This window comes from Streptomyces sp. NPDC059851, assembly GCF_042732005.1.
GTDB lineage: Bacteria > Actinomycetota > Actinomycetes > Streptomycetales > Streptomycetaceae > Streptomyces.
Window position 1 is genome coordinate 1 of sequence record NZ_JBHWJJ010000048.1, and the last position, 50,626, is coordinate 50,626.

40 protein-coding genes, 2 pseudogenes and 2 CRISPR repeat arrays are annotated in these 50,626 nt (G+C 72.2%); of the genes and pseudogenes, 27 read left to right on the forward strand and 15 right to left on the reverse strand.

Translation table 11 applies throughout. The annotated features are described in order from the left end of the window. Positions 1-119 precede the first annotated feature (119 nt). Positions 120-1,364, reverse strand: a complete 1,245-nt coding sequence (locus ACFV7Q_RS18605; protein ID WP_385429624.1) for an MFS transporter — start codon at positions 1,362-1,364, stop codon at positions 120-122. Between the two features lie 195 nt (positions 1,365-1,559). On the opposite strand from ACFV7Q_RS18605, the gene ACFV7Q_RS18610 reads away from it, so the two are divergent. From ACFV7Q_RS18610 to ACFV7Q_RS18635, 6 genes are read left to right on the forward strand one after another with little or no spacing between them, the layout of a single operon-like run. Continuing rightward, the gene (locus ACFV7Q_RS18610; RefSeq protein WP_385429626.1) at positions 1,560-2,591 is read left to right on the forward strand and encodes an ABC transporter substrate-binding protein; all 1,032 of its coding nucleotides are present in this window, start codon (positions 1,560-1,562) and stop codon (positions 2,589-2,591) included. After that, positions 2,581-3,873 carry a FecCD family ABC transporter permease gene (locus tag ACFV7Q_RS18615; protein WP_385429628.1) on the forward strand — a complete coding sequence of 431 codons (1,293 nt, stop codon included), beginning with the start codon at positions 2,581-2,583 and terminating at the stop codon, positions 3,871-3,873. Before ACFV7Q_RS18610 ends, ACFV7Q_RS18615 begins: the two co-directional genes overlap by 11 nt. After that, complete coding sequence (locus ACFV7Q_RS18620) at positions 3,870-4,691, forward strand: ABC transporter ATP-binding protein (protein WP_385429630.1); 822 nt, start codon at positions 3,870-3,872, stop codon at positions 4,689-4,691. The genes ACFV7Q_RS18615 and ACFV7Q_RS18620 overlap by 4 nt, the downstream gene beginning before the upstream one ends. Positions 4,692-4,702: 11 nt before the next feature. Then, positions 4,703-5,695: a Rossmann-like domain-containing protein gene (locus ACFV7Q_RS18625; RefSeq protein ID WP_385429632.1), complete on the forward strand. Its 993-nt coding sequence runs from the start codon at positions 4,703-4,705 to the stop codon at positions 5,693-5,695. Continuing rightward, on the forward strand, positions 5,692-6,795 hold the full coding sequence (locus tag ACFV7Q_RS18630) for a GHMP kinase (protein WP_385429634.1): 1,104 nt from the start codon (positions 5,692-5,694) through the stop codon (positions 6,793-6,795). Before ACFV7Q_RS18625 ends, ACFV7Q_RS18630 begins: the two co-directional genes overlap by 4 nt. A gap of 3 nt (positions 6,796-6,798) precedes the next feature. Then, positions 6,799-7,839 (forward strand): pyridoxal-phosphate dependent enzyme, encoded by a 1,041-nt coding sequence (locus ACFV7Q_RS18635; RefSeq protein ID WP_385429636.1) that lies wholly within the window; start codon positions 6,799-6,801, stop codon positions 7,837-7,839. A 24-nt stretch (positions 7,840-7,863) separates the two neighbouring features. On the opposite strand, the gene ACFV7Q_RS18640 is transcribed toward ACFV7Q_RS18635, so the two are convergent. Continuing rightward, positions 7,864-8,388 carry a PadR family transcriptional regulator gene (locus tag ACFV7Q_RS18640; protein WP_385429638.1) on the reverse strand — a complete coding sequence of 175 codons (525 nt, stop codon included), beginning with the start codon at positions 8,386-8,388 and terminating at the stop codon, positions 7,864-7,866. A 95-nt stretch (positions 8,389-8,483) separates the two neighbouring features. Between ACFV7Q_RS18640 and ACFV7Q_RS18645 the strand changes: the two genes are divergently transcribed. After that, complete coding sequence (locus ACFV7Q_RS18645; RefSeq protein WP_385429640.1) at positions 8,484-9,176, forward strand: cysteine hydrolase family protein; 693 nt, start codon at positions 8,484-8,486, stop codon at positions 9,174-9,176. Here the strand turns inward: ACFV7Q_RS18645 and ACFV7Q_RS18650 are convergent. The 4 genes from ACFV7Q_RS18650 to ACFV7Q_RS18665 form a co-directional block, all read right to left on the reverse strand. After that, positions 9,173-10,624, reverse strand: coding sequence for an FAD-dependent oxidoreductase (locus tag ACFV7Q_RS18650; RefSeq protein ID WP_385429642.1), 1,452 nt, complete (start codon positions 10,622-10,624; stop codon positions 9,173-9,175). The two genes, ACFV7Q_RS18645 and ACFV7Q_RS18650, sit on opposite strands and share 4 nt — an antisense overlap. After that, positions 10,621-11,940: an MAB_1171c family putative transporter gene (locus ACFV7Q_RS18655; RefSeq protein ID WP_385429644.1), complete on the reverse strand. Its 1,320-nt coding sequence runs from the start codon at positions 11,938-11,940 to the stop codon at positions 10,621-10,623. Before ACFV7Q_RS18655 ends, ACFV7Q_RS18650 begins: the two co-directional genes overlap by 4 nt. A gap of 490 nt (positions 11,941-12,430) precedes the next feature. After that, positions 12,431-14,395 carry a molecular chaperone HtpG gene (gene htpG / locus ACFV7Q_RS18660; protein ID WP_385429646.1) on the reverse strand — a complete coding sequence of 655 codons (1,965 nt, stop codon included), beginning with the start codon at positions 14,393-14,395 and terminating at the stop codon, positions 12,431-12,433. A 188-nt stretch (positions 14,396-14,583) separates the two neighbouring features. Beyond that, a complete protein-coding gene (locus ACFV7Q_RS18665) occupies positions 14,584-15,261 on the reverse strand; it encodes a type III effector protein (RefSeq protein ID WP_385429648.1) in 678 nt (225 codons plus the stop codon). A 394-nt stretch (positions 15,262-15,655) separates the two neighbouring features. Here ACFV7Q_RS18665 and ACFV7Q_RS18670 point away from each other — a divergent pair, with 394 nt between their 5' ends. The 5 genes from ACFV7Q_RS18670 to ACFV7Q_RS18690 all read left to right on the forward strand — a co-directional run bounded on the left by ACFV7Q_RS18670 (position 15,656) and on the right by ACFV7Q_RS18690 (position 20,257). Continuing rightward, entirely contained in the window at positions 15,656-16,603 is a 948-nt protein-coding gene (locus ACFV7Q_RS18670) for an ornithine cyclodeaminase family protein (protein ID WP_385429650.1), read from the forward strand. A gap of 408 nt (positions 16,604-17,011) precedes the next feature. Then, the gene (locus tag ACFV7Q_RS18675) at positions 17,012-17,779 is read left to right on the forward strand and encodes an ATP-binding cassette domain-containing protein (protein ID WP_385429652.1); all 768 of its coding nucleotides are present in this window, start codon (positions 17,012-17,014) and stop codon (positions 17,777-17,779) included. A 3-nt stretch (positions 17,780-17,782) separates the two neighbouring features. Further along, positions 17,783-19,042, forward strand: a complete 1,260-nt coding sequence (locus ACFV7Q_RS18680; protein WP_385429654.1) for a hypothetical protein — start codon at positions 17,783-17,785, stop codon at positions 19,040-19,042. After that, positions 19,039-19,656 carry a hypothetical protein gene (locus ACFV7Q_RS18685; RefSeq protein WP_385429656.1) on the forward strand — a complete coding sequence of 206 codons (618 nt, stop codon included), beginning with the start codon at positions 19,039-19,041 and terminating at the stop codon, positions 19,654-19,656. Before ACFV7Q_RS18680 ends, ACFV7Q_RS18685 begins: the two co-directional genes overlap by 4 nt. A 49-nt stretch (positions 19,657-19,705) precedes the next feature. Beyond that, positions 19,706-20,257, forward strand: a complete 552-nt coding sequence (locus ACFV7Q_RS18690) for a hypothetical protein (protein ID WP_385429658.1) — start codon at positions 19,706-19,708, stop codon at positions 20,255-20,257. A gap of 272 nt (positions 20,258-20,529) precedes the next feature. Here the strand turns inward: ACFV7Q_RS18690 and ACFV7Q_RS18695 are convergent, their stop codons facing one another. Beyond that, positions 20,530-20,814 (reverse strand): Ig domain-containing protein, encoded by a 285-nt coding sequence (locus tag ACFV7Q_RS18695; RefSeq protein ID WP_385429660.1) that lies wholly within the window; start codon positions 20,812-20,814, stop codon positions 20,530-20,532. 375 nt (positions 20,815-21,189) lie between these two features. On the opposite strand from ACFV7Q_RS18695, the gene ACFV7Q_RS18700 reads away from it, so the two are divergent. From ACFV7Q_RS18700 to cas2e, 9 genes are all read left to right on the forward strand, one after another. Further along, the gene (locus tag ACFV7Q_RS18700) at positions 21,190-21,696 is read left to right on the forward strand and encodes a GNAT family N-acetyltransferase (protein WP_385429662.1); all 507 of its coding nucleotides are present in this window, start codon (positions 21,190-21,192) and stop codon (positions 21,694-21,696) included. Positions 21,697-22,030: 334 nt separating this feature from the next. Beyond that, positions 22,031-22,302: a CRISPR direct-repeat array (repeat unit 28 nt; unit sequence CTGCTCCCCGCACCCGCGGGGATGACCC). A 766-nt stretch (positions 22,303-23,068) separates the two neighbouring features. Continuing rightward, positions 23,069-23,203: a hypothetical protein gene (locus ACFV7Q_RS18705; RefSeq protein ID WP_385429664.1), complete on the forward strand. Its 135-nt coding sequence runs from the start codon at positions 23,069-23,071 to the stop codon at positions 23,201-23,203. Between the two features lie 118 nt (positions 23,204-23,321). After that, a complete protein-coding gene (casA, locus tag ACFV7Q_RS18710) occupies positions 23,322-27,845 on the forward strand; it encodes a type I-E CRISPR-associated protein Cse1/CasA (RefSeq protein ID WP_385429666.1) in 4,524 nt (1,507 codons plus the stop codon). After that, on the forward strand, positions 27,842-28,585 hold the full coding sequence (gene casB / locus ACFV7Q_RS18715; RefSeq protein WP_385429668.1) for a type I-E CRISPR-associated protein Cse2/CasB: 744 nt from the start codon (positions 27,842-27,844) through the stop codon (positions 28,583-28,585). The genes casA and casB overlap by 4 nt, the downstream gene beginning before the upstream one ends. After that, the gene (cas7e, locus tag ACFV7Q_RS18720; RefSeq protein ID WP_385429670.1) at positions 28,582-29,802 is read left to right on the forward strand and encodes a type I-E CRISPR-associated protein Cas7/Cse4/CasC; all 1,221 of its coding nucleotides are present in this window, start codon (positions 28,582-28,584) and stop codon (positions 29,800-29,802) included. The genes casB and cas7e overlap by 4 nt, the downstream gene beginning before the upstream one ends. Beyond that, complete coding sequence (gene cas5e / locus ACFV7Q_RS18725) at positions 29,799-30,572, forward strand: type I-E CRISPR-associated protein Cas5/CasD (protein ID WP_385429672.1); 774 nt, start codon at positions 29,799-29,801, stop codon at positions 30,570-30,572. Before cas7e ends, cas5e begins: the two co-directional genes overlap by 4 nt. Further along, on the forward strand, positions 30,572-31,282 hold the full coding sequence (cas6e, locus tag ACFV7Q_RS18730; RefSeq protein WP_385429674.1) for a type I-E CRISPR-associated protein Cas6/Cse3/CasE: 711 nt from the start codon (positions 30,572-30,574) through the stop codon (positions 31,280-31,282). The genes cas5e and cas6e overlap by 1 nt, the downstream gene beginning before the upstream one ends. Next, positions 31,279-32,232 carry a type I-E CRISPR-associated endonuclease Cas1e gene (cas1e, locus tag ACFV7Q_RS18735; protein WP_385429676.1) on the forward strand — a complete coding sequence of 318 codons (954 nt, stop codon included), beginning with the start codon at positions 31,279-31,281 and terminating at the stop codon, positions 32,230-32,232. Before cas6e ends, cas1e begins: the two co-directional genes overlap by 4 nt. Then, on the forward strand, positions 32,229-32,573 hold the full coding sequence (gene cas2e / locus ACFV7Q_RS18740) for a type I-E CRISPR-associated endoribonuclease Cas2e (protein ID WP_385429678.1): 345 nt from the start codon (positions 32,229-32,231) through the stop codon (positions 32,571-32,573). The genes cas1e and cas2e overlap by 4 nt, the downstream gene beginning before the upstream one ends. Before the next feature lie 83 nt (positions 32,574-32,656). Further along, positions 32,657-33,356: direct repeats of the CRISPR family, unit length 29 nt; unit sequence CTGCTCCCCGCACCCGCGGGGATGACCCC. A gap of 240 nt (positions 33,357-33,596) precedes the next feature. Here cas2e and ACFV7Q_RS18745 read toward each other — a convergent pair. Both ACFV7Q_RS18745 and ACFV7Q_RS18750 read right to left on the reverse strand, forming a co-directional pair. After that, entirely contained in the window at positions 33,597-35,783 is a 2,187-nt protein-coding gene (locus tag ACFV7Q_RS18745; protein WP_385429680.1) for a hypothetical protein, read from the reverse strand. A gap of 243 nt (positions 35,784-36,026) precedes the next feature. Further along, positions 36,027-36,455, reverse strand: coding sequence for a VOC family protein (locus tag ACFV7Q_RS18750; RefSeq protein ID WP_385429682.1), 429 nt, complete (start codon positions 36,453-36,455; stop codon positions 36,027-36,029). 217 nt (positions 36,456-36,672) lie between these two features. On the opposite strand from ACFV7Q_RS18750, the gene ACFV7Q_RS18755 reads away from it, so the two are divergent. Beyond that, positions 36,673-37,179, forward strand: a complete 507-nt coding sequence (locus ACFV7Q_RS18755; protein WP_385429684.1) for a hypothetical protein — start codon at positions 36,673-36,675, stop codon at positions 37,177-37,179. Positions 37,180-37,209: 30 nt separating this feature from the next. Here the strand turns inward: ACFV7Q_RS18755 and ACFV7Q_RS18760 are convergent. The 4 genes and pseudogenes from ACFV7Q_RS18760 to ACFV7Q_RS18775 form a co-directional block, all read right to left on the reverse strand. Then, a pseudogene (locus tag ACFV7Q_RS18760) lies at positions 37,210-37,305 on the reverse strand (IS5/IS1182 family transposase); the annotation flags it as partial. A gap of 154 nt (positions 37,306-37,459) precedes the next feature. Then, on the reverse strand, positions 37,460-37,858 hold the full coding sequence (locus tag ACFV7Q_RS18765; protein ID WP_385429686.1) for an XRE family transcriptional regulator: 399 nt from the start codon (positions 37,856-37,858) through the stop codon (positions 37,460-37,462). Positions 37,859-38,634: 776 nt separating this feature from the next. Then, a complete protein-coding gene (locus tag ACFV7Q_RS18770; RefSeq protein ID WP_385429688.1) occupies positions 38,635-39,333 on the reverse strand; it encodes an RES family NAD+ phosphorylase in 699 nt (232 codons plus the stop codon). Between the two features lie 313 nt (positions 39,334-39,646). Then, positions 39,647-44,320 carry a hypothetical protein gene (locus ACFV7Q_RS18775; protein WP_385429690.1) on the reverse strand — a complete coding sequence of 1,558 codons (4,674 nt, stop codon included), beginning with the start codon at positions 44,318-44,320 and terminating at the stop codon, positions 39,647-39,649. 71 nt (positions 44,321-44,391) lie between these two features. Here ACFV7Q_RS18775 and ACFV7Q_RS18780 point away from each other — a divergent pair, with 71 nt between their 5' ends. Next, a complete protein-coding gene (locus ACFV7Q_RS18780) occupies positions 44,392-45,939 on the forward strand; it encodes an esterase/lipase family protein (protein WP_385429692.1) in 1,548 nt (515 codons plus the stop codon). A gap of 53 nt (positions 45,940-45,992) precedes the next feature. Here the strand turns inward: ACFV7Q_RS18780 and ACFV7Q_RS18785 are convergent, their stop codons facing one another. Both ACFV7Q_RS18785 and ACFV7Q_RS18790 read right to left on the reverse strand, forming a co-directional pair. Beyond that, positions 45,993-46,637, reverse strand: a complete 645-nt coding sequence (locus ACFV7Q_RS18785; protein ID WP_385429694.1) for a tetratricopeptide repeat protein — start codon at positions 46,635-46,637, stop codon at positions 45,993-45,995. Next, positions 46,634-47,773 carry an NlpC/P60 family protein gene (locus tag ACFV7Q_RS18790; RefSeq protein ID WP_385429696.1) on the reverse strand — a complete coding sequence of 380 codons (1,140 nt, stop codon included), beginning with the start codon at positions 47,771-47,773 and terminating at the stop codon, positions 46,634-46,636. Before ACFV7Q_RS18790 ends, ACFV7Q_RS18785 begins: the two co-directional genes overlap by 4 nt. A 391-nt stretch (positions 47,774-48,164) precedes the next feature. Here ACFV7Q_RS18790 and ACFV7Q_RS18795 point away from each other — a divergent pair, with 391 nt between their 5' ends. The 4 genes and pseudogenes from ACFV7Q_RS18795 to ACFV7Q_RS18810 form a co-directional block, all read left to right on the forward strand. Next, on the forward strand, positions 48,165-49,019 hold the full coding sequence (locus ACFV7Q_RS18795; RefSeq protein ID WP_385429698.1) for a hypothetical protein: 855 nt from the start codon (positions 48,165-48,167) through the stop codon (positions 49,017-49,019). Then, a complete protein-coding gene (locus ACFV7Q_RS18800) occupies positions 49,016-49,354 on the forward strand; it encodes a hypothetical protein (RefSeq protein WP_385424042.1) in 339 nt (112 codons plus the stop codon). The genes ACFV7Q_RS18795 and ACFV7Q_RS18800 overlap by 4 nt, the downstream gene beginning before the upstream one ends. A gap of 2 nt (positions 49,355-49,356) precedes the next feature. Beyond that, positions 49,357-50,133 (forward strand): hypothetical protein, encoded by a 777-nt coding sequence (locus tag ACFV7Q_RS18805; protein ID WP_385429700.1) that lies wholly within the window; start codon positions 49,357-49,359, stop codon positions 50,131-50,133. Positions 50,134-50,329: 196 nt separating this feature from the next. Further along, a pseudogene (locus ACFV7Q_RS18810) lies at positions 50,330-50,626 on the forward strand (hypothetical protein); the annotation flags it as partial.

Below are 50,626 nucleotides of genomic sequence, written 5' to 3' on the forward strand. Positions count from 1 at the left end.
GCCCCGCCGCGCTCTGCGCGCCGGGGGGGCCCCGGTTCGCATGCGTGGAGGGCGCCGAGATCACGAGCGTGGGTCGACGTTCCCATTGCGGCTTGCTGCGGCGCGGGGCAGTGGGGCGGTCAGCCCGTTCGGGTGAAGTGACGGGTGGTCGGGACCAGCGCTGCCGTGGCCGGTACGAGGAAGCAGGCCGTGGCGCATGCGGCGAGTACGGCCGTGACACCGAAGACCTCGATGGCGGGGGCGATCAGGGCCAGTCCGACCGGGGCCAGACCGTACGAGACGAGGAAGTCCAGCGAGGAGACCCGGGCCAGCTTGTCCGGGGCGACCTCGCGTTGCGTGGCGGTGAACCAGGGCACGTTGAAGAGCTCGATGCCGATCCCGGCGACGGCGTACGCGGCGACGACCACGACCGGGTGCACGGGCAGCATCAGGCTCAGCGGGGCGACCCCGTACGCGGCCAGCCCGGCGAAGGCCGCCCAGCCCTGGGAGGGGAACCGCCAGCGGGCCATGACGAGCCCCCCGCCGAGCGCGCCCACGGTGTACGCGGTCATGGCCGCGGCCAGCACCCACTCGGTGCCGTAGCGGTCCCGGCTGATCAGGGGCAGCGCGACGCTGGTGGCGGAGTAGCCGAGGGCGATGACCGCGACGAGTGCGGCGAGCCCGGCGAGGAACCACGGGTGGCGGCGCGCCTCGCGTATGCCGTCCACGAACTCGGCGCGGAAGCCGGCCCGCCGGGCCGGTGCGTCCGCCGGGGCGGTCGCCGACGGGTCACCCCCGCCGGGGACGAGGGCCGCGACCAACCACAGCAGGCCGATGCCGAGCAGCAGCATCCACACGTCGAGGAAGGCCGCGAGCAGTGCGGTCAGGGCGGGGCCCGCGAGCGTGGCGGACCGGACGGCCATGGTCATGGCGGCGTTCGCCTGCTGACGGCGCTCGGGGTCGACGGTCTCGGCGGTGAGCGCCTGGAAGGCCGGGCGGCAGGCGCCCTGCCCGGCGCCCGCGAGCGCGGCGGCGACCGTCATCAGGACGAGCGAGCGGCCGAGCCCGAGGGCGAGGAGGGGTGCGGCCACGGCCGCCGCGAGGGCGGACCAGAGGACGACGGCCCGACGGGAGTGGCGGTCGGCCAGGACACCCCCGACGGCGACGGCGAGGAGGAAGCCGGCGGTGCGGGCGGCGAGGACCAGGCCGAGGCCGGCGGCGCCGAGGTCGCGATGGAGGACGGCGAGCCCGAGGACGAAGGGCAGGGCCCAGGTCGCGAGGCCGGAAGCGGTGGTGCCCGCCCACAGGCGCAGGAACGCGGTGTCGCGCAGGACCGAACGCGGGGGCGGGGTTTCGGACTTGGCCGGTGGGGGTGTGGTCGCCACGGTGTGGTTGCTCCTTGGACGGCGGGGCGGCGGCTCGGGGACCGCACCCCGGGTCGTTAATGAAAATGATTACCATTACAGTACCCTTTCGGACGTGGCACTCCTGCCCGGTGCACGACAACAGCCATGTCATGACCCCGCCCACCAACCCCCCGCTTGAGCCCCCGCCCCGCCCGCTCCCAGACCGGAGACCCCATGCGCCACCGCGCCCGCCCCGCCCGCCTCGGCATCGCCCTGGCCGTCGCCCTCGCCACCGCCGGCTGTTCGGCGGCGGACACCGAGCCCGCCGCGGAACAGCCGGCCGCCCCCGCCCGGGCGGCCTCCCTCACCAGCTGCGGCCTCCAGGTGTCCTTCGCCCAGCCGCCGAAGCGGACCGTCGCCCTGGACCAGACCTCGACCGAGACCCTGCTCGAACTCGGACTCCAGGACCGGATGGCCGGCACCGCCAACCTCAAGACCAAGATCCCCGCGCAGTACGAGGCCGCGTACGCGAAGGTGCCCGTCATTGCGCCCAAGATCGCCACCGGGGAGCAACTGCGCGCCGCCACGCCGGACTTCGTCATCGCCGGCTCCACGGACCTCTTCACCAAGGACCGGGCCGGCACCCGTGAGGAGCTGGCCGCCCTCAAGGTCCCCACCTTCGTGAGCGCGGTGGACTGCCCGCAGCAGAACCCGGCCGGCAAGACCCCCTTCGAACTGCTCTTCTCCGACTACGAGAACCTGGGCAAGGTCTTCGGTGCCGAGGACCGGGCCGCCAGGCTCGCCGCCGACCAGCGCGCCGCGGTCGCCAAGGCCGGGGAGAACGCCGCCAAGGTCCCCCGGGGCGAGGACCAGCCGACCGTCGTCTACCTCTACTCCGTCTTCAACGGCATGCCGTACGTGGCGGGCCGGACCGGCCTGCCCAGTGAGATGAGCCGCATCGTCGGCGCGAAGAACGCCTTCGACGACATCAACGAGGACTGGCCCGAGGTCACCTGGGAGCAAGTCGCCGAGCGCGACCCCGACTTCATCGTCATCGGCGACCTGTCCGAACGCGGCCGGCCCGGCGACAGCGCCACCGAGAAGCGGGCCGCCATGACCGGGCACCCCGTCGTGTCCAAGCTGGCCGCGGTCTGCGACAACAAGATCGTCCAGGTGCCCGGCATCGAACTCGATCCTTCGGTGCGCTCCGTACACGCCCTGGGGCTGCTCGCCGACGGTATGAAGGACCTCGGGTATGTCCGCTGACCCGGTCACCGGGGTCACCGGGGTCGCCGGGGTCACCGGGGTCGCCGGGGTCGCCGGGGTCAACGGGGTCAACGGGGTCAACGGGGTCACTCCGGTCACCCCAGGCACCTCGGTCGCGCCGGTGGACCTGCTGCTGCCTGCGGCTCGCGGGCAGGTGGTGACCGGGGACGCCCCGCCCACCGGGGACGGCATCCTGGTCCGACCCGCCGGACCCGCCGGACCCGCCGGACCCGCCGGACCCGCCGCGCCCGCCGGCTCCGCCCGGTCGGCCGTGGCCGCGGCCCGGGCGGGCCGTGCCCTCCTCGCCGCGCTCGTGCTCACCGCCTCCGTGGCCGCGGCCCTACGGATCGGCACCGCCGACGTCGGCTGGGAGGGCCTCGCCCGCGTCCTCGGCGCCCGGCTCGGCCTCGCCGTGGAGCCGCTGCCCCCGCTGCTGGACTCCCTCGTCTGGGACCTGCGGCTGCCCCGCGTCCTGATGGCCGCCCTCGTCGGAGCCTCCCTCGCCGTCTGCGGCACCGTCCTCCAGGCCGTCACCCGCAACGCCCTGGCCGACCCGTACCTGCTCGGCGTCTCCTCCGGCGCCTCTACGGGAGCCGTCTGCGTGGTCGTCCTCGGGGTCGGCGCGGGCACGCTCGGGGTCACGGGCGGAGCCCTGGCCGGTGCTCTGCTCTCCTTCGGGCTGCTGCTGGTGCTCCTGCGGCGCAGCGGGCTGGACTCGGTCCGGATCGTCCTGACCGGCGTGGTCGTCGGGCAGCTGTTCACCGCGCTGACCTCGCTCGTCCTCATGGCCTCGGCCGATGCGGACACCACCCGCGCCGTCACCCACTGGCTGCTCGGCTCCATGGCGCCGGCCCGCTGGAACACCGTCGCGGTCTGTGCGGCCGTCACCCCGCTGGGACTGCTGGCCGCCTGGCTGTGTGCCAACGCCCTCGACGGGCTCGCGTTCGGCACCGACACCGCCGCCTCCCTCGGCGTCGGAGTGCGGCGCACGCGGATGCTGCTGCTCGTCGTCACGGCCGCGCTGACCGCGGTGGCCGTGGCCACCGTCGGCGCCATCGGCTTCGTCGGGCTGATCGTCCCCCACGGGGTGCGGTTCCTCGTGGGGCCGGTGCACCGGCGGCTGCTGCCGTACGCCGCCCTGGCCGGCGCGGTGTTCCTGGTGTGGACGGACGCCCTCGCGCGGATCGCGTTCGCGCCCCGCGAGGTCCCGGTCGGCGTGATCACCGCACTGGTCGGTGTGCCGCTGTTCCTCCTCGTCCTGCGCAAGCGGGGTGAGCTGTGAGGATCACCGCTGAGGAACTGAGTTGGTCGGTGCCGGGCAGCAGCCCCGCGCCGGTCGTACGCGGGGTCGGCGTGGACATCGCCCCCGGCGAGACGGTCGGTCTGCTCGGCCCCAACGGCTCCGGAAAGTCCTCCCTGCTGCGCTGCCTGGCCGGGCTCCGCGTGCCCGACGCGGGCACGGTCCGGTACGACGGCGAGTCCGTACGCAACTGGAGCGCGCGCCGGATCGCCCGCCACGTCGCCTTCGTCGAGCAGGACTCGGGTGCGGACAGCGATCTGCGGGTCCGCGACGTCGTGGGCCTGGGGCGGACGCCGTTCCGCGACCGGTGGCGCGGGCCGGACACCACCGACCGGGCGGTCGTCGCCGCCGCACTGGAGCGCGTCGGACTCACCGCGCTCGCCGAACGCTCCTGGCGGGCGCTGTCGGGCGGCGAGCGGCAGCGCGCCCACCTCGCCCGCGCGCTGGCGCAGCAACCGTACGCCCTCCTGCTCGACGAGCCCACGAACCACCTCGACGTCAAACACCAGCTGGAACTGATGGAGCTGCTGACCGGCACCGACCAGACGGTCCTGGTCGCCCTGCACGACCTGTCGCTCGCCGCCCGGTACTGCGACCGGCTGCTGCTCCTGCACCACGGCCGCCTGATCGCCTCCGGCCCGCCCGCCGCCGTCCTGACGGCCGGGCGGCTCGCCGAGGTCTTCGAGGTCGACGCCGAACTCACCACCGACACCCTGGGACACCCCCAGGTGGCGTACCGCGGGCCGCTCGGCCCCCCAGCCGCCGCGGCCGCCGCGCCGACACACCGACCCGCCCCGTGAAAGGCATCCTCATGACGCACGAGACGACGACCCCGACGCCCCTGACGACCCCGACGCCCCTGATGACCCCCGCGCCCGCCCTCGTCCCCGCTCCCGTCCCCGCTCCCGTCCCCGCTCCCGCTCCCGTCCCCGCTCCCGCTCCCGTCCCCGGTCCCGCCTCAGCTTCCGCCTCAGCTCCTGCCCGCGCGCTGTCCGTCGACGGGCTCGTCGAGGCCGTCCTGGCCGGCGAACAGGGCCCGCTGCCCTCCGAACTCGTCGCGACCAGCGTCTTCTGGATCCACCACGGCACCCGCCTGGCCGGCGGCGACACCACCTACCTCAACCAGTACGTCCTCGTCCGCCTCGGCGGCTCCTTCGGCGCCTGCGCCTTCGAAGCCGGCGAGCTCGACCCCGCCCTCTGCCGCGACTCCTCCGGCACTCCGCTCGACACCCTGCTGCGCGAGGCCCCCCGGCCGCTGCGGATCGCCGCCCTCGACGCCTACCTCGCCGCGACCCGCCCGCACCGCCTGGCCGCCGGAACCGGCGTGGCCGAGGCCGTCACCCTCCCCGCCGGCACCCCGGAGGTCCGCGCGCGGGCCCGCGACGCGGCGATAGCCGGCCTGCTCGACATCGAGCCCGGCGCGAAGGTCGGCCTCATCGGCGTCGTCAACCCGCTGGTCGCGGCGATCCGTGAGCGCGGCGGCGACCCCCTGCCCTGCGACTTCAACCTCAAGGCCACCCAGTGGGGCGACCCCGTCACCGACGACATGCACCAGGTGCTGGACCGCGCCGACGCCGTCGTCGCCACCGGAATGACCCTGAGCAACGGCTCCTTCGACACCATCCTCGAACGCTGCCGCTCCCGTGGCGTCCCGCTGGTCGTCTACGCACAGTCCGGTAGCGCCGTCGCCCGCGCCTTCCTCGGCTCGGGCGTGACGGCCCTGTCCGCGGAGCCGTTCCCGTTCTCCCAGTTCAGCGCCGACGAGACGGTCCTGTACCGCTACCGGACGATGGGCGGCGCGTGAGCCCCACCGTCCGACCCCTGCCCGTGCCCGAGCCGGGGCCCGTGCCGGCGCCAACACGCGCACCCGCACCCGCACCCGCGCCCGCGCCCGCGCCCAGCACGGGCACGGGCGCCGGCGGCGGCACCGTCACCGGCACCGGGTGCGCGCCCTGCCACCACGGCGAGATCCTCCAGGGCGTCTTCCTCGACGAGAACGGCCACCGTTGCGCCGGCCTGGTCACCCTCCCCATGGCCGGTCCCGGAACCCGCGCCGAGTTCACCCCCCGTCCCGGCACGCCGCCCGAGGTGCTCACCGTCGTACCCGCCGACCGTACGAAGGCCGCACGGGCCGCCGCCCTCGCGGTCGCCGCCTGCGCCGAGCGGACCGGACTACCGCCCTGCGGCGGCGAGTTGAGGCTCACCGGCGAGGTCCCGGTGGGCCTGGGCATGGGGAGCTCCACCAGCGACGTCATCGCCGCCGTCCGCGCGGTCGCGGACTCGTACGGATTGCGGATGGCGCCCGGCACGGTCGCCCGGCTCTCCGTACGGGCCGAACTGGCCAGCGACCCGCTGATGCTGGACGACGGCCGGCGCCCGGTCCTCTTCGCCCAGCGGGAGGGCCGCGTCCTGGAAGACCTCGGTGCGGCCCTGCCGCCGCTGGTGGTCGTGGGCTGCGCCCTCGGCGGCGGCGCACCCGTGGACACCCTGTCGCTCCCCGCGCGCGACGTGGACGCCGTGGCCGCCGCCGACGTACGGGCCTACGAGCGGCTGCGCACGCTGCTGCGCCGGGCCGTGGCCACCGGCGACGCTGCGTTGCTCGGCGAGGTCGCCACCGCCAGCGCCCGGCGCGGCCAGCAGGTGCTCGGCCACCCGGAGTTCGACGCGCTGACCGCCGTCGCCCGCCGGACCGGGGCGGCGGGCGTGCAGATCGCGCACAGCGGGGCGGTGGCGGGCGTGCTGTTCGACCCGGCCGCCCCGGGCCTGCGGCACTGCGTCCACAGCTGCCTGCGCGCCCTGGACGCCCACGGCATCCCCGCCACCCGCACCTTCACGACCCGTGCGACCTTCACGACCCGTACGGGCTTCACGACCCACACGACCTTCACGACGAGGAATCCCTGACCAATGGACCAGCACATCGCGGAGTCGATCGGCCGGCCGGACCTGATACGCCTCGACGACCGGCTCGTCTGCCTGCGCTTCGAGACGATGAAGGCGGCCTCCGCCCTCGCGGCCGTACGCCACCTGCTGGACACAGGAGCCGTGCGGCGCGGGGACACCCTGTTGGACAGCTCCAGCGGCATCTACGCCCACGCCCTCGCCCTGGCCTGCCACCGGTACGGCATGCGCTGCCACATCGTCGGCTCGACGACGGTGGACCGCACCCTGCGCACCCAACTGGCGGTCCTCGGTGCCACCCTGGAGCAGATGGAGCCGTGCGACGACCTCAAGCTCGACCAGAAGCGGAGGGTGGAGCGGATCCACGAGATCCTCGCCGAACACCCCGAGTACCACTGGATGCGCCAGTACCACGACGACATCCACTACCTCGGCTACGAGGCCGTCGCCGACCGGATCCGGGAGACGCTCGGCGCGGACGGGCTCATCGTCATCGGCGGGGTCGGCTCCGGCGCATCCACCGGCGCCCTGGCCCGCTACCTGCGCACGACCCCCGAGGGGCGGGGCCCGGGCGGGCAGGTGGCCGACGTCGAACTGGTCGGCGTCCAGCCGTACGGCAGCATCACCTTCGGCGCCGGTCACACCGCCGACCCGGAGATCATCATCGCCGGGATCGGCAGCTCCATCCCCTTCGGGAACGTCTCCCACGAGCTGTACGACACCCTGCACTGGATCTCGTTCGACGCGGCCCTCGCCGGCAGCGTCGACCTGCTGCGGCGGCACGCGGTCTTCGCGGGGTTGTCGACCGGCGCCGGCTACCTCGCCGCCCGCCACGAACGCGAGCGCTCGCCCGACCGCACGGTCCTCTTCATCGCCGCCGACACCGGCCACCGCTACGTCGACACCGTCTACGCCCGCCACCGCGAGGCCGCCCGGATCGCCGACCTGGCCCCGCGGGACGTCACCGACCAGAGCCGACTCGCCCTGCCGTGGTCCCGCATGCAGTGGAACCGGGCCCGGGCGGCGGCCCCGGCGACGGCGTCGTGACACCCCGGCCGGAGGTCCCCCGGCTCAGCAGTCCAGGACCTCCCGCAGCCAGGAGCGTTCCGCGCGGCTGGTGGCGCGGGCGATGGTGAGCATGCCGCGGCGGTAGGGGTCCTCGGTGTCCTCGGCGCCCACCGGGCGGTCGCCGGCGTCGCCGGCGTAGAAGAAGCTCGCGGGCCGCTCCAGGAACTCCAGCCGTCGCCGCAGCACCCGGTGCTGGTCCGCGGTGTCGGGAAGGTGGGAGAGGAAGGCCAGGACCGTGAAGTAACGGGTGCTGTCGCTGATGTCCAGGCCCTCGGCGTCCCGCAGCCTGCGCAGGAGCTCCCCGTGGCCGGCCCCGGTGAGGCTCAGGGTGTGCCGTTGGGCGGCCGAGGCGCCCGGTTCGGTCCGCCGGTCCAGCAGTCCGGCGGCGACCAGCCGGTTGATCGCCGGGTAGAGGCTGCCGTCACTGACCGGCCGGGCGTGGCCCGACAAGTGCGCTATGCGGTGGCGCAGTTGGTAGCCGTGCAGCGGCCCCTCGGCCAAGAATCCCAGGATCGCGAGTTCGAGCATGCTGCTATCCTCACACATCGAAACGAGGTACATCGAATCGATGTAGTCGAGTAGTTGATGTAGTCGACGTAGGGGTCCGCGGCGTGGGAGGGCGTATGACGTACACCGAGGAATGGGTGGCCGCGCGGGCGCGCCACGCCTACGAGCACGGCAGGGCGTCGTTCGACGTGAGGCCCGAGCGGACGGCGCTGCTGGTCATCGACATGCAGGACGAGTTCGTCCGCCCCGGCTGGAGCCCCTCCTGGGTTCCCGCGGCGACTCGTATGGCACCCCGGCTGGCGCGTTTGGCCGACGACGCCCGGGCCGCATCCGTGCCGGTGATCTGGACCGTCTTCGACGACACCCATCTCGGCCTCGACCGTCCGCACGCCCTGCGCTTCCTCCCGCACGGCGACACCGACTGGCGTCGGCCGGGCCCCGCCGAGGTGTGGGGACGCATGGGCCCCCGCCCCGACGAGGTCGTGATCCGCAAGCCCTCGTACGGGGCGTTCTACGACACCCCGCTCGACACGATCCTGCGCAACCTCGGCCGGGACACGGTCATCGTCACCGGAACCCTCACCAACTACTGCTGCGGCACCACGGCCCGGCAGGCGTACGAACGCGGCTACCAGGTCGTCTTCGGGTCCGACGTCACGGCCACCGACGACGAGTCCCGGCAGGAACCGGAACTCGCCGTCCTCCGCAAGGGCTTCGCGCTCGTGCTCACGGCGGACGAGATCACGAGCCGACTGACCGCGGCCGAGGCCGCGGCCGGGACCGGGGTCGGGTTCGGGGTCGGGACCTAGATCCCGCGGTCCGCGGTGTCCGGCTGCGGCGTCCGCAGCGGTGGGCGGGACAGGACCGCGCGTTCGGCCTCTGTCAGTTCGGGGCCGTCGAGGGGGGCGCGGCGGGGGCCGAGCGCGGCTGCCAGGAGGACCGCGGGGCCGGCCAGGACACGGGCCGGCCTGCGCAGGGCCATCACGTCCGTGAGCTTCCTGACGACCAGGCCGTTGCCGGTGGCCGCACGGACGAGGCGGTGGGTGTACCGCGCCCCCAGCCGGTCCGCGAAGGTCGGCCCCGCGCCGATGCAGCCCGGGTAGAAGCGGTCCTGGCCGACCGCCAGCGACCAGGCGGCCGCCGTCGACCGGGCGATCGCGCGCCGGGCCCCGCGCGCGAAGGCGGGGGAGGAGAGCGGGGCGCGGGCGGCGGCCCGGGCGCGCAGGGCCACGGCGCCGAGGGCGGCTACGGACATGCCGTGCCCGTACACGGGGTTGAGGCTGGTGGCGGCGTCGCCCAGGGCGACGAAACCGGCCGGCACGTCCGCCTGCTCGAAGTAACGGCGGCGGTTGGCGGTACGGGCGAACACGGTCACCCCGCTGATCGGCTCCGCCCGGGCCAGCAGCTCGGCCACGAGGGGGTGGCGGACGCGCCGCGCGAAGTCCTCGAACAGCTCGTCGCCGGAGGAGGGCTCGCCCCCGCGGGTTCCCGACAGGCTGACGTGCCACTGCCCGTCTTCGACGGAGAGGATCGTCGCGACGAGCCCGGGCCGGTCCGCGCGCGGGTCGGCGGCCACGTGCACCACCGGCCAGTCCCTCTCGGCGCCCTCCGGCGCCCGGTACCGGCGGCTGGCGTAGCGTACGCCCGCGTCGACGACCGTCTCCCGCACCGTCGGGCCGCCGATGTCGCGCAGCCACTGCGTGCTGCGCGAGCCGCGGCCGGTCGCGTCGACGACGAGGTCCGCCCCGACGAGCTCGCGCCGCCCCTCCGCGTTCGTCAGCTGCACGCCGCGCACCCGCGTCGCGTCCCCGGTCAGGCCGGTGACCTTGACGCCTGTGCGGATCCGGACCCGGGGGAGCTCCTGGACCCGCCTGCGTACGACCCAGTCGAGGAGGTCCCGGCCGGCGCTGATCAGGTAGTGGGTCGGGGCCCACGAGCGGCGGTACCAGCCAGCCGGTGAGAACGACACCATCCCGTTCGGGATGGGGATGCGGTGCGCGCCGGCGGCGAGCCAGTCGTCCACGACACCGGGAAGCAGTGCCTCCACCGCCTCCGCCCCGCCCGCCCACAGCATGTGGGCGTGGGCGGCCTGCGGGAGCCGGGGCCGCGGAGCCGGGGTCGCGGGAAGGACGCCGTCCTGTTCGAGGACCAGTACGTCGCCCGCGTACGGGGCGAGGGCCGCTGCGGCTAACGTGCCGGCCAGGCCGCCGCCGAGGACGACCACGCGGGCAGGACCGGCGGCAGGGGACTGTGTCATCGGGTGGTGCTGCTTTCTTCGAGGGCGGATCGGCGGAAGGAGCGGACGGTGGGCGACCGGGACAGTGCGAGCGACATCCGTACGAGCCCCTGGGGGCTGCGCGGCGAAGTCAGGACCGTGTCCGAGGAGTGGGGGAGGACGCCCGGTCCCGGTCCCGGTCCCGTTCCCGGAACTGGGCCCGGTCCGGAGCCCGGTCCCGGAACTGGGCTCGGTCCGGGGCCCGGACTCCTACTCGGACTCGGACCCGGGGCGGTTGCGGTCCGGGCGCGCTCCCAGTGCACGACGGCGCTGACCAGCGCGGCGGCATCCGCCACGGCCGCGGCCTCCTCCGCCGGGCGCCCGTCCGCCAACTCCTGGCGCAGCGCACGGGCGCGCAGCTCGGCCCGGAGGTAGGGGTTGACCGTGAGGATGCCGTCGTGGATGTCCGATTCCCGCTGCGTCAACCGGATCTCGATCGGCACCCAGGTCCCGCCCGCGCCCAGGTCGATGCTGCGCTCTGTCGCCGCCCGCAGCTCCTCGTGCAGGGGCCGGAGCCGTCGGTACCGGCGCCACATCCGCCACCGGCTCGTGGCGGGCTCGGCCACCAGGGGCAGCACGAACCCGGTCGCGATCAGCAGCGCCGACACGGACGCCAGGGCCGGGGCGACCTCGACGGCGAGCACGTCCAGGTCGCGGCCCGCCCAACGCGCGCCGACCGCGGCGAACTTGGCCACGTCGTAGCAGAGGTTGAGCACGTAGCCGGCGACGATCAGCGCCAGACCCGCGCGCAACGCGCCGTGCACCTCGCGGGCCCACCTCCAGCACAGCACCGTCATGGTGACGGCCGCGGTGGTGTGCGCCGAGAGGTAGAGGAGGATCGTCTCCCTGATGAACGGGGTGTTGGCGTAGTACGTGTCCAGGTCGCGGAGGCGCTCCACGGGGGCTTCGCCGAGGACGAACAGCGCGTTGATGGCAACGATCACGGCGACCGTGACCGCGGTGCACAGGCGGGCCCGCCGGCGCGCCCGCTCCCCGTCGGGGTCGGCGGGGCCCCGGCTCCAGTGGAGGATGAGGACGATGTTGGCCCCGGAGAAGGCCGTGATGAGGGAGTAGACGACGGGCGCCGCGGCGTTGGGGACGCCGGTGATCCGGTTGACGGCGACCAGACTCGGAATCGCGGTGAACCCGAACACGGCCGTGGCGAGCGCGAGCAGGACGCACACGGAGCGCAGGAGCTCGTCGCCCGGATTGCGCCGGAGCGCGGGCAGCTTCAGCAGCGTCGCGAGGAGCAGTACGGCGCCGGGCACGTAGAAGCCCAGGCCCTGGGGGTCGTTCACCGCGGGGCCCGCGGGTGGGGGGAGGGCAACGCCCGGGCGGCTGCCCGCCCGGCACCGGTGGGAGCCGTGCGGCCCCCGCGTTCCGTACGGGCCCGGCGGCCGGTGGCCCCGGGCGGCTGCTGTGTCGTCATGGCGGTGTTCCTCACGGGCGGTCCGGGCGTGGTAGGAGGTACGGCGGCGGTGGGTGCCGTATCCGTTCCCACGCCCCGTCGCTCGGCCCACCAGCGCGATCACAGGCACGACGAATGATCATCGTACTAAGTGGCCGAAATCGCCTGTTGCCCGCGGGCCTAGCGCGCTGCCGGGGTGCGGCCGATGGGCTCCGCGGCGGTGGGCCCGGGGGGCGATGGGCTCGGGGGCGGTGAAGGAGGGCCCCGGGTCGACCGGTTCGGATTCTCGGCGGCCACGCGATCGCTGCCGAAAGTGCGCCGGGCGCACCCCCTCGGAGCGAGGGGGTGCGCCCGGCGGCGGGTGCCCGCGCCGGTGCCGGTTACAGCGTGTGCGTGAGGCGGGCGGTGAGCAGGCGGGTGAAGCGGGCCGGGTCGGGCAGGTCGCCGCCTTCGGCGAGGAGCGCGCTCCCGTACACGAGCTCGGTGACCTCCGCGAGCGCGGGGTCGTCCGCGTCGGCCTCGTGGGCCGTGCGCAGGGCGCTGACCAGCGGGTGGGCCGGGTTGAGCTCCAGGATCCGCTTGACGGGCGGCATCTGCTGGCCCATGGCCCGGTACATCTTCTCCAGCGTCGGGGTCATGTCGTGGGCGTCGCCGACGATGCACGCCGCCGACGTCGTCAGCCGCGACGACAGCCGGACCTGCTTCACGTGCTCGGACAGGGTCGTCGTCATCCACGGCAGCAGGGCGGCGAAGTCCTGCTCCCGCTTGGCCTTCTCGGAGTCGGCGTCCTGGTCGCCGTCCGCGGCCTCGTCGAGGTCGACCTGGCCCTTGGCGACGGACTGGAAGCGGTGTCCGTCGAAGCCCGGGACCTGCTCGACCCAGACCTCGTCGACCGGGTCGGTGAGGATCAGGACCTCGTACCCCTTGGCGGCGAAGGCCTCCATGTGCGGGGAGTTCTCCACCGTCGCGCGGGTCTCCCCGGTCAGGTAGTAGATCGCGTCCTGGCCGTCCTTCATGCGCTCGACGTACTCGCGCAGGGTGGTCGTCTTCTCCGCGTCGTGCGTGGATTCGGCCGACACCAGCTCCAGCAGGGCCTCGGTGCTGTCGGCGTCCTCGAGGAGGCCCTCCTTCAGGACGCGGCCGAACTGGCCCCACAGCTTCGCGTAGCGCTCGGCGTCGCCCGCCTGGACGCCCTTCAGCGCCCCGAGGACCTTCTTCACCAGGCGCCGGCGCACGCCCTGGATCTGACGGTCGTGCTGCAGGATCTCGCGCGAAATGTTCAACGACAGGTCGTGCGCGTCCACGACCCCCTTGACGAAGCGCAGGTAGTTCGGCATCAGCGCTTCGCAGTCGTCCATGATGAAGACGCGCTTGACGTACAGCTGCACGCCGCGCTTGGTCTCGCGGGAGAACAGGTCGAACGGCGCCTGCGAGGGGATGAACAGCAGCGCCTCGTACTCGAAGGTGCCCTCGGCGCGCATGTGGATGGTCTCGGCCGGGTCGAGCCAGTCGTGGCTGATCTGCTTGTAGAACTCGTTGTACTCGGACTCGGACACCTCGCTGCGCTGCCGGGCCCACAGCGCCTTCATCGAGTTGAGCGTGTCCATGCCGTCGCCGCTGTCGCCGCTGCCAGGGTTGGCGTCGGTGTCGGTGTCGGTGTCGGTGTCGGCGTCGTCGGTGGCGGTACGCTCGGTCGCCATCTTGATCGGCCAGCGGATGAAGTCCGAGTACTGCTTGACGATCTGGCGGATCTTCCACCCGGCCAGGTAGTCGGCCAGCCCGTCCTCGCTGTCCACGGGCTTGAGGTGGAGGGTGACCGAGGTGCCGACCGGCAGGCCGTCCACGGCCCGGATGGTGTACGTACCCTCGCCGTCCGACTCCCACAGCGTGCCCTCGTCGGTGCCGGCGCGGCGGGTGGACAGGGTGACCTTGTCGGCCACCATGAACGCCGAGTAGAAGCCCACGCCGAACTGGCCGATCAGGCTCTGCGCCGCGGCGGCGTCCTTGGCCTCCTTGATCTTCTCCAGCAGGCGGCCGGTGCCGGACTTGGCGATCGTGCCGATCAGCTCCACGATCTCGTCGCGGCTCATGCCGATGCCGTTGTCGCGGACGGTCAGCGTCCGGGCGTCCCTGTCGACTTCGAGGGTGATGTGCAGGTCGGCGGTGTCGACCTGCAGGGCGGAGTCGGTCAGCGACTCCAGACGCAGTTTGTCCAGCGCATCGGAGGCGTTGGAGATCAGCTCGCGCAGGAAGATGTCCTTGTTCGAGTAGATCGAGTGGATCACCAACTGCAGCAACTGACGGGTCTCGGCCTGGAACTCCAGCGTCTCGATACTGCTATCCACGTGGGTCTCCTCTTCAGGGAACGGGAACGGGAACGAAAAAGGGGAACGGCGGACGGGAAGAGCGGGAAGGGTGGCCGTGGCGGTCATGTGGCCCCACGGCGTGCCTGCTCACCCCTGTGCGGTCGAGCGCCGAGTGCCGAGCGCCGAGCGGGCGGCAGGGTAGGCCCGCACGTATGGCGGTGCCGGTGTCACGGCCTGGGCGGCGTACGGCGCTGACGGTCGCTGGCGGCGCGCAGCCGGTCGGTGCTGTCGGCGAGCCGGTCGAGGCGGTCGGCGATCGCCGGGTGGCCGGCCGCGAGGTGGGGGCGGGTTTCGGAGAGCGGGGCCAGGAGCCGGGTCGGGTCGTCGTCGCCGAGGGCGTCCAGCAGGCGAGCTATGGCGGGGGCGGCGCCGGCGGCGAGGTCCTCCAGGGCGCCGATCTGCCCGGCCAGGCGGCGCAGGTCGGCCGCGTTGTCGCGGGCCCACGTGGTGACGGCGCGGTCGGCGGCCCGCCGGTCGCGGGCCGCCTGGACACGCTGCTCCCCCGTACTGCCCTCGGCGGTTCCGGCGGCGGTGTCGGGGCGGAGGCGAAGGTAGCGGCGCTCGGCCGCCTGGCGGCTGGCCACTCCGAGGGGTTCGGCCAGATCCGCCCAGGTGGCGCCGGCGGTACGGGCGGTCTCGATCAACCCGGTCTCCCAGCCCGCGAGTTCCTCACGGAGGTGGCGCAGGAGCAGCAGCGCGGCGAGGGCCTTCTGGGGGTCGCTCTGGCCGGCGTCGTCGGGCGGCGCGTGGCGGGCGGTCCGGGCGGCGGCGTCCATCATGCCCAGTGCCGCGGCAGCGGCCAGGAACGAGGCCGGCCCCGCCCCGGGGGTGCCCTGCGTTTCCATGGTCGTCACCTTTTCGTCGACGCGCGTCCGTCATCCAGATGGTGACATCCTACCGCCCGTCCCGGTCGAACCGCACCGGCCAATCCTCGCCACTTGTCCGGAACCGGACGTGCGTGACAGGCGCTCGTGAACCCGCCCCGAACGCCTGACGGGCACACCCGGCGCCTCGTGCGCCCGCGCCGGCCGCCGTCCGAGGCGACCCTCGTCGCTGTCCTGCACGCCCGGGCTCCCCTCCGCTGTCGTCCACAGGGCGACAGCACGGCTCGTCGCGAGCCGGACCGGATCGCCCGGCAGGCCTCCAGGACGGCAGACGTGCTCACGCTGACGACCCCCGGCAGCCGACGAGGCCCTCCCGGCCGCACCCGCGTGCCACGGGGGAGGGGATCATGGGCGCATGACCCTGATCCTGACCCGCAGTGACCTGGAGGCCGTACTGGAGCCCGCGGCCTGCACGGCCGTCCTGGAGGACGGCTTCCGCAGTGCGGACGCCCGTTCCGCCACCGGGCAGCGGGTGAGGACCGACCTGCCGTTCCCCGGCACGGCCACGGCCCTGATCCCCGGGCTGCTGCCCGGCATCGACGCATACACGGTGAAGGTGAACGCCGAGTTCCCCGGCGGTCGGCCGGCCCTGCGCGGTGTGATCTGCCTGCACGGCGGTCACGACGGCGAACTCCTCGCGCTGATGGACTCCGCCACCATCACCGCTTGGCGCACCGGACTCGCCGCAGCCCTCGCCACGCACGTCCTCGCCGCCCCCGACCCGGGGGGTGAAGCGGTACTCGGCGTGATCGGCGCGGGTGCGCAAGCCGACCTCGTGGTCCGCGGGCTGCGCGGCATGCGGAGCTTCGGGGAAGTCGTCGTGCACGACACCGATCCGGCCCGGACCGCCGCGTTCATCGGCCGGTACGGCGGACGCGCGCTCGGTTCTCCCGCGGCCGTCGCCGCAGCCGCCGATGTCGTCCTGCTGGCCACGTGGTCCCGCACGCCTTTGCTGCACCTCGCCGACACCCGGCCCGGGCAGCACGTCACCTCGCTGGGAGCCGACGAGCCCGGCAAGCAGGAGCTCTCCGCCGACCTGCTCACCTCCGCACTCCTCGTGGTCGACGACCGTGAAGCGGCCGCCACCACGGGCGCTCTCGCAGCCGCCGGACTTCCCGCCACAGCCGCCCGGGCCACCCTGGGCGAGGTCCTCCGCAACGACCGTCCGGGCCGCACCAGCCCCACGCAACGCACCGCCTACGCCCCCGTCGGCCTTCCCTGGCAGGACCTCGCCCTCGCCTGGCTGGCCTTCGAGCACGCCGAACAGCGGGGCGTCGGAACACGCACCGACCTGCTGTCCTGAGCCCGGCCCGCCCGCGCGTCCTCCCGGTTCGCCGTCCTCTCCCGGAGTACCGCGGTGGCGAAACCGGCGGAGCCGCCTTGTGTCAGATTTCGGCCAAACCGGCTGCCAGGCGGCGGAGTGGGATCTTCCGGCGTTAGCGTTCGAAACGTTCTTGCGGCCTCTGGGGGGAGAGCCTGCACACCTCTCCGCCCCGTGCGCCGCCTCGGGGGAGAGAGGGCATGGCGATGAGCGAACAGCGACGGTTACCCAGCTGTCCCGCGGCAGGATGCGCACCGGGCCGCGCCCACGGCAATGCGGCGCCGGTGACGCAGCTGCCGGCGCCGGTGACGCAGCTGCCGGTGCCGGCGCAAGCACCGGTGCCGGGGCAAGCACCGGGGCAAGCGCCGGCCATGGGGCAGGGGTAGCGCCATGGCTCTCGTTCTCGACGGGATCTCCTTCCGCTACGGCCGGCAGGCCCCCGTCTTCATCGACTTCGGGCTGGTCCTCGACGCCCCCGCCACCGTCCTCCTCGGCCCCAACGGCGCCGGGAAGTCGACGCTCCTCGGGCTCGCGGCCTCCCAACTCCGGCCCGCCTCCGGCACGGTCGCGCTCGGCCGGACCCGGGCCGAGCGCCGCGCGCTCACCGCCTACCGGCGCAAAGTGGCGTGGATCCCGCAGCAGATCACCCCCGTACCCGGACTGACCGTCCGCGAGCAGGTCGCGTACGCCGGCTGGCTCAAGGGCCTGAAGCGCTCCGAGGCGTGGGAGGCGTCCGCCGCCGCGGTCGACCGGGTCGGGCTGAGCGAGCTCGCCGACCGCAAGAGCCACCGGGTCAGCGGAGGCCAACTGCGCCGCATCGGCATCGCCGGGGCCCTCAGCCACCGCAGCGAACTGATCCTGATGGACGAGCCGACCGCCGGACTCGACCCCACCCAGCGACAGGTGTTCCGCGAACTCGTCGCCGAACTCTCCGCCAGCGTGCAGATCGTGGTGTCCACCCACCAGACCGAGGACCTCGCCGACCTCTACCAGCAGGTCGTCGTCCTCGACCGGGGCACCGTCCGCTTCCAGGGGACCCCGCAGGAGTTCCACGCCCTCGCCCCCGTCCCCGGTCCCACCTCGGCCTCCGCGACCCACGGCGGGCCCCGTGAACGGGCCGAGGCCGCGTACGCCCGCCTCGTAGAGCGGGAGGTCTGAGCCATGCGCCTGCGCACACTGCTGCGCACCTCGTCGGCCACGGCACTGCTGCCGTTCCTCCTCTTCTACGTCGTCGTACTCCTCGGCGACGGAATGGCCGCCTCCGTCCTGCCCGGCTACGGGCCCTCGGTGGTCGGCAGCATCGATTCCGCCCTGGCCGCGGCCGCAGCGGCCTGTTCGGCCGCCGGCGCCTGGGAGGCCGCACGGCTGCGCCGCGGCCGCGTCCTGGACCAGGCGCCCGTCCGCTCGCCCCTCGCCATCGCGCTCGCCGTCCTCCTGCCGGTCTGGGGCATGGGCCTGGCGGGCCTCGCTGCCGCACTGCTCCTCACCTCCAGCGCGGCCGGAGCCCTGCCCGCGCCCGCCCACACGGGCATGATCGCCGCGTACGCTGCCGTACTGGCCGCGGCGAGCCTCCTGGGCCACCTGCTCGGACGGGTCCTGCCGGGCCTCGCCGCCGCGCCGGTCGCGATGGGCGTCGGGTTCTGCGCCGTGGGGTTCCCCGTTTCCTTCAGCCAGCCGTGGCCCAGACACCTCGTCGCCCGGGCGTACGAGTCCTGCTGCCACCCCGGCCAGGTCATCGACCCGGTGGCCCTCTGGGCCCCGCTCGTCCTCGCCACCGGGCTCTGCCTGGCAGCGGCCCTGCTCATCCACCCGTTCCTCAAGGCGGCACGAGTACTCGCCGTCGCCGTCGCGGCGGCCGCCGCCGCAGGGGCCGTGTGGCTGGTGCACGACCTCGGCTACAACCCCGTACTCGCCCGCGACCCCTCGGACCTCGTCTGCGACACCAGCGGCCGCCCCACCGTGTGCCTGTGGCCCGAGACCCCCGACCGCAGCCGGGTCGTGCACCTCGTCCGCAGCCACACCGCCCGCCTGACGGAGGCCGGGGTACCCGTCGCCGACACGCTCAGCGCCGCACCACGGCCCGGGGAGGTCGAGTTCGGCGGCAAAGGCACCATCCACGGCCCGGACGTGCCGCGCCGGCTCGCGAGCACGCTCATGCCCCCCGTACCAGCATGCGCCCGGACCGGCCGGTACCCCGCCGTCCAAGACACGCAGCCACTCCACGCCTGGCTCACCGCCACGGCGTCGGGCACCCCGCCCGCCCCGACCCCCGACCGCTACACCGCCCAGGACATCGACCTCGTCCGGCAGGTCCTCGCCCAACCGCGCACCGTGCAACTGGCCTGGTACGAGCAGTTCCGGACGGCACTGGCCGGCTGCACCGACCGCGCGGACCGCACCATTCCGGGAGCCGCCCGGTGATCTGGTGGCTCAAGTCCCGCAACGCGGCCCTGACCGTCCCCGCGACGCTCCTCACCGCCCTCCTCGGCATCGCACTCGGACGTACCGTGCTGCCCATGCCGTCCCTCTCGGGCAGCAGCGAGTTCCTGCTCAGCGGGCTGGTGGCGGTGGTGCCGGCCGTGCTCTGGCTGAACGGCGCCGGGCGGACCGACCCGGACACCGAGGCCACCGGCCTGCGGCCCGTCCACCGCTGGGACACCGCTCTGGCAGCGCTCCTCGCCGCCACTGCCCTGGTTGTCACCGGCACCGCCCACGTCCTCGCCGCCGCCGCCGACGACGACGCCCTCGCCCTCGCCGTAGGCCGGAACATCACCTTCTACCTCGCGGCGGCCGTGCTCCTCGGCGCGTGCGTCGGACCGCGCATCGCCGGGCCGTTCGTCACCGGGATCCCGCTCGTCGTGGGGGTCGTCGGCCAGCGAGGCCGCTTCCCGGAGCCGTGGGCCGTGATCCTGCACGACGGGCTGTCCGGCCGGGCGCTCGCAACGACACTGGCCCTGATGGCGATCGCGTGCCTCGTCGGCGTCGGCGTCGGCGTCGGTGTCGGCGTCGGCGTGCGTGTCGGAGGCGGCCGTTAGGGTCCTGACCATCACGATCCGATCAGTGCAGAAGTGAAGAAAAGGGGCCATGTTCGAAGAGCGGCTCGCAGAGTTCTCCCGCGAGCGCCTGGGCGGCCGTCCGGTCCCCGACGACCTGCGGGCGATGCTGGTGGCGCAGTGGGAGGACCGCGCCGACTGCCGGGAACTCCTCGGCATCACCTTCCGCGAACCCGGGCAACCACACCCGCTCCTCGACACCGGCTACCTCAGCGAAACGGAACTCGCCGACCCCGAGATGCAGGCCATCAACGCCGGGGCCGCGGCGATGGCCACGTACGTGAAGATCGTCGCGGAGTGCGACGAGGGCTGGGTCGGCTACTGGATGCACCCCGACGAAGCGGCGGACCGCCCGCCCGTGATCGTGGCGCTCGACACCGAGTTCTCGTACTCGGCCATGGCCGGCAGCACCCTGGCCGGCGCCTGCGCCGCCGACCGGGCCCGGCGGCACGAGGGCGAGCACGACGAGCGGACCGCGTTCTCCCTCCTGGCGGCCCGGCTCGCCGAACTCGGCGTGCACCTCGGCATGGACGAACACGAGGACCTCATCCACGCCGAGAGCCGAGAGGCGCGCCTCGCCTGACGCCCAACCGGTCCGGGCGTGCACGACGTGGCGGGGCGACCAGCGGCGCGCCGGGCCGTGCCCACGCCGTGCCGCAGGCGGCGGGGTGGACGCAGACGGAGCGCCCGACGAAGCCGGCGCACGCGCTGACCGCCGCCGCTGCCGACTCGCCGTCGCGGGCGACCCGACCGAAACAACGGACCCGCACTAGCGGGTGGCCCCTGCACCCCGGCACCCCGCCCAGTCGTCGTCAACGGCACCGGGCGGTGGTGGTGGTGCAGGGGGGCGGGGGCTCAACAGCGCGGGCAGGCGTCGCGGATGACGCGCCAGGTGAAGGTGGCCGAGCCCGTCTGCCCGATGCTGTCCCTGATGTTGACGGTCACGACACGGGTGCCCGTACTGCGGACCACTCCGGAGATCAGACCGGTGGCGGGGTTGATCGACGTACCCGCGTGCAGGTTGACGGCCGAGAAGGTGTACGGCGGGACGCCCCCCATGCCTCCCAATTGCTGGCGCACGCTGTCGTACTGGTAGTCGACCCGGTCGTCCATGCCGACGACGAAGGGCTTGTCCAGCACGGTACGGCCCACCGGGGCGGCGGGCTGCGCGACACCGGCCGCTTCGGCGGGCCGCCGGAGCCACGGGCGCGGCCAGCAAGGCGCCCAGGCAGAGCGCCAGCGACGCCAGCCGGCGGGGAGTGCGTAAGGAGGCTGTCACCATGACCTCCGAACTCGTCGGGAAGCGGCGGAAATTCCGGTGTGGGTACCCGGTGCCGGGTGCCGGGTGCCGGCCGCTGTCACCCGTATGGGCAAGAGTGCTCGAGTTGCGGTGGAGCGTCGGAATCCTAGGTGGGGACGGCTCGGAAGTCGATGGCGCCCCCTCCGCTCCGCATCCGGTGGGGCTGCCTTGCCCGGCTCGGAGAATCCCGGCAACCTTGCCCGGGTGATGCTGCTGTGACTGACCTTGTGACGGAGCGGCTCGTGCTCCACCGGCTGAGCATCGGCGAGGCGGAGGCACTGGTCGCCGGGATGCCGGCCGGAGGGGTTCACCGGGCCCCCGAGTACCCGACGGACGGGGACGTGTCAGCGGCGAAGCGCTTCCTGCGTTCCTGCACGGAGGGGAGCGGTGCCCGGCATCCCGGCGCATATGAGATCCGGCGCCGTGACGACGGGTGCGTGATCGGAGGAGTGGAGTTCCACGGCCCCGCCGATGAGGACGGCAGCGTCACGATCGGCTACGGCCTGGTGCCGTCGGCCCGCGGCCGGGGATACGCGTCCGAGGCCTTGGCGGCACTCCTGGCGTTCGCGCGCGAGAACGGCATCACCTGCGTGAGGGGCGACGCCGACCACGGCAACGTCGCGTCCCAGCGCGTGATGACCGCAGCCGGAATGCGCCTGGTCGCAGAAGACGCACGGGTCCGCTACTACGAGACGGCATGGACCGAAACACCCGCGACCTGACGCTGCCGATGCAGATCCCAGAGCCTCTCCAGCCCCGGATCCGGACTCAAAAGCACCAGCCGCTGAATCGCGGCATCCGCGGAGCTCATCGGAACACCGGTCCCGTGTTCACCTGCACCTCCCGCCCGTGTCGAAGCCCTCCGGGCTGCGGCGCTCGATCCCGCCGAGACACCGCAATTTCCGTAAATCTCGCCCATGCCCAGGAACTGGGAGCCCAGACCCCGGATCTCGCCGTCCTCCTCAGCCCTTTAGTGCTCTATCGTCCCGTATGTCTATTTCGGTGAAAGTGCTCAGAAACATTCCTTGCCTCGCCTAAAGTGGCAGGCCAGCAAGTCTGCTCCCCGCACCCGCGGGGATGACCCGGTGATGTCGACGGGCTGGTCAGGCCGGTGGCGCTGCTCCCCGCACCCGCGGGGATGACCCGACCGCCGACGAATCGGTTGTCTCGTCCATCGCCTGCTCCCCGCACCCGCGGGGATGACCCCTCGCCCTACGGGTACGGCGTGCCGGACTTTGTCTGCTCCCCGCACCCGCGGGGATGACCCCTACGGCTACTCCGCGGCAACGGATGCGGCCGGCTGCTCCCCGCACCCGCGGGGTGACCCTGTGCGTGGGTCGGCGTGGGGAAGCGCCTCCCGACCCGCGTACCTGCGGGGGAGCCTCCTTGCGAGCCGATCGGGTGGCGGCTTCACGGCTCAAGGGGACGCCTGGCGTCAGCGGCCGGAGGCCGGCAGTGGGACGGGGCACTGGGCGACCTTTCGCCATCTCGCATTCGTGACGCTCGACCTGCCGAATCTCGGGGGCCGATGAGGCGACCGCGCTCCATGACGTGACGATGGTGGTGGGAGGGCAGCGCTTTCGCGTCGGGTGGTGACCCCGTCCCATTACTCGATCGTTGTGCGGTTGCGGCCCGACCGAGGGGCTTCGCCGGTAGCCTCATCCTGTGAGCTGCTGTGCTGTCCAGCAGCAGGCCTTACGTGCTCCCTGCTTGCCGGGGATGATCCTTGCGCGTGCTCAGCATGCTGGTGCTCCCCGCTTCCCGCGGGGATGACCTCTGCCTTGCCAGCTCTCTTGGCGACCTGAACCAACTGCGCTTGCTCTCCTTGGTGAAACGGGCCGAAGTGCGTTTAACCAGAAGGGAGTTGATCAAGATTTGGTTACGGTAGTGTCGGTGCTCGATGGCACCTCAGAAACCTCTGGGGTGTTATGACCTGCGCCTTCGCGCAGGTCGAGCCCATCGTCGTGGAGTCCGGGAAGACAAGCGACGGGCTCGACCTCTACCCACGGAACGGATCCGCGAATGTCTCGCACATTACTCCCAACGAACCCCCAGTGCACCAACGGGCAGCAGTCACAGTCGTGGCCGCTGCCCTTGTTCGTTGCCGTACTCACGGGCGGCGCCGGATCGCAGTTGCCGGTGGATGCCTGGATCCGGGTCGGCGTCGTCGTCGCCGTGCTGGTCATCGTCCTGCGGGCTTCACTCACACGCCTGACCCCGGCCACATGACGTTCGGAGCACACGCGACGCCCTGATCACGAACGGGCTCCCTCCCCGCTCGCGGGCGAGCGGGGAGGGAGCCCGTTCTCCGCCGGGGTGGTGAGAACTGCAGTCTGGGGGAATCGAGATGCATCACGGCACACCGCACTGGGGTGCTGCGCTGACACCCACCGCTCGTAGCGTCTGGGCCAAGTACGACAAGGATTCGGCGAAGTGGCTCCCGCTGTGGCGGCACATGGTCGACTCCGCTGCCATGGCGGAGCGGTTGTGGGACGAGTGGACCCCGCTCAACGTGCGTGGGCTCGTCGCCGACAGCCTGCCCGACGGGGACGCCGACGGCAGGCGGCTCGTGGTCTGGCTGGCGGCCGTCCACGACATCGGCAAGGCAACTCCAGCCTTCGCCTGCCAGGTGGAAACCCTGATGAGCGGCATGACGCAAGCGGGCCTCGACATGCCGACCGCCGAACAGTTCGGCGACGCCCGCAAACGCGCCCCCCACGGTCTGGCCGGCCAGGTCCTCGTGGAGGAGTGGCTGGAACAGCAGGGGTGGTCCCCCAGGGCAGCGATGACCTTCGCCGTGGCCGTCGGCGGTCACCACGGCGTGCTCCCCGGGCACGAGCACTTCCACGCCCTGCACCAGCACCCCGAACTGCTGCGGACACCCGGCCGGAGCGAACAGCTGTGGCGAGCCGTCCAGACGGAGCTACTGGACGGGTGCACCGCGGCTCACGGCGTTCGGGAACGGCTGCCGCACTGGAAGACCGTCAAGCTGCCGCAGCCCGTCCAGGTCGTGCTGTCAGCCCTCGTGATCCTCGCGGACTGGATCGCCAGCAACTCGGACCTCTTCCTCCTGTACCCCGAGCAACATCCGCGCAGCGACGCAGAACGCATCGAGGCCGCGTGGCGCGGCCTCGAACTGCCGCCGCCCTGGTCTGCACCCACCGTCCCAGCCGACGCGCAGGACCTGTTCACAGCGCGCTTCGCACGCCCCGACGTCCGACCCCTCCAGGCCGACGTCGTCCGGCTGGCACGTGCCACGCCGACGCCGGGACTGGTGATGATCGAGGCGCCGATGGGGGAGGGGAAGACCGAAGCAGCCCTCGCCGTGGCAGAGGTATTCGCCTCCCGTACGCACGCCGGCGGCTGCTTCGTCGCGCTGCCCACCAGGGCCACGGCCAACGCCATGTACGGCCGTCTGCGCCACTGGCTCAAGAACCTCCCGGGCGACGACGTGCGCACTGTCTCCCTGGCCCATTCCAAAGCCTTCCTCGACGACGACTTCGCCGAGGACCTGCGCGCCGGCTCCCGCACGATCGCCGCCGTCGACCTCGACGGAGCGCACGAATCCCTGCGGTCCGCCCACTCCGACGAGTACGCGGCTTCATCCGCGCTGGTCGCACACCAGTGGCTGCGCGGACGGAAGAAGGGAATGCTGGCGAACTTCGTCGTCGGCACCATCGACCAGCTGCTGTTCGCCGGACTCAAGAGCAGGCACCTCGCGCTCCGCCACCTCGCGCTCGCCGGCAAGGTCGTCGTCATCGACGAGGTCCACGCCTACGACGCCTACACGAGCGCATACCTCGATCGCGTCCTGTCCTGGCTCGGCCAGTACAAGGTCCCCGTGGTCATGCTGTCGGCAACCCTGCCCGCCACCCGGCGCCGGGCCCTGGCCCTGGCCTACTGCGAGGCGGCTGACGGACACGAGGCACTGGCGGAGACCGACGCCTACCCACTGGTCAGCGTGGTGGCGCCGGGGCGGGAGACGGTCATCAGCACGCCGCCCCCCGCCGCTGACCGCTACAGCGCGATCACCGTGGAGCAGCTGGACGACGGACTGGGCGTCCTGGCGGACCGCCTCGAAAGCGAACTCGCCGACGGCGGGTGCGCGCTGGTGATCCGCAACACCGTCGACCGGGTCCTCGACGCAGCGCAGGTCCTTCGGGAGCGCTTCGGCGCGAAGGCCGTGACCGTGGCCCACTCGCGGTTCGTCGACCTGGACCGTGCGTGCAAGGACGCCGACCTCGTCGCCCGCTTCGGCCCTGCGGGCGCCCGCCCGCCGGGACCCCACATCGTCGTGGCCAGTCAGGTGGCGGAGCAGTCACTCGACATCGACTTCGACTTGCTGGTCACCGATCTCGCACCGATCGACCTCGTCCTGCAGCGCATGGGCCGACTGCACCGGCACCAGCGGGGCGAAGGCCAATGCGAGCGGCCCCCACGTCTGCGCACCCCCACGTGCCTGGTCACCGGCGTCGACTGGGACACCGAACCACCCTCCCCGGTCGGCGGGTCCGCCGCGGTGTACGGGCGGTACGCCCTCATCCGTTCCCTCGCCGTCCTGCGCCCGTACTGGGACGGCGAGTCCGTGATCCTCCCGGACCACATCAGTCCGCTCGTGCAGAGCGCGTACGGCGACATGCCGCCCGCCGTGCCCGACGGCTGGGCCGAAGCCATGGACAGCGCCCGGGCCGAGCACCACCAGGTCACGGCCAAGAAGCGCAGGCAGGCGCAGACGTTCCTGCTCGACGAGGTACGCAGGCCGGGACGCTCCCTCATCGGCTGGATCGACGCAGGTGTGGGTGATGCCGACGACACCCGGGCAGGCCGGGCGCAGGTCAGGGACGGGGAGGAATCCCTTGAGGTCCTCGTCATCCAGCGGCGCGGCGACGGCACGTACGCCACCCTCCCGTGGCTCGACCGGGGCCTGGGAGGGCAAGAGCTTCCGCTGGATGCCGTGCCGTCCCCCCGCGCAGCCCGTGCCGTCGTCGCCAGCGCCCTGCGGCTGCCGTACCACTTCGTCAAACCCTGGCTCGTCGACCGTGTGATCGATGAACTGGAGCAGTTCTTCCCCGAGGCGTGGCAGACCAAGGAGAGCCACATGCTGGCCGGGGAGCTGTTCCTCGTGCTCGACGAGGCCTGTCAGACCCGTCTGGCAGGTTTCGACCTCCGGTACAGCAAGTCCGACGGCCTGGAGGTCACTCCGGCCGGCGCCGAGGATGTGAAGTTGGTGAAAGGCGTGCCAGGCTTTGATCTCGTCTCCCGCCCGTGGCTGCCCGTCCAGTTATGCGACGGATCGGCGGCGGAACTCTCCCTGAAGGAAGTGTTCGCCCGAGCAGCCGAGATCCGGCGGCTCGTCGGTGACGTACCGACCCAGGAATTCGCCTTGATGCGCCTGCTGCTGGCCATCCTGCACGACGCCACCGAAGGCCCCGAAGACATCGACGCCTGGCAGCACCTCAGCGAAAGCCCGCAGCCGTTCGCCGCGGTCGGCTCCTACCTCGACCGGCACCGCCACCGCTTCGACCTCATCCACCCCACGACACCGTTCTTCCAGGTGGCCGACCTGCGGACGCAGAAGGACGAGGTCGCCTCCCTGAACCGGCTCGTGGCCGACGTACCGAACGGCGACCCCTTCTTCACGATGCGCCGGCCGGGCGTGGAGCGGCTCGGCTTCGCCGAAGCAGCCCGCTGGCTCGTCCACGCCCAGGCCTTCGACACTTCCGGAATCAAATCCGGCGCCGTCGGTGACCCCCGGGTCAAGGGAGGCAAGGGGTACCCGCAGGGCGTCGCGTGGGCCGGCAACATCGGCGGCGTGTTCGTCGAGGGCGACGACCTCCAGCAAACCCTCCTCCTCAACCTGGTCGCCGCCGACGCAGCAGCCATCGCCACCGACAAGGACGACCGCCCCGCCTGGCGCCGCGAGCAGTGCGGCCCCGACGTGCAGAACGATCTGGCGCTCAGGCCCACCGGCCCCCGTGACCTGTACACCTGGCAGTCCCGCCGTCTCCGCCTCCACCACGACGGCCATGCCGTGACGGGCGTCGTCCTCGCCTACGGAGACCCATTGCCGGCAGCAGACGCCCACCGGCGTGAGCCGATGAGCGGATGGCGCCGCAGCACCCCCCAGGAGAAGAAGCTCGGCCGCTCCCCGGTCTACATGCCACGCCAGCACGATCCTGCCCGTTCTGCCTGGCGCAACCTCGCTTCCCTGCTGGCAGCCGACCCGGAAGTACAGCCCGTCCAGCGGGGCGAACCCGCCCAGGACCTACGGGCCGGCGTGCTCAAGTGGATCGCCGAGCTCACCCATGAACGCCTCCTGCCGCGGGAGCTGCAGATTCGTCCCCGCCTGATCAGCGCGGTCTACGGCACGCAGCAGTCGGTCATCGACGAGGTCGTCGACGACGGCTTCGACATGGCCGTGCTTCTCCTCCACGAGCACGACCAGCGGTACGCGAAGCAAGCCATCGCCGCGGTCGGGGACAGCACCAGGGCGGTCCGCGCACTGGGAGACCTCGCCGCCGACCTCGCCGAGGCCTCCCGGCGGCACAACGAAGCACCACGGAACACGGCACACGACCTGGGTTTCGGCCTGCTCGACGGCCCGTACCGCCAGTGGCTGGCTGCTCTGGGCGGGACCGACGACCCGGCCCGGGCACGGGCCGCGTGGCAGCGCACGGCCTACTGGATCCTCCGCAACGCCGGCACGGGGCTCCTCGCCGATGCCAACGGGACCGCCTGGCTCGACAACGCCCGCTCCGAGCGGGTCTTCCACGCACGCCTCAACAAGGCCCTCGCGCTGCGCAACACCACCGCGTGCGAGCCGGGCGCAGCCGAGGACGAGGCCGACCTCAGCAAGGAGAAAGCCCGATGACCGAGACCGCGCCGCAGATCCCGGCGCCCACCCCGCCACCGGAACACGTCCAGGACCGGGCCGCGGCGAAGGAGAGCGAGCAGGGGCCGCTGCGCCGGGCCGTCGCCCACCGCATCCGGACCGTCCAGCACGATTACCGGAACGACGGCCCCCAGGCCGCACAAGTCCTCGCACGCCTACGCAGGGGCATCGGTAGGCAGGCGACCGAGACGCCGGACCTGTGGGGCCTGGTGGGCATGGAGCAGTTCTACGCCGCCCAGCCCCAGGGGCAGCACCTGGACGAAGCAGACGCGCTGCGCGCCGAACGTGCCGCACACGTCGCCGTGACCCTGTGGGCGCTGCACCAGCAGTCGAACCGGGCCAAACGCATGCACGTCGCAGACGGGGCCTCCCTCGGTACGGCCGTGCGACGCCTCATGTCCGGCGCCGACTCCGACGAACAGATCCGCAAGCGACTCTTACGCGCCGGAACGGCAACGACGTTCGACGTGCTCGCCCAAAGGCTCCGCGAACTCGTGGTCCTGCTGCGGACAGCCGAGATCCCGCTCGACTACGGCCTCCTCGCCGAGCAGCTCGACCAGTGGCAGCGCCCCGGCGGGCCCGGCCGAGTGCGGCAGGCCTGGGGACGCAGCTTCCACGCCGCCTACAGGGCCCCGGCCGGCACCGACCCGCAGCAGAGCGGCACACCCGGCCAGCCGGAGAACGACGCCAGCACGAACGAGACGAAGGACGAGACATGAGCCGCACCATCCTCGACGTACACATCCTCCAGACCGTCCCCCCGAGCAACCTCAACCGGGATGACACGGGGGCCCCCAAGAGCGCCGTCTACGGAGGCGTGCGCCGCTCCAGGGTGTCCAGCCAAGCCTGGAAGAGGGCGACCCGTAAAGCCTTCGAGGAACTGCTCGACCCGGCCGACCTCGGGGTGCGGACGAAGAAGGTGGTGGACGCCCTCAGCCAGCGCATCGTCGCGCGCGAGGACTCATTGACCCCGGAGCAGGTCTGGCCGATGGCCGCCGAGATCGTCCAGATGGCCACCGGCGCAAAGATCGAAGCCCCCGCGCGCAAGACCTCCGGGAAGGGTGCCAAGGGGGATGCGGGTGACGAGGCGCCCCAGCCGCAGGCCCCGCAGTCCTCGTACCTGCTCTTCCTCAGCGCCCACCAGCTCGACGCGCTCGCAGGCCTGGCGATCGAGGGCATCGCCAAGAAGGCGGAGCCGAAGGTGTTCGTCAAGGAAGCCGACGTCAAGGCACGGGCCAAGAAGGCGGCAGCCACCCGGCACTCCGTCGACATCGCCCTCTTCGGCCGCATGGTCGCCGACAACACCGACATCAACGTCGACGGCGCCGCGCAGGTCGCCCACGCCCTGAGCGTGCACCCCGTAGACCTCGAAGCGGACTACTTCACCGCGGTGGACGACCAGAACAGTGACGCCGAACCCGGAGCAGGAATGATCGGGACGGTCGACTTCAACTCCGCCACCCTCTACCGCTACGCCGCGGTCGACATCGACCTGCTGGCCAGGAACTTGGACGCCGGCCTGACGGAGGACGAGCGCGCTGCCGAGCCGGTCCGCCGTGCGGTCGAAGCCTTCGTCGAAGGGTTCACCCTCTCCATGCCCTCCGGGAAGCAGAACACCTTCGGCAACAACACCCTCCCGGACGCGGTCGTCGTCAAGCTGCGCTCCGCCCGCCCGGTGAGCTTCGTCGGAGCCTTCGAAATCCCGGTGGTCCAGGACGGCACGATGGAAGGCCACGTCCCCGCGGCTTGCCAGGCCCTGGCGGCGCACGTCCCGGCCGTCGAGGACGCGTTCGGCGCGACGGCGGACCACACCTGGATCGTGCGCGTCGGCGAGCAGACCCGGGCACTGGCCCCGCTCGGAGAACAGGTCAACCTGCGCGAGCTGGTCACCCGAGTCGGAGAGGCCGTGGCCGACCGTCTGGGGAAGCGAGGATGAGCGTCCTCGTCCTCCGCTTGGCGGGACCCCTGCAGGCGTGGGGGTCCTCCGCCCGCTTCGCGCGTCGCACCACCGAGACGGCACCGACGAAGAGCGGGGTCATCGGCCTGCTCGCCGCCGCGCTCGGCCGGCAGCGCGATGCCGACCCGTCCGACCTCGCCGAGCTCACCTTCGCCGTACGCATCGACCAGCCCGGCACCCGCCTGCGCGACTTCCAGACCGCCCATCACCCCGACACAGGGAAGTCGATGCCCGTCTCGGAGCGCTTCTACCTCGCCGATGCCGTCTTCGTCGCGGCTGTCGCGGGTGACGACGACTTCGTCCAGGCCCTGGACACAGCCGTACGCGCCCCCGTCTACCTCCCGTACCTGGGCCGCCGCTCCTGCCCGCCACAAGGACCCCTCGACCTGGGGGTCAGAGACGGGAACGATCCGGCCGCCGTCCTGCGCGCCGAGCCGTGGCAGGCCGCCGCATGGCACCAGAAGCGGAGCCGATCGAAGGCGACGGTGTCGCTGTCCCTGCTGGCCGACGCCACCACCGGACCCCGGACCGGGACCACACTCCGTGACCAGCCGATCAGCTTCGACCCCGCCCACCGCCGGTACGCGCTGCGCACCGTCGTCACGACCTCCGTCGACGTCGACAACCCGCACTTCCGTCCCGCGGAACCGCCGAAGCACACTCCGCGACGGCCGGTGCCCGTGCCCCGACACACCCCCGAAGCCCACCTCACCCCGCTGCCCATGCAGCCCCCGCTGAACGGCCGCTGATGCACCTGACCCGATTCCGAATCAACACCGCGCGTTCGGGCGCCCGCCACCTCCTCGCCTCACCGCAGCGCATGCACGCCGCAGTGATGTCGTCCTTCGCGGGCGTCCTGCCCAGCGAGGACGCCCCCGCGCGCATACTGTGGCGCCTCGACCACAACTCCCGCGCGGAAGTCGTGCTCTTCATCGTCAGCGAAGACCGCCCCGACCTCACCCACCTCGTCGAACAAGCCGGCTGGCCCACCACCGCCGCCTGGCAGACGTACGACTACGAGTCCTTCCTCGACGGGATCACCGAAGGCGGCACCTGGGACTTCCGACTGACGGCGAACCCCGTCCACCACATCCGCCGCACCCCGGACGAAGACCGCAAGCGCACTGCGCACCGCACGCCCCGCCACCAGGCGGCATGGCTCCTCGCCCGACAAGAACAGGCAGGCTTCCGCATCCTCGAAACCCCCGCAGAGCGCCGCCGCCTGCAGCAGGGCGACGAACACCAGCTGGTGGTCCGCGACGAGCGGCGGCACCGGTTCGACAAGACCGAGCCGGCCACGGGGAAAGGCAACCGCGTACCGCTGGTGACCGTCACCTTCGACGGCCGCCTCGAAGTCACCGATCCCGTCGCCCTACGCCACACCCTGACCCGAGGACTCGGCAAGGCGAAGGCGTACGGCTGCGGCCTGATGACCCTCGCCCGAGGCGGTGCCCGGTGACCACCGTCGCCCAACGCCGCGCCTCGTCCCCGCGCGAGCTGACCCGCGCCGCCGAGCGCATCTCCTTCGTCTACCTGGAGCGGTGCACCGTCCACCGGGACGCGAACGCCATCACCGCCGAGGACGCCGACGGCACCACCCACATCCCGTCCGCCACCATCGGCACCCTGCTCCTCGGCCCCGGAACCCGCATCACCCACCAGGCCATGGCCGTCCTCGCCGAAAGCGGAGCCGCAGTCGCATGGGTCGGCGAACAGGGAGTCCGCTACTACGCGGGCGGCCGCGCACTGAGCCGCTCCTCGGCCCTCCTTGAGGCACAGGCCAGCCGATGGGCCAACCGGAGCACCCGCCTCGAAGTCGCCCGCGCGATGTACCGCCTCCGGTTCCCCCACGAGGACCCCTCCGGCCTGACACGGCAAGGACTGCTGGGGCACGAAGGGCAGCGCGTCCGGGAGTGCTACCGACACCAGGCCGCGCGCACGGGCGTGCCGTGGCGCGGACGCCACTACGTTCCGGGCGACTTCACGGCCGGCGACCCTCCCAACCAGGCCATCACGGCAGCAGCCCAATGCATGTACGGGGTCGCCCACGCGGTCGTTGCCGCCCTCGGTTGCTCCACCGGCCTGGGGTTCGTCCACTCGGGGCACGAACTCTCCTTCGTCATGGACATCGCCGACCTGTACAAGACCGACATCGGCATCCCCGTCGCCTTCGACGTGGCAGCCGAGGGTGACCACGACATCGGCTCCCGCACCCGCCGCGCGCTGCGCGACGCCATCAACCGAACCGGGCTGCTGGACCGCTGCGTGAACGACATCAAGCAACTCCTCCTCCCCGAGGGCGAGACCACCGACGGGGAGAGCGACGACCGGGTCACACTTCAATCGGACAGGGATCTCGCCGTACCCGCAGGCAGGAACCACGCGGACTACGCGGATGGGACCTGGTGACCGTCATCATCCTCACCCAGTGCCCACCGGGCCTTCGGGGCTTCCTGACCCGATGGCTCTTTGAAATCTCCCCCGGAGTTTTCATCGGAGGACCGTCCGCCCGCATCAGGGCGACCCTGTGGGAGGAAGTGAAGCAGTACGCAGGCATCGGGCGGGCCCTACTCGCCTACAGCACCAACAACGAACAGGGATTCGCCTTCGAATCCCATGACCACAAGTGGCACCCCGTCGACCACGAAGGCATCACCTTGATCCACCGCCCCAACAACACCCCCCAGCGACAGCCCAGCCAACGCGGCTGGAGCACTGCAGCCAAACGACGCCGCTTCGGCAACCGCTGATGCCCGATACAGCCCGAACGTCTGATTCTCCAGAAGTCCCGAAAAACCTGCCAGCCAGCAGATAAACCTGCAGGTCAATAACCCTGCTCCCCGCACCCGCGGGGATGACCCCGATCTCGTGCTGGAACGTGTCGCTGCGGGCGCCTGCTCCCCGCACCCGCGGGGATGACCCCGAACGTACAACCCCGCCAACTACAACGACCGGCTGCTCCCCGCACCCGCGGGGATGACCCCCGGCGTCCGGCTCGGTGCCGGTCTCCTGGACACTGCTCCCCGCACCCGCGGGGATGACCCCGGGCACGTCGGCATCGCCACCAGTAACAGTCACTGCTCCCCGCACCCGCGGGGATGACCCCTCCCCGTGCGCGAAATCGCCGCTGGAGGCGGCCTGCTCCCCGCACCCGCGGGGATGACCCCATCGGCACTGCGGCGCCGATCATCGCGCTGAACTGCTCCCCGCACCCGCGGGGATGACCCCGGGGGCCCGGATTTCTTCCAGACCCTTAAGCGCTGCTCCCCGCACCCGCGGGGATGACCCCCTGCCGACGCTCTACTTCAGCGCGGACATGTCCTGCTCCCCGCACCCGCGGGGATGACCCCTCGACGCGCGACCACAGGGTGACGCCCTCGACCTGCTCCCCGCACCCGCGGGGATGACCCCAACCTCAAGCGCACGCTGTTTCAGGCCCTCAACTGCTCCCCGCACCCGCGGGGATGACCCCGGCGTCGGGCAGATCGGCGGCGGCCGGGACGACTGCTCCCCGCATCCGCGGGGATGACGCCGACCGGGGGTGGATGTTTGCCGGGCTCGACGGACCCGAGGTCCGAGTCCGTCGGCTGGGGCCGGGGGCTGACGCCCCAACCCGCCAGTGCCGCCGACCGTCGGGGCGGGACGCGACGAAGCCGGGGTGCCCGTAGGGCGTCCCGGCTTCGTCGTCGATGGCGAGGAAAGCGGGGGGACTAGTTCAGTGGAGTGGTGAGAAGGAAGTCCGCCCATGGCCTCGCCGGGGCCAACGGTAGCAGTCAGGCCGGGATCAGTGCGCGCAGGTTTTCCGGGGTGATCACCACTGACTGCGGGTGAAGTCCTTCCGGGCGCTCCAGGCCGATGTACGTGACCGGGCCGTTCGGGACCTGCGTGCCGTCCCACCACGTGGTGGTCGTGGCCCGGTCGGCCATCAGGCCGATGAGGTGTCGGACCGTCAGCTGGTCGCGTTCGACGATGCCGCGCACCAGGGTGGCGACCGACACCCTGTTCTCCTCGACCCGGTTGGCGCTCGGGTTGCCCTTCAGGTACAGGTGCAGCCACTTGGCGCGCCACTTGCCGTCGTCCCCGCGCAGGAACACCAGCGGCAGGGCGACCCTGCCCGTTCCCCGCATCTGCGACTTCATGCGGACCGTTCGCGGCTCGAAGGGCCGGCCCTGCTGATCGGCGTCGCGCAGCATGAAGCCGAAGAACGACTCGGCGACCTCCTCGAAGCCTTCCCCGGAGAAGATGTTGACCTGCGGGACGATGAAGTCGCCGCGTACGGCGTTCAGGCGCAGGTTGATGAACTCCGAGGCGCCGTCGGGCGCGGGGGCGTCGGTGATGTCGCCCGAGTGTTCGCCTTCGAGGTCCTGCAGGGCCGTGTACGACAGCCAGGTCAGGGTTTCGTACGACCCGTCCAGCATGAGCGCCGACAGGTCGAAGTCGGTGCTGCGCTGCGCCTGCCTCCAGTGGACGAAGAACCGCAGCAGCTCTCCGTCGACGGGGGAGAGGGAGCCGCGGGGGAGTACGCCGAGCCCGGCGGCCGTCGCCTTGCCGCTGAGCGGCAGTGCGACGTCGAGGACGGCGGGGTCGACCAGCAGGTGTCCCGGCTCCGGGAGCCGGCGGCGCGTCTCGGCGTCCAGGGCCGCGACGAGGCGCTTGGTCTCGGGTTCCGGAACGGGCGGGCGGGTGTCAGTGGTGACCCAGGCGCGGCCCCCGCGGTTGACGAAGAAGCGGCGCGGGCGCGGTATCCGCTCCTGGGGCCGGTTGTGGAAGTGTTCGCGTACCGACAGCAGGACCCGGCCGGAGACCTGCGGGGCCGCCTCCTCGACGGCGGCCACGACCGCATCGCGCTCCGCCTGCCCGGGGCAGGCGCGCAGCAGCCGGTCCAGGGAGCGCAGGAGCTTGCCCGGGGCGGCGGACGCCAGCAGCCGTGCTGCGCCCGTGACGTCGTCGGCGCCGAGCAGTTCCTCGACGCGGCTGTCGAGGGTCCGGGCCTCTTTCTCGCCGCGGGCGACGGCGAACACGTCGGCGGCGTGCGGCCAGCGCGGGTACTCGTGCGGGTGGAGGCGCTCGCCGAGGCGCTTGAACGCCTCGCGGTGCGCGGTGACGTCGGCGAGTTTGGCGGGGGACGCGGCGACGACCGCGTCGAGGCCGGCGAGGAGGGCGCGGCGGACCGGCCGGGGCAGCGACCGGAAGCGGGTCGGTTCGGCGAGGGTCACGTCGCCGTCCGACAGGGCGCAGGCGAGGCGCAGGGCGTCGGTGACGGTGTCCAGCAGGAGGTCCGCGCCGCGGTCGAGGCGGGCGCGGTTGACGACGGCGCGGTTCTCCCGGACCGGGATCTGTGCGGGCTGGGGGCCGTCGGCGCAGTGCCCGGCGAGCACGGCGAGGTCGCGGAGGCCGTCCTCGCCCAGCGGCGTGGCACTGCCTGCCAGGGCCAGGTACAGGGCGGTGGCCTCGGCTTCGGGGGTGCCGCCCGCGTGCAGGACCGTCATGCGGTCGCCGGCGGCGGCGATCAGCTCGTCGTGCGCGGTGAGCATCTCTTCGTACGCGTGCCGGTAGGTGCCGTACGTCGGGAGGGTCAGCAGGTCGATGACGCCGGACCGGAGCTGGTCGAGGGTGCCGGCCCGGGAGGCGTCGTCGTCGAGCGCCTCGCGGATGCACTGCATCCAGAAGTCGAGCGTGTCCGGCACGTTGGCCGGGAAGTCGACGAAGTAGACGTTGTGCTGGACGTGGTCACCGACCATCGCGCGAACGGTGTCGAGCGTGCGTGACGCGGTGTCGAGGACGGTCTCCTCGGCCAGGCCCGAGAGGCGCTCCAGCAGGTCCCCCGAGAGCTTGAAGCCCACGGACATCAGCGCTGCGTCGAACCGTCGTGCTGCGGCGCCGCCTTGTCCGGCCGGCCCGGAGGGGGCGGGGAGGCGGTGGGTGTGCTGGATGACCAGGGATTCTAGAGGGTGGGCCATCCGCGCATGATCCCAGACCGCCCGACGGGCCGCACCCACGTTTTCGAACACCGGGGGCCGGCCGCAACCGGGTGCCCGTTCACCCCCCGGCTGCGAGGGCCATTGCTGTGGCCTGGAAGCGGCAGACTCCGGCGGACGCTGCCGGCGCGGCACGACCCCGCCCCCACGGGAGACTGCCGCCGGCTTACGAGACCGGGGAGGTTCGAGGGAGGCGGCTCCCCGCCTCTCCGACTCGCAGAACGCTCAGTCGAGACAGAACTCGTTGCCCTCGATGTCCAGCATCGGGATGCACGCGTCGTTGCCGTCGTACAGCGTTCGCACGTGTACCGCGCCGAGCGGGACCAGTCGTGCGCATTCGGCCTCGAGTGCGGCGAGGCGCTCCGCACCCACGAGTCCGGTGCCGACCCGCACATCAAGGTGCAGCCGGTTCTTGGCGGCCTTCCCTTCGGGGACGCGCTGGAAGTACAGTCGCGGGCCCACACCTGAGGGATCACTGCACGCGAACCACGAATCCCGCTGCTCAGGTGGCTGCGAGCACTTGAACTCCTCCCACGTGGCGAACCCCTCCGGTGGCGGCGGTACGACGTACCCCAACACCTCGCACCAGAAACGAGCGAGGCGCTCGGGTTCTGCGCAGTCGAAGGTGACTTGGAACTCCTTGATCGCTGACATCGGCGCACCATACCAAGGGGCTCAGGGGGCTCAGGGGGCTCTGCCGCCCTCTTCCCAGGGTGGATCCGCCCGCCACAGCGTCGCGACAGGGGCACTTGGACACCGAGTGATCAAACCGGAAGAGCGGGTTGTCCCGACAAGGTGTTGGAGAAGTGCCGGTCGGTTGCCGTTGGGGCTGCGTCGAGCTGCCGTGAGGAAGCTCTGACAAGATGACGCGATGTTCGACTTTGGCATCGCGGGTTACCAGCCGTTGTGGTTGAACCGCCGCAGCGACGTCGTGCGGGAGCATGCGCATCGCCTGCGTGGTCTTGCCGGCCGGACCCTGACGAGGGTCTGGGTGGTTTGGGACCGTCGGGATGACGAGTGGTTCTGTGACTGCCCGGTCCTGTTCGACTTCGAGGGCGAGCGGGTTGAGATCAACCACCACAAGTTCGACGATCTTTCCCTCACGTGGAACACGATCGACCCCAGTGGCCCTGTCCGGTGGCCCGGCTTCGACCTTCAGTGGCAAGCCGCGCCTCTTCCTGGACTTCAGGCTCAGTTGGGCCTGCCTCTCAAGGAGGTCGAGCTGCTCGAGTGGACGGGCGGGGATCTGGCGCAGGGAAACGTCGACGTCAGCTTCGTTTTCGAGAAGAGTCGGGTAACCGTCTTCAATGCTCTTGACGAGAACGGGCTGAGCTTCGCCCCGCCTGATCGGCGTCAGCGGTCCCACTCGCTCCACTGAAGCGGCTGGAGTCAGGTATACCGCCGGTTTCGGGGTGGGTTCCCGGGTGGGCCTGCGGCTTGTGTGGTCGATCATCGCGGCGCGGATCGTGGCTTCGCAACGGTGCGGATGGGTTTCGTAGTCGCGGATCTCGGCGTCGATCCCCAGGGTGGCGCCGGGTCGACGGCTGTGGCGTTCGCGGCCCGTGATCTTCTTCCGAACCTGTCGGGTGCGTGCGCTCGTCCGGCACGGGTGCTGGGGGGAGCCCGTTGCTGCCGTGCCGGACGGGGTGCGCGGGCGGTCAGCCGCCGTCGACGTAGGCGCGGGCTGCCACCATGACGTCGCGCCAGCGGCCGTCGGCGATGCACTGGGCCGGCGCCTCGTCATCGAGTTGCGGGTTCATCCCGATCATCCATGCGCGTGCCGTGTAGAGGCTTTCGGCGTCCTGGATGAGCTGGAAGACCTGCAGCGCGGCGCGTAGGCGCTGCTCGGATTCGGGGCGGGGCATGGTGTCGCCCGATGCCCACTTGCCGACCTGCTTGGGATCGCTGATGTTGGCGATCCGGGCGGTCAGGCGTTGCCCCAGGTTGTCCTGGAGGAAGCGGGCGATGTCGCTGATCTGCATGCGCACGGTGGTGACGTGCGCCCGCTGGGCGCTGGCGACGCTCCTGGCGACGGAGGATGCGGTGTCTGAAGGCATGGTCAGGTCTCCCTCGTAGCCTTCACTGCGCGCCCGTCCGGTGGCGGGTCGCGTGTTCAAGCGACGGGTTGTCGGGGTGTGCGCCCAGGACCCGGCGGCTGTCGCGTGGCTGCCGCTGCGAGAGCAGGCAGACGGGACGGCTGGGTATCGGTGAGCTGCGAACGCTTCGTGAGTGGTTCCGACCCGCTGGGAAGCGTGACCAACGCGGGTGCGGTGTGTGCCTGCCGGCCGGCGTCAGCGGTCGGCGCTCAGCACGGTTGTATTCCGGTCCACAAGGATCCGGCACATGGCTGATGGGGTAGAGCCGGGAGCGCAGCGGGGCCGTGGTGGTCCGTGCCGTCGGCTGGGAGTGCGGCCCTTGCTGCGGGTGGTGGTGCCGCGATGCGCAGCACGAACGCGGCGGCTAAGCACGCACTGACGGCGTTACCGATGGTGCTCATGAGATCCCCCACATGCTCCAAGTTGCTGGACGTACTGTCCAGGTTACCCATTATCACGTTCCAACTCCACCTCTTACGCAGAACCCGACGGCTTCTCGACGAAAAGTCAACTGGCCTGTTTGAGCAGGTACTTGCCCCATGACCTGCATGTACGCCATCGGTCCGGGTGGGGGCCGATGGCGTGGGGCGGCCGGCAACGGGATTGTTTTTCGTTCCTTCGGACGATTCGGGCGGGGTGGTTTTTGGGGTTGGCTTCCGGTGTCTTCCGGGGTGGGCAACGCGAGGGGTCGAGGGGGACGAGGGGGGCGAGGGGGCCGAGGGGGACCGCTGCGTGGGTCACAGCATGGTGAGCCCGAACTCGTCGGCCACCCCCCGCAGTGCCTCCGAAGTCGGGAAGACCAGGCTGGACTCCAACTGCTTCAGCTCCAGGTCGTTGAAGACGGCCCAGCACTGGCGCATGCCGTAGAAGCGGGAGCGGTAGGCGATGCCGTGGATGAGGCGCTCCTGGTGCGCGGGACCGGTGCGCTGGGTGATGGCCCAGGCCGAGATCAGCCGGGTGATCCGCCGGTTGGGGCCCTGGACGTGCTGCGTGGTGAGCCTGTCGACACCCTGCTCCGCCAGCTTCGCACTGAGCTCGTCGGACAGGGTCTTGAGGGTGCGGTCGTCGTCCACGTCGAGGAAACGGGCCTCCTTGGGAGGCTGGAGACGGACCAGGGTGTGGCTGGTGCTCCAGTCGCGGGGCAGCTTTCCGGGAGCGAGGAAGGAGGGTTCCTGCCAGTCGTCCGCGATCACCTCCAGCATGTCGGGGTGCACGCGGAAGGGGGCTAAGGCCTCTGCGAAGCACCCGTCGGGTTCGGAGGCGCAGTAGAGGGTGCCGTAGCTGGCCAGGCTCCAACGATTGCCGCCCTTCTCGGCAGCGTCCTCCGAGCTGATCGTTTCGTACGTGACCGGGTGCGGCGACTTCCCCAGACGCCAGACGCCGTCTTCCGGCGCGGGTACGAGGCTGACGTCCAACTGCGTGGTGTCCCGACTCATGCGGCCGCTCTCCTTGCTCCGGCCGTCCCTGCGGGCAGTTCGGGCCGGTGATGCTCGTGGGCTCGTGCGGCGGTCCGGGCCGGCAGGGCGGTCCGCTGGGAGAGCCGGTTTCCGTGACGGTGTTGCGCTCATGAGGATGAGGACCACTCATGTGCTGGGTGCTCGGCGCGCGACGGGTGGGAGCGCCGTACGGCGGTACGGGTCCGTGACACGTGCCGAACGATCATTTTTATGCTCGGGTACGACCGAAGCGAGCCGGTTGCGGTGGTCTGAGGGGGCGCACGAGGGAACGCGGGGGCGCACACGGACGTGATCAGGGTCCGCCGGGCAGCCGGCACTCGGAGAGGTCGACCTCCACGACGGCGGCGCCCGCGTCCCCGGTGAAGGAGAGCACGACCCGCCCGCCGGCTCCCGCGGGACGGGCGGCGATGCTGCGGACGGGGCTGCCCGTGGCGAGCAGTAGACGGCACAGCCCGGTGGCGGCGTCCCAGATCCGGATGGTCCCGTCGCCCGCGGCGCCGGCGACGAAGCTGCCGTGGCCCTCCGCGTTCCACACGGCCAGGGCGTGCACGGCCGCGGTGTGGCCGGTCAGCGGCTCGCCCAGGGGCCGGCGCTCGCGCAGGTCCCACAGCCGCACCGTGCCCGTGTCACCGCCCGTCGCCAGATACGGCGGAAGGCCGCCGAGGGGGCAGCAGTTGACGGCGACGGCGTGGACGAGGCCCTGGTCGCACCGCACGGGCTCGCCCAGCGGTCCCCCGTCCGCGTCCCACAGGCGCACGGTGCCGTCGGTGCCGCCGGAGGCGAACCAGTCCGCACCGGACCCGCACGAGACGGCCGCCACCGCCCTGACCCGCCCTTCGTGACCGGTCCACTTCTGCAACGGGCCCGGGCGGTCCAGGTCCCACAGCACGACCCTCCAGTCGTCCCCGCCGCTCAGGAGCAGATGCCGGCCGTCCGCGGTGGTGCACGCGGCGAGGGCGCGGACGGGAAGGGAAGGGACGTGCCCTTCGAGGACGTCGGGCAGGAACTGCCGGGTGCCCGCGTCCCACAGCCGGATACCGGGGTCCCCGTCTCCGGCACCGGCCACCACCAGGAGGCGGCCCTCCCGGCGGTGGGCCCAGACCAGGGCTGACGGCGCCCGGCCGGTGTCGATCCGGGTGACGCCGGCCCCCGTGCCGATGTCCTGGACGTCGATGTCGGGACGGCCGCCACTGAGCGCGAACCAGGAAGGGGCGGCCGGATCCACCGGGTCCGGCAGGAGCAGCGCTCCGCCCGTCGGGGCCGGCTCGGCAGGCGTGCCCGCGGTGGCCAGCGCCCTCTCCAGGACCTCCCGGTTCCACAGGCGCAGCGTGCCGTCGCCGGACGCCGAGGCGAGGATTCCGGCGTCCGGAGGAGCAACGGGGCTGAGCGCGGTCACCGCCGCCGTGTGACCGCTCAGCAGTCCCGGCGGCCCTCCGGCGGCGATGTCCCACACGGCGATGTCGCTGCCCGTGCCGGCCGCGAGGACGTGCCGCTCGCCCAGAGCGAGCGCGACCAGGCTGCTCACCGCCCCGGTGGTGCCGGTGAGGGTGCAGTGCAGTCCGCCGGTGCCCCAGACGGTGACGCTCCCGTCCGCATGGCCGGCCGCGACCGTCCCGGGTCGCGTGGTGGGGGCCAGCACCCATGCGGCGCTGGGGAGTTCGAACCGTGCCACCTCCTCGGACGCCGCGGTGTCCCGGAACACCAGCGACGACCCGTCGGCGACGGCCAGCAACGGCCGTCCCGGCGGCTCCTCCACCGCGGCCAGCCCGGTGGGGCTCGTACGAGGCGGATGCGGCGGATGCGGCGTGAGAGGTGTACGCGGCGTACGCGGTGTACGCGGTGTACGCGGTGTACCGTCCGGCAGGGTCAGCAGGGGTTGGGGGCCCATCCGCTCGTTCCACCAGACCACCTCCCCGTTCCCGTCGGCGCAGAGCACCGCGAGCTCGTTCCCGCCGTCGCGGTACGCGCACACGTCGGCGATCCAGATCCCGCCGGGCCGGTGGACCTGGTCGACGAGGCTTCCGGTCGCGGGGTCCCAGAGGCGGACGGTGCCGTCCGCGCTGCCGGACACGAGCAGGGCGGACTGCCCCGGGCGCGGCGCGTCAACCAGGTGGCGCACGGCTCCCTCGTGCCCCCGGATCCGCTCGCGGACCGCCGTCCCCTCGACCGCGTCGACCAGTTCGATACCGCCGGCCTCGTCGCCCACCGCGAGAGCGGGGCGCCCGTCGGGGGCCGACACCGCCGTCAGGGACCGTACCGTGGTGTCGAGGGTGACCAGGACGTTGACGGGCGGCGCCCACCGGGACCACAGCACGCCCAGCGGCGTGGCCCGGCGCGGAGACGCCAACTCCTCGGCCGTCCGCGGGCGCGGCTCACCGGGGAACCGCAGCGCCGTGTACGCCAGGTGCAGGCTGGCCAGGCGGGAGGGGTGGTCGGCGTGGTGCAGATAGGGCTCCACCGCCGCCCACGCTTCCAGCCAGTGCCTGCCGTCCCGCCCCCGGTCCGGACCCAGCAGGCCGCGGACGGGGCTGCCCGTCAGCCACGGCAGGACATCGGCCGGCACGTGCGCATCGTCCAGGACCCCGCCCAGCCGGGCGTGACCGGCCAGGTAGCGCCGGACGTACGGGTGCGGGGCGGTGCCGGCGGTGTGCGGCGCGGCCAGTTCGGCGAGCGCCCGCGCGATACGGGCGTGCACGGCTGTGGCGGCGGCGTCGTCGCCGCCGTACACGTCGCACCCACCCGCCGGCCCGGCAGGCTCGTCCCGATCACCCGTCATCCCCATCCCCCCACCACGCCCGGCGCGGGCGACGGGCCGAGCGCGCAGGACGGCGGCCAACCGCTCGTGCGCCGGCCGGTAGACCCGCTGGTCCTCTTCTACGTCACGGGTGAGGTACCCCGCCAGACGGCCTCCCAACAGGGTCCGGATCTTGGCATCGGCGTCGTCGAGGGCCTCCCCGAGCAACGCGGACGCGACCGCGGGCCACACCTCACCCCAGGCGATGCCGCGCCCCTGCGCGAACGCCGTCGCCCGCAGCAGCGCCCGTGCCTCGTCCGCCGCCAGGCCGTCCTCCGCCGACCTCGCCAGGTCGGCTTCCAGCAGTCCGGTCGTGCCCTCGCCCAACTGTGCGAGCCAGCGCGCGTCGCCCAGTAGCGGCGGTCCCGCGCCGCGCAGTTGGTGCGCCGCCACACGGGCGTCGAGGAAGGAGCGTCCCACTGCCCCGGCCACCGTTTCCGCCACCTCGGTCAGGTCGTGTCCCGCCCAGGTGGCCTCCCCGTACAGCAGGGCCCGTACGTACCCCTCGACGTCCTCGCCCGTGTCCTCGCCGTCGGTGCGCAGCACGGCCGCCCCGCGGAACGCGCCCCGCAGTCCGTCCAGGAGGTCCTGGCCGCCGTCCGGGACGAGGCGGTCGCCCTCGCCCGGACCGCTGCTGCGGACGGCGACGACCAGCCGGACACCGCGCCGCACCGGCGGGGGTGCGGTGTCCGGCTGGTCGTGCCCGGGGTCCGGAGCGTGGCCCGGGTCCGGAGCGTGCTCCGGGGGCGGCTGACCCGGTGGTCGATGACCCCCGCCGGGCCGTACGGACAGGTGGCCGGCCAGCGGCACAAGCACCTGGTGCAGGGCCGCCCCCGGGTCGGTCGCTTCGTCCAGGGAGTCGACGACGATCGTGACCGCGGGGCCGGGCGAGCCCAGGAACTCCCGCAGCCCCAGCTGCCAGCGGCTCATGTGGTCCCGGCCCGAACTGTCCGGGGAGACCCCGAGCTTCTGCCCGATGACCCGCATCAGGCCCAGTGCCTCCCGGTTGCGTGCGGTGACCGCGATGGTCACCGAGCCCTCGTCCGGGACGGTCTCCGGCGGGCAGTGCCCCACGGCGGCCGCGAACAGGTCCGACTTCCTGAACGTCGCGTCGCTCAAGGTCACCGCGCGGCCCAGGAGGGCCGACTTCCCGCTCGCGGTGGTCCCGGTGACGACCAGGACCCCGGGTGCACCCCGCAGGAAGGAGACCAGCGAGGCGTTCAGGTGCTTGCGGCCCGAGAAGTACCATCCGGTGTCGTCGGCGCCGGTGCGGCCGCTGGCCTTCTCCAACCAGTAGCCCATGTCGTCGAGGGTCGCCGCCACTTCCTGGCGGCACTCCTCCACCGCGGCCGGCTCCGACCGGTACCCCGGGTTCGGCAGGGTCGGGGTGGGGACGTGTTCCTTCCCCATGAGCACGGCGCAGTCGACGGACAGGTTCCGTTCGAGCCTGGCGCCGATCGTCTGCGTCGCCTGGTACAGCGCCCGGCTGAACTCCGACATCGTCAGGTACCGGCGGGTGTTCCCTCCGGCCGTGCGCAGCCACTCGTGCGCCTCCCGCAGGACGAGCGCGAACTCCCCGCCCAGCACCCGCATCTTGGGCGCCGCCGTGACCAGGACGTTCAGCGTGCCGTGCGTGGTGCGTTGCGTGGCCAGGTCCCGTGAGAGTTCCAGCAGCTCCCCCGCCATGTCGGCCGACTCGCACATGTTCACGATCACCAGGACGTCCCGGGCGTACGAGTCGAGCGCGGCGATCACGATCTCCGTCGTACGCAGACCCGTCGCCAGGAGCCGGTGCGTGTCGGTGTCCTGCAGCACCGCGAAGTGCTTCGCCGCGGCCGAAGTGACCCCGTGGCCCGACACGTACAGCACCAGCGGGACGTCTTCCTCAGCCTCCCGGATCCCCGACTCGGCGAGGAAGCGCTCCACGTCGTGACGGCTGGTCACCGGGTGGGTGGGCGCCACCTTCACGAAGCCGGGACCGTCCGGCGGCCGTTGCTCCCACCACAGGGACACCGCGGCCAGTTGCGCGCCCAGTGCCTGCCGCAACGCCTCCGTACCGTCCTCCATCGCCAGGACGAACAACGTGCCCCCGGGCGGCGCCGCCACCGCACCGGCACCGTCGGACAGCGCCGGATCCGGAACCCCTCCGGCGACCGTGTCGGCCGGCGTCACCGGCACCCTCCCGGGACCGGCCAAGCCGATCCCGCCCCGCTCCCCTGCCACGGTCCCTATTCTTCACTGCCATGAACGCGCACCCGCACCCGCACCGAGCCGCCGCCACCGCCACCACGACCACCGCGGCTGCTACGACCGCCGTCGCTGCCGCCGCGCAGCAGCTGCGGGACTCCGGGGAGTTACCCGAGTACGTCACCCAGGACGCCGTCGTCGTCGTCCCCGGGATCATGGGCAGCACCCTGTACGACACGACCACCGGCAAGGACGTCTGGGGGATCGGCGGCATCTCCTGGCTGCTGAAGGCCTGGACCACGCCCTCGGGCCTGAAGTCCCTCGCCATGACCGAGGACGAGCTGGCGGGCAAGACCGGCCGGATCAAGGCGACCGGCCTCCTCAAGCACTCCGCGTGGACCCCGTACCTCGCCGGCAGCGAGCCGTACACCGATCTGGTCGAGACCGTGCGGTCCAGCGTCGCAGACCCGGCGGCCGTGTGGGAGTTCGCCTACGACTGGCGCCTCCCCGTCGCCGCCAACGGCCGCCTCCTGGCCGACGCCGCACGCCGGCACCTGACCGAGTGGCGCCGCCACCCCGCGCACGCCCGGGCCCGCCGCCACCGCGCCGACCAGCGAGAAGGACGGCTCGTCTTCGTCGCCCACTCCATGGGCGGACTCGTCACCCGCGCGGCACTCGACCCCGCCCACGACAGCGACCTCCACACCGACACCCGGGGCGTCATCACCCTCGGCACCCCCTTCCAGGGCTCGGTCAAGGCCGCGGTCATCCTCGGCACCGGTCGCGGCGCCCCCGTACCGCTCCCGCACCGCAAGCTCCGCTCCATCTGCGCCACCATGCCCGGCCTCCACGACCTGCTGCCGCAGTACAGGAGCCTGCGCGCCGGGGGCGACGTACGCCACCTCACCCCGAGCGACATCGCCGCGATCGGAGGCAGCGCGGAGCTGGCGCGCGACGCGGCCCGCTTCCACCACGGTCAGAGGAACATCAGCCTGCCCGACCACCGCTCCGTAGTCGGAGTCAACCAGCCCACCTGGCAGAACCTGACCGTCACCGACGGCCGGGTCGAGGCACACTACGACGGAGCCCGGTCGAACTCCGACGGAACCCTCATCCGGGACCGGCACGACCGCCTCCGCTACTTCCGGGTCCACGGCGACGGCACCGTGTACAAGGAGTCGGCGGTCCTCACCACCGCCGTCACCCACCTGCCCCTCCAGCACGGCGACGTCGCCAAGGCGCGGACCGCTCTCGATGCTGTCACGGAGATCCTGCGCGAGGACATCCACGGGGGGCCGCCCCAGGGCGAAGCCGGCTGCGGCCTGACCGCACCCGACTTCGTCGAAGCCGGCCAGACGTGGAAGATCCAGCTCAGCGACGTCGACTCCCTCTCGGGCCTGACCTGCCGCATCACCGACCTCGACAACCCCGGCCCCGCCCCCCAACTGGCTCTGACCTGGGAGGACGGCATCGCCACCGCGAAGGCGGCCGTACCGGCCCCGGGCCTCTACCGCATCGAGGTGCACACGGCCGACGGCTTCGGCATCACCCAGCTCGTCATGGCCGCCGAACCCGGACAGCCCCTGGCCGAAGCGGAAGCCTGACGAGCACGGGGCGCGCTCCCCGCGGCGGGGACGACCGGCCGAGGGCCGTCTCGTCAGTGGTCCCGCACGGTCGGCGTCGCGACCGGGTCGGCGCTCGCTGCGGCGAGCCGTCGGCGGATCCGGCGGACTGCCGCGGCGTGCGGTCCCTGGAGGGTGACGACCGTGGTCAGCAGCTGCTCGCCCAGCTGCTGGCTGAGGGCGGGGTCCGTGATCGTCCGCCAGAGGCCGTACGTGCGGTGGACGGCGGCTTCGGTGTCGGGGTGGTCCGGTCCGTGCAGCTCGGCGCGCAGGCGGAGCGCGTGCAGGTACAAGTCCACGGCTGCACGGTGGTCCCCGGCCAGGCTGGCCAGGTAGCCGCGCACTTCCCGGATGTCCGTGGTGGCCGTGGTGGCTGTCGTGCTCTTGGCGGCGGTGGCGGCGCTGCCGCGGGTGGCCGCGGTGTGCTCGGTGTCGAGCTGCTCGGCGAGCACCACGGCCTCGTCCAGCCTCCCCTTCCCGGCCAGGGCGGCAATGGCGGCGATCCGCGCGGGTACGTCCACTTCCCCCACTTCGCCCACTTTTCCGGGCGGTTCGGCGGGCGGTTCGGCGGGCGGTTCGGCGGGCGGTTCGGCCGGCGGCGTTCGCGACGCGGCGGACGGTGTGGCCCAGAAGTCTGCGGTGACCACGCCCCAGGGCAGGAAGAGTTCGTTGCTGCTCACCAGTTCACCACCCTGCGGATGCCGGTCACCCGGGTCATGTAGGACGAGGAGCCGCGCCAGCTGCTGTACGGCACGATGCGGGTGCGGACCCCGGTGCGGGGTGCCTCGATGAGCATGCCGGAGCCGATGTACATGCCGACGTGGCCGGGTCGGGCGGCCGAGCCGTCCGAGCCGGCGTTGAAGACGAGGTCGCCCGGCTTGGGGCTGTCCAGGTCGACGTGGAGCGGCAGGTTGATCTGGTCGAAGGTGACGCGCGGGATGCTGATGCCCGCCGCCGCGTAAGCCCGCTGCATCAGGGAGGAACAGTCGCACCAGTGCGCCGGGTCGGAGCCGTGGGCGTCGGTGCAGTCGCCGCCGAGGTGGTACCAGCCGTCCTTCTGCTGCAGCGCCCAGCCGACCGCCGTACGGACCCGGGGCGGGGTGTCCGGGGGCAGGCTGAACCCGGCGGGCAGGGCGACGGGGCTGCCGTACCCGCCGTTGCCGCCGTCCCCGCCGTTGCCGGGCGCGGTGTACTTCGCCGACCTCGCCATGATCTTTTTGACGTAGTCGTACGTCTGTCCTGCGGCGAATCCGGCCGGGGGAACGCCGCGGAACTGTTCGACCCGCCCCCAGCCCGCGTTGTATCCGGCGAGGGCCAGTTCGACGGGTGATCCGCTGTACTCCGGGTGCTGTTTCGCGGTCTTCAGCAGGCCGCACATCATGCGGCCCTGAGCGGGAATGGCGTCGGCCGGATCCATGACGTCCTTGTCGCCGTCCCCGTCGCCGTCGACGCCCTGAGCGGCCCACGTGGCGGGGATGAACTGGGCGATGCCGTAGGCGATGGGGGTGCCGTCCGCGCTCCGGGAGACTGCGTACGGGCTGAAATGCGACTCCGCCCAGAGCTGCGCGGCCAGGACCGACGGAGGCAGGCCCTGGTCGCAGGCGGCGGCCGCGGCCAGGATGAGGGGCGCGTACTCGGCGGGTACGCCGTCTGCTCCGCCGATCCTCAGCGCCCCCGCGGTCGGCCAGGTGCCGATGCCACCCTTGCTGTCGTCCTCCGTGAGGGTGGCGACGAGCATCACCATGCCGATCCCGAGGGCCAACGGAGCGGCCAACGCCCCCGCAGCGGCCAGCCCTAACCAGCCCTTCACCCGCATCGATCCCCCCGGTCCCGACCCCGTCGCTCGTTTGCGTCCACGAACGTTCAATCCGGCGCATCGGGACGGCGTTCGATCCCGCTGCGGTACGTGGCGGACCGTGACAATATGCCATTGCCGCCCGGTGGTTGTTGTTGAGTATCCGTCAATCACGTGCCGTAGGCGGGTCGGTGTAGGGTGCGCAGGCGCTCGGGGTGCCGCGTCGACGCAGATGCGATATTCACACTAGTGATGGCTTCTGTGGGGTGCCGCGCGCAGAGCGCGGTGCGTAGTGCGTAGTGCGTAGTGCCTAGTGCATGGTCCGCAGTGGGCAGTCGGGGGATTCGTGGGGAAGAAGAGTGAACCGGCCCTTGTGAGGTTGCCGGTGTCGGCGCGGCTGGTGGTGCCGGTGATGGCCGCTACCGGGGGCAGCGGCCGCTCCACCGTGGCGCACCTCCTCGCCACCGCGATGGCGCCCCTCGCCGAGACCGTGGTCGCCGACTTATCACCGCGGCTCAGCTCTCCCTGGCCCTGGTGGACCGCGGATGACGCGCAGGCCGGCGGCCTCGCCGCGCTCCCGCCCGACCAGCCGCTGAGCCGCGCCGACATCCGCAGCGCCGCCGCCGTCCGGCAGGCAGCGGCCGACAGCCACTGGTCGGTACTGACCGACGCACGCGCATGGCACGCCGCCCCGCTCGACCTGCCCGCCGACCCCGCCGCCTGGCACCAGCTGGCCGCCGCCGGCGGCTGGCAGCTCCTCCTCGCGGACACCGCCCACCCGGTCGCCCACGACCTCCTCACCGCACGCTGCACCGGCCTGCCGGGCCTCACGCGCGCCTGGTGCGCCCTGCCCTTCACCGTGCCGGTCCTGTGCGCCCAGCCCACCGCCGCCGGAATCCAGGCGCTGCAGCAGGCCGTGATGGTGCTCGACGCCGAGGGCCTGCCCCTGCAGCGCACGGTTGTCGTCTTCTCCGCCGCCTCGGACGGGCGCCTGCCGGCTACGGCGCAGGCAGCCGCCACCATGCTGACCGCCCGCGCGGCCGCCGTGGTCCAGCTGCCCCACGACGCCGACATCCGCACGCACGGCCTGGCCGCCCCGCCGTCCCGCATCCACGGCCGTACGCGGCAGGCCGCCCGCGAACTCGCCTCGGCGGTCCTGGCCGCCGCCGGCGAAGCCTTCGGCGAGCCGCTGCCGGACGCCCCGCAGCCCGCCGCTGCCCCGAATCCCGCACCTGCCGTTCTGGACGAGGAAGACCCGACCCGATGAGCCACATCCTGACGACCCTGCACGCTGTCGCCGCCGACCCCGGCCTCGCCATCCTGGCCGACGGCCCCGTGCCCGCCTTCAACCCGGCACTGCCCGACCCGGTCAACAACAGCGCCAAGACGATCCTGTCGTGGACCGCGGGCGGCGGCCTCACCCTCGCCGTCCTCGGCGGGCTCAGCGGGTGGGCGCTGACGGCGATCGGCCACAACACCGAACGCGCCGCCTTGGCGGCCCGGGGCAAGCAAGGCGTGCTGTGGAGCCTGATCGGCGCCGGGGGCATCGGCATGACGTCCTCCCTGGTACTCGCCGTCTACAAGATGTCGAAGGGCAGCTGACCGTGGACGCCTCCCCAGGACTCAACGCCCGCCGAGCCCGCTTCATCCTGGCCGGCGGCGCCGTCGCAGTGGCCGGGCTCCTGGTTGCCGGCGGATTCACCGCCGCGACGCTGATGAATGGCGGCGATGCCAAGGGGGAGCCACGGGCTTCAGCCAGCCCGTCTGCTGGAGCGCCGGACACCGCCTCGGACACCCGGGACGAACTGATGACGCCCCAGAAGGGCAAGAAGCTCCATCTCAAGAAGCCCACGGGCCAGAAGGACGGTCTATCCACAGGCTTTGGGTCATCACCCGTCGGTGGGATCTCTGCAGTCGTCTACTTCTGGGAGGAGTACGCCTGGCTGGATGACGAGAAGGCCCGCCAGCAGCTCAACGCCTTCGTGGCCAAGGACAGGCCGGGGTACGTGGACCAGAAGATTTCCGAGATCCGCAAGACGCGCGAAGCCATCGGGCTCGCTCCATCGGGGGGCATTCCGGCCGACATCAACTTCACCACTTCTGTCACCGCTGCACGTGTGAAGACCCTCAAGCCACCCGGGCTACCGGTCGGCGATGTCATGCAGGTCTGGCTCTCGTACGACCGCTTCGCCACCGGGCCCAAGGGAGGGCGGGACGAGAATCCGCTGCGCGGCGAGACTCAGTCATTCGTCATCAAGGTGGAGGGCGATTCATGGAAGCTCACGGACGAGTTCGACTCTCTGGGTGACTTCCCGCTCGCCTACGAGCCCAACAGCCCATATGCCTGGTCGGATGGTTGGGCTCAGGTGCGTCATGCCTGAGCGTCGGCAGTGGTCAAGCCGCACGTTCGTCGTCCTGTGCGCCCTGTTCGCGCTAGTGGGGTCCGACGCCGTTCTCACTTTTGCTGTAGCGGCCGACGATCCCAAGTATCACGCGTCCGTTGGGCCGGCGGATCCCATTCCGAAGGAGTGGGCACACGAGCAGTACGTCGGTCTCAACTCGAACGGCAAATACTGCTTGTTCGAGCGGATCAACGACCGCACCACCTGCCACTTACCGGGCCCCGGTGACCCTCCCATCCCCGGCAAGGGTCGGCTGCTCATCTGCGAGGGTGCCGACGGCAACGGTGCCCGGGACTGCGACGAGAAGGGCCAGCGCGAGGCGGAGGCCCGACAGCTGAAGCTATGGCGTGAGGCCTTCTCGGAGCAGGACGAGAAGAAGTACGCGGAGCTGATCGAGTTCGTCAGCGACTGCGTGGCCAAGAAGGGCCGGCCCTTCACCGTGTGCAAGAAGGAGGGCACCGGCAAGTTCGGG

Bases quoted from the DNA above. Each gene is read 5' to 3' on its own strand.
- casB (WP_385429668.1), top strand. From the start codon at position 27,842: ATGACCGAGACCGCGCCGCAGATCCCGGCGCCCACCCCGCCACCGGAA.
- casA (WP_385429666.1), top strand. From the start codon at position 23,322: ATGCATCACGGCACACCGCACTGGGGTGCTGCGCTGACACCCACCGCT.
- ACFV7Q_RS18795 (WP_385429698.1), top strand. From the start codon at position 48,165: ATGGCCGCTACCGGGGGCAGCGGCCGCTCCACCGTGGCGCACCTCCTC.
- ACFV7Q_RS18690 (WP_385429658.1), top strand. From the start codon at position 19,706: ATGTTCGAAGAGCGGCTCGCAGAGTTCTCCCGCGAGCGCCTGGGCGGC.
- ACFV7Q_RS18765 (WP_385429686.1), bottom strand. From the start codon at position 37,858: ATGCCTTCAGACACCGCATCCTCCGTCGCCAGGAGCGTCGCCAGCGCC.
- ACFV7Q_RS18770 (WP_385429688.1), bottom strand. From the start codon at position 39,333: ATGAGTCGGGACACCACGCAGTTGGACGTCAGCCTCGTACCCGCGCCG.
- ACFV7Q_RS18615 (WP_385429628.1), top strand. From the start codon at position 2,581: ATGTCCGCTGACCCGGTCACCGGGGTCACCGGGGTCGCCGGGGTCACC.
- ACFV7Q_RS18755 (WP_385429684.1), top strand. From the start codon at position 36,673: ATGTTCGACTTTGGCATCGCGGGTTACCAGCCGTTGTGGTTGAACCGC.
- ACFV7Q_RS18665 (WP_385429648.1), bottom strand. From the start codon at position 15,261: ATGGAAACGCAGGGCACCCCCGGGGCGGGGCCGGCCTCGTTCCTGGCC.
- ACFV7Q_RS18640 (WP_385429638.1), bottom strand. From the start codon at position 8,388: ATGCTCGAACTCGCGATCCTGGGATTCTTGGCCGAGGGGCCGCTGCAC.
- cas6e (WP_385429674.1), top strand. From the start codon at position 30,572: ATGCACCTGACCCGATTCCGAATCAACACCGCGCGTTCGGGCGCCCGC.
- cas5e (WP_385429672.1), top strand. From the start codon at position 29,799: ATGAGCGTCCTCGTCCTCCGCTTGGCGGGACCCCTGCAGGCGTGGGGG.
- ACFV7Q_RS18750 (WP_385429682.1), bottom strand. From the start codon at position 36,455: ATGTCAGCGATCAAGGAGTTCCAAGTCACCTTCGACTGCGCAGAACCC.
- ACFV7Q_RS18745 (WP_385429680.1), bottom strand. From the start codon at position 35,783: ATGGCCCACCCTCTAGAATCCCTGGTCATCCAGCACACCCACCGCCTC.
- ACFV7Q_RS18800 (WP_385424042.1), top strand. From the start codon at position 49,016: ATGAGCCACATCCTGACGACCCTGCACGCTGTCGCCGCCGACCCCGGC.
- ACFV7Q_RS18670 (WP_385429650.1), top strand. From the start codon at position 15,656: ATGACCCTGATCCTGACCCGCAGTGACCTGGAGGCCGTACTGGAGCCC.
- ACFV7Q_RS18675 (WP_385429652.1), top strand. From the start codon at position 17,012: ATGGCTCTCGTTCTCGACGGGATCTCCTTCCGCTACGGCCGGCAGGCC.
- ACFV7Q_RS18780 (WP_385429692.1), top strand. From the start codon at position 44,392: ATGAACGCGCACCCGCACCCGCACCGAGCCGCCGCCACCGCCACCACG.
- ACFV7Q_RS18610 (WP_385429626.1), top strand. From the start codon at position 1,560: ATGCGCCACCGCGCCCGCCCCGCCCGCCTCGGCATCGCCCTGGCCGTC.
- ACFV7Q_RS18790 (WP_385429696.1), bottom strand. From the start codon at position 47,773: ATGCGGGTGAAGGGCTGGTTAGGGCTGGCCGCTGCGGGGGCGTTGGCC.
- ACFV7Q_RS18635 (WP_385429636.1), top strand. From the start codon at position 6,799: ATGGACCAGCACATCGCGGAGTCGATCGGCCGGCCGGACCTGATACGC.
- ACFV7Q_RS18680 (WP_385429654.1), top strand. From the start codon at position 17,783: ATGCGCCTGCGCACACTGCTGCGCACCTCGTCGGCCACGGCACTGCTG.
- ACFV7Q_RS18650 (WP_385429642.1), bottom strand. From the start codon at position 10,624: ATGACACAGTCCCCTGCCGCCGGTCCTGCCCGCGTGGTCGTCCTCGGC.
- ACFV7Q_RS18645 (WP_385429640.1), top strand. From the start codon at position 8,484: ATGACGTACACCGAGGAATGGGTGGCCGCGCGGGCGCGCCACGCCTAC.
- ACFV7Q_RS18625 (WP_385429632.1), top strand. From the start codon at position 4,703: ATGACGCACGAGACGACGACCCCGACGCCCCTGACGACCCCGACGCCC.
- cas7e (WP_385429670.1), top strand. From the start codon at position 28,582: ATGAGCCGCACCATCCTCGACGTACACATCCTCCAGACCGTCCCCCCG.